The 57,671-nt window shown below is 44.6% G+C and carries 52 protein-coding genes, 1 other RNA gene and 3 pseudogenes (2 of these 56 running past the window's edge); 45 read left to right on the top strand and 11 right to left on the bottom strand.

Annotated elements, in window-relative coordinates; all coding sequences use genetic code 11:
* From DWX62_RS02995 to DWX62_RS02960, 8 genes are all read left to right on the top strand, one after another.
* On the top strand, positions 1–24 hold the final stretch of the coding sequence (locus tag DWX62_RS02995; RefSeq protein WP_008665256.1) for a DUF4837 family protein. Its footprint begins 1,032 nt before the window's first position; the window shows 24 of its 1,056 coding nt (coding positions 1,033–1,056); the start codon falls outside the window, past its left edge; it ends in the stop codon at positions 22–24.
* 5 nt (positions 25–29) lie between these two features.
* The gene (pdxA, locus tag DWX62_RS02990; RefSeq protein ID WP_005831943.1) at positions 30–1,127 is read left to right on the top strand and encodes a 4-hydroxythreonine-4-phosphate dehydrogenase PdxA; all 1,098 of its coding nucleotides are present in this window, start codon (positions 30–32) and stop codon (positions 1,125–1,127) included.
* 1 nt (position 1,128) lies between these two features.
* Positions 1,129–2,379, top strand: coding sequence for a sigma-54 dependent transcriptional regulator (locus DWX62_RS02985; RefSeq protein WP_005831941.1), 1,251 nt, complete (start codon positions 1,129–1,131; stop codon positions 2,377–2,379).
* Positions 2,366–2,890 (top strand): LptE family protein, encoded by a 525-nt coding sequence (locus DWX62_RS02980; RefSeq protein ID WP_005831940.1) that lies wholly within the window; start codon positions 2,366–2,368, stop codon positions 2,888–2,890. Before DWX62_RS02985 ends, DWX62_RS02980 begins: the two co-directional genes overlap by 14 nt.
* Positions 2,891–2,894: 4 nt before the next feature.
* A complete protein-coding gene (locus DWX62_RS02975; RefSeq protein WP_005831938.1) occupies positions 2,895–3,668 on the top strand; it encodes a hypothetical protein in 774 nt (257 codons plus the stop codon).
* Positions 3,669–3,672: 4 nt separating this feature from the next.
* Entirely contained in the window at positions 3,673–4,062 is a 390-nt protein-coding gene (gene secG, locus DWX62_RS02970) for a preprotein translocase subunit SecG (protein ID WP_009038088.1), read from the top strand.
* Positions 4,063–4,215: 153 nt separating this feature from the next.
* Positions 4,216–5,607 (top strand): MFS transporter, encoded by a 1,392-nt coding sequence (locus DWX62_RS02965; RefSeq protein WP_005831932.1) that lies wholly within the window; start codon positions 4,216–4,218, stop codon positions 5,605–5,607.
* Between the two features lie 19 nt (positions 5,608–5,626).
* Positions 5,627–5,980 carry a PqqD family protein gene (locus tag DWX62_RS02960; protein ID WP_005831929.1) on the top strand — a complete coding sequence of 118 codons (354 nt, stop codon included), beginning with the start codon at positions 5,627–5,629 and terminating at the stop codon, positions 5,978–5,980.
* 7 nt (positions 5,981–5,987) lie between these two features.
* Here the strand turns inward: DWX62_RS02960 and DWX62_RS02955 are convergent, their stop codons facing one another.
* The 3 genes from DWX62_RS02955 to DWX62_RS02945 all read right to left on the bottom strand — a co-directional run bounded on the left by DWX62_RS02955 (position 5,988) and on the right by DWX62_RS02945 (position 11,165).
* Positions 5,988–7,037: a DUF4831 family protein gene (locus DWX62_RS02955; RefSeq protein WP_034529662.1), complete on the bottom strand. Its 1,050-nt coding sequence runs from the start codon at positions 7,035–7,037 to the stop codon at positions 5,988–5,990.
* Between the two features lie 70 nt (positions 7,038–7,107).
* Positions 7,108–8,235, bottom strand: coding sequence for a lactonase family protein (locus DWX62_RS02950; protein ID WP_120172574.1), 1,128 nt, complete (start codon positions 8,233–8,235; stop codon positions 7,108–7,110).
* Positions 8,236–8,336: 101 nt separating this feature from the next.
* On the bottom strand, positions 8,337–11,165 hold the full coding sequence (locus tag DWX62_RS02945) for a beta-glucosidase (RefSeq protein ID WP_120172573.1): 2,829 nt from the start codon (positions 11,163–11,165) through the stop codon (positions 8,337–8,339).
* 820 nt (positions 11,166–11,985) lie between these two features.
* Between DWX62_RS02945 and ssrA the strand changes: the two genes are divergently transcribed.
* Positions 11,986–12,384: a transfer-messenger RNA gene (ssrA, locus tag DWX62_RS02940) on the top strand.
* A gap of 205 nt (positions 12,385–12,589) precedes the next feature.
* Positions 12,590–13,075: a helix-turn-helix transcriptional regulator gene (locus tag DWX62_RS02935; protein ID WP_005831917.1), complete on the top strand. Its 486-nt coding sequence runs from the start codon at positions 12,590–12,592 to the stop codon at positions 13,073–13,075.
* A gap of 199 nt (positions 13,076–13,274) precedes the next feature.
* Here DWX62_RS02935 and DWX62_RS02930 read toward each other — a convergent pair whose 3' ends face one another.
* The 4 genes from DWX62_RS02930 to DWX62_RS02915 all read right to left on the bottom strand — a co-directional run bounded on the left by DWX62_RS02930 (position 13,275) and on the right by DWX62_RS02915 (position 18,246).
* Positions 13,275–14,072, bottom strand: a complete 798-nt coding sequence (locus DWX62_RS02930; RefSeq protein ID WP_057255848.1) for a class I SAM-dependent methyltransferase — start codon at positions 14,070–14,072, stop codon at positions 13,275–13,277.
* Positions 14,073–14,153: 81 nt separating this feature from the next.
* Positions 14,154–15,794, bottom strand: a complete 1,641-nt coding sequence (locus DWX62_RS02925; RefSeq protein ID WP_117680901.1) for a sigma-70 family RNA polymerase sigma factor — start codon at positions 15,792–15,794, stop codon at positions 14,154–14,156.
* A gap of 71 nt (positions 15,795–15,865) precedes the next feature.
* Entirely contained in the window at positions 15,866–16,300 is a 435-nt protein-coding gene (locus DWX62_RS02920) for a transcriptional repressor (RefSeq protein WP_005831909.1), read from the bottom strand.
* A 5-nt stretch (positions 16,301–16,305) separates the two neighbouring features.
* Positions 16,306–18,246, bottom strand: a complete 1,941-nt coding sequence (locus DWX62_RS02915) for a heavy metal translocating P-type ATPase (RefSeq protein WP_120172572.1) — start codon at positions 18,244–18,246, stop codon at positions 16,306–16,308.
* 87 nt (positions 18,247–18,333) lie between these two features.
* Between DWX62_RS02915 and DWX62_RS02910 the strand changes: the two are divergent.
* The 9 genes and pseudogenes from DWX62_RS02910 to DWX62_RS02870 all read left to right on the top strand — a co-directional run.
* Positions 18,334–18,408: pseudogene (locus DWX62_RS02910) on the top strand (2-aminoethylphosphonate:pyruvate aminotransferase); the annotation flags it as partial.
* Between the two features lie 95 nt (positions 18,409–18,503).
* Positions 18,504–18,791: pseudogene (locus DWX62_RS02905) on the top strand (2-aminoethylphosphonate--pyruvate aminotransferase); the annotation flags it as partial.
* Positions 18,792–18,822: 31 nt separating this feature from the next.
* On the top strand, positions 18,823–19,929 hold the full coding sequence (gene dinB, locus DWX62_RS02900) for a DNA polymerase IV (protein ID WP_009038099.1): 1,107 nt from the start codon (positions 18,823–18,825) through the stop codon (positions 19,927–19,929).
* Positions 19,930–19,966: 37 nt separating this feature from the next.
* Positions 19,967–20,341: a YccF domain-containing protein gene (locus DWX62_RS02895; RefSeq protein WP_005832831.1), complete on the top strand. Its 375-nt coding sequence runs from the start codon at positions 19,967–19,969 to the stop codon at positions 20,339–20,341.
* A gap of 240 nt (positions 20,342–20,581) precedes the next feature.
* Complete coding sequence (locus DWX62_RS02890) at positions 20,582–21,265, top strand: hypothetical protein (RefSeq protein WP_005832827.1); 684 nt, start codon at positions 20,582–20,584, stop codon at positions 21,263–21,265.
* Between the two features lies 1 nt (position 21,266).
* Positions 21,267–24,005 carry a TonB-dependent receptor gene (locus DWX62_RS02885; protein WP_120172571.1) on the top strand — a complete coding sequence of 913 codons (2,739 nt, stop codon included), beginning with the start codon at positions 21,267–21,269 and terminating at the stop codon, positions 24,003–24,005.
* A gap of 6 nt (positions 24,006–24,011) precedes the next feature.
* Positions 24,012–25,175: a DUF4249 domain-containing protein gene (locus DWX62_RS02880; protein WP_120172570.1), complete on the top strand. Its 1,164-nt coding sequence runs from the start codon at positions 24,012–24,014 to the stop codon at positions 25,173–25,175.
* A 12-nt stretch (positions 25,176–25,187) separates the two neighbouring features.
* Positions 25,188–26,321 (top strand): DUF4249 domain-containing protein, encoded by a 1,134-nt coding sequence (locus tag DWX62_RS02875; protein ID WP_009038101.1) that lies wholly within the window; start codon positions 25,188–25,190, stop codon positions 26,319–26,321.
* 84 nt (positions 26,322–26,405) lie between these two features.
* Entirely contained in the window at positions 26,406–27,971 is a 1,566-nt protein-coding gene (locus DWX62_RS02870) for a hypothetical protein (protein WP_243636242.1), read from the top strand.
* 79 nt (positions 27,972–28,050) lie between these two features.
* Here the strand turns inward: DWX62_RS02870 and DWX62_RS21835 are convergent, their stop codons facing one another.
* Complete coding sequence (locus tag DWX62_RS21835) at positions 28,051–28,191, bottom strand: hypothetical protein (protein WP_005832819.1); 141 nt, start codon at positions 28,189–28,191, stop codon at positions 28,051–28,053.
* A 245-nt stretch (positions 28,192–28,436) separates the two neighbouring features.
* On the opposite strand from DWX62_RS21835, the gene DWX62_RS02865 reads away from it, so the two are divergent.
* The 8 genes from DWX62_RS02865 to DWX62_RS02830 all read left to right on the top strand — a co-directional run bounded on the left by DWX62_RS02865 (position 28,437) and on the right by DWX62_RS02830 (position 37,839).
* Complete coding sequence (locus DWX62_RS02865) at positions 28,437–29,012, top strand: Crp/Fnr family transcriptional regulator (RefSeq protein ID WP_005832816.1); 576 nt, start codon at positions 28,437–28,439, stop codon at positions 29,010–29,012.
* A 55-nt stretch (positions 29,013–29,067) separates the two neighbouring features.
* On the top strand, positions 29,068–29,670 hold the full coding sequence (locus DWX62_RS02860; RefSeq protein WP_005832814.1) for a sugar O-acetyltransferase: 603 nt from the start codon (positions 29,068–29,070) through the stop codon (positions 29,668–29,670).
* Positions 29,671–29,736: 66 nt separating this feature from the next.
* Entirely contained in the window at positions 29,737–30,648 is a 912-nt protein-coding gene (locus tag DWX62_RS02855) for a LytTR family DNA-binding domain-containing protein (RefSeq protein ID WP_005831863.1), read from the top strand.
* 137 nt (positions 30,649–30,785) lie between these two features.
* On the top strand, positions 30,786–32,711 hold the full coding sequence (locus DWX62_RS02850; protein WP_120172568.1) for a TonB-dependent receptor plug domain-containing protein: 1,926 nt from the start codon (positions 30,786–30,788) through the stop codon (positions 32,709–32,711).
* Between the two features lie 27 nt (positions 32,712–32,738).
* Complete coding sequence (locus DWX62_RS02845) at positions 32,739–33,152, top strand: DUF2141 domain-containing protein (RefSeq protein WP_008665305.1); 414 nt, start codon at positions 32,739–32,741, stop codon at positions 33,150–33,152.
* A gap of 85 nt (positions 33,153–33,237) precedes the next feature.
* Entirely contained in the window at positions 33,238–35,925 is a 2,688-nt protein-coding gene (locus tag DWX62_RS02840) for a transglutaminase domain-containing protein (RefSeq protein ID WP_117680896.1), read from the top strand.
* A 51-nt stretch (positions 35,926–35,976) separates the two neighbouring features.
* Positions 35,977–36,774: an RNA methyltransferase gene (locus DWX62_RS02835; protein WP_005832804.1), complete on the top strand. Its 798-nt coding sequence runs from the start codon at positions 35,977–35,979 to the stop codon at positions 36,772–36,774.
* Between the two features lie 27 nt (positions 36,775–36,801).
* Positions 36,802–37,839, top strand: coding sequence for an alcohol dehydrogenase (locus DWX62_RS02830; protein ID WP_005832802.1), 1,038 nt, complete (start codon positions 36,802–36,804; stop codon positions 37,837–37,839).
* A gap of 59 nt (positions 37,840–37,898) precedes the next feature.
* Here DWX62_RS02830 and DWX62_RS02825 read toward each other — a convergent pair.
* Positions 37,899–38,063 (bottom strand): annotated as a pseudogene (locus DWX62_RS02825) (GGGtGRT protein); the annotation flags it as partial.
* 147 nt (positions 38,064–38,210) lie between these two features.
* Here DWX62_RS02825 and DWX62_RS02820 point away from each other — a divergent pair.
* The 10 genes from DWX62_RS02820 (at position 38,211) to DWX62_RS02785 (ending at position 48,189) form a co-directional block, all read left to right on the top strand.
* Entirely contained in the window at positions 38,211–39,425 is a 1,215-nt protein-coding gene (locus DWX62_RS02820) for a site-specific integrase (protein WP_117601706.1), read from the top strand.
* A gap of 91 nt (positions 39,426–39,516) precedes the next feature.
* Complete coding sequence (locus DWX62_RS02815; protein WP_008665359.1) at positions 39,517–40,530, top strand: hypothetical protein; 1,014 nt, start codon at positions 39,517–39,519, stop codon at positions 40,528–40,530.
* A gap of 241 nt (positions 40,531–40,771) precedes the next feature.
* Positions 40,772–41,770 (top strand): hypothetical protein, encoded by a 999-nt coding sequence (locus tag DWX62_RS02810; RefSeq protein ID WP_117703234.1) that lies wholly within the window; start codon positions 40,772–40,774, stop codon positions 41,768–41,770.
* Between the two features lie 313 nt (positions 41,771–42,083).
* Positions 42,084–43,691 carry a hypothetical protein gene (locus DWX62_RS02805; protein WP_008665363.1) on the top strand — a complete coding sequence of 536 codons (1,608 nt, stop codon included), beginning with the start codon at positions 42,084–42,086 and terminating at the stop codon, positions 43,689–43,691.
* Between the two features lie 404 nt (positions 43,692–44,095).
* Positions 44,096–44,227, top strand: coding sequence for a hypothetical protein (locus DWX62_RS22450; RefSeq protein ID WP_256373143.1), 132 nt, complete (start codon positions 44,096–44,098; stop codon positions 44,225–44,227).
* Between the two features lie 25 nt (positions 44,228–44,252).
* Positions 44,253–45,269: a DUF3871 family protein gene (locus tag DWX62_RS02800; RefSeq protein WP_117703233.1), complete on the top strand. Its 1,017-nt coding sequence runs from the start codon at positions 44,253–44,255 to the stop codon at positions 45,267–45,269.
* A gap of 48 nt (positions 45,270–45,317) precedes the next feature.
* Entirely contained in the window at positions 45,318–45,440 is a 123-nt protein-coding gene (locus DWX62_RS22445; RefSeq protein ID WP_255342452.1) for a hypothetical protein, read from the top strand.
* Positions 45,441–45,609: 169 nt separating this feature from the next.
* Positions 45,610–46,197 (top strand): tyrosine-type recombinase/integrase, encoded by a 588-nt coding sequence (locus DWX62_RS02795; protein ID WP_117703250.1) that lies wholly within the window; start codon positions 45,610–45,612, stop codon positions 46,195–46,197.
* A gap of 686 nt (positions 46,198–46,883) precedes the next feature.
* Entirely contained in the window at positions 46,884–47,696 is an 813-nt protein-coding gene (locus tag DWX62_RS02790; RefSeq protein ID WP_008665367.1) for a glycosyltransferase family 2 protein, read from the top strand.
* 31 nt (positions 47,697–47,727) lie between these two features.
* The gene (locus DWX62_RS02785) at positions 47,728–48,189 is read left to right on the top strand and encodes a lipocalin family protein (RefSeq protein ID WP_009037600.1); all 462 of its coding nucleotides are present in this window, start codon (positions 47,728–47,730) and stop codon (positions 48,187–48,189) included.
* Between the two features lie 700 nt (positions 48,190–48,889).
* Here DWX62_RS02785 and DWX62_RS02775 read toward each other — a convergent pair.
* Positions 48,890–49,900 carry a GGGtGRT protein gene (locus DWX62_RS02775; protein ID WP_025833460.1) on the bottom strand — a complete coding sequence of 337 codons (1,011 nt, stop codon included), beginning with the start codon at positions 49,898–49,900 and terminating at the stop codon, positions 48,890–48,892.
* 18 nt (positions 49,901–49,918) lie between these two features.
* On the bottom strand, positions 49,919–50,620 hold the full coding sequence (locus tag DWX62_RS02770) for a nitrogen-fixing protein NifU (RefSeq protein WP_005832778.1): 702 nt from the start codon (positions 50,618–50,620) through the stop codon (positions 49,919–49,921).
* A gap of 444 nt (positions 50,621–51,064) precedes the next feature.
* On the opposite strand from DWX62_RS02770, the gene DWX62_RS02765 reads away from it, so the two are divergent.
* From DWX62_RS02765 to metH, 8 genes are all read left to right on the top strand, one after another.
* On the top strand, positions 51,065–51,562 hold the full coding sequence (locus DWX62_RS02765; protein WP_120172567.1) for a DMP19 family protein: 498 nt from the start codon (positions 51,065–51,067) through the stop codon (positions 51,560–51,562).
* A 94-nt stretch (positions 51,563–51,656) separates the two neighbouring features.
* Complete coding sequence (locus DWX62_RS02760; protein ID WP_243636241.1) at positions 51,657–53,342, top strand: tetratricopeptide repeat protein; 1,686 nt, start codon at positions 51,657–51,659, stop codon at positions 53,340–53,342.
* A gap of 142 nt (positions 53,343–53,484) precedes the next feature.
* Complete coding sequence (locus DWX62_RS02755; RefSeq protein ID WP_117991206.1) at positions 53,485–53,907, top strand: DUF3244 domain-containing protein; 423 nt, start codon at positions 53,485–53,487, stop codon at positions 53,905–53,907.
* Between the two features lie 29 nt (positions 53,908–53,936).
* Positions 53,937–55,106 carry a hypothetical protein gene (locus DWX62_RS02750; RefSeq protein WP_229120118.1) on the top strand — a complete coding sequence of 390 codons (1,170 nt, stop codon included), beginning with the start codon at positions 53,937–53,939 and terminating at the stop codon, positions 55,104–55,106.
* Between the two features lie 92 nt (positions 55,107–55,198).
* Positions 55,199–56,071 (top strand): hypothetical protein, encoded by an 873-nt coding sequence (locus DWX62_RS02745; RefSeq protein ID WP_022401972.1) that lies wholly within the window; start codon positions 55,199–55,201, stop codon positions 56,069–56,071.
* A gap of 7 nt (positions 56,072–56,078) precedes the next feature.
* Positions 56,079–56,651: a Yip1 family protein gene (locus DWX62_RS02740; protein ID WP_008665379.1), complete on the top strand. Its 573-nt coding sequence runs from the start codon at positions 56,079–56,081 to the stop codon at positions 56,649–56,651.
* 8 nt (positions 56,652–56,659) lie between these two features.
* Positions 56,660–57,112, top strand: coding sequence for an SsrA-binding protein (smpB, locus tag DWX62_RS02735; RefSeq protein ID WP_005831836.1), 453 nt, complete (start codon positions 56,660–56,662; stop codon positions 57,110–57,112).
* Between the two features lies 1 nt (position 57,113).
* On the top strand, positions 57,114–57,671 hold the beginning of the coding sequence (metH, locus tag DWX62_RS02730; RefSeq protein ID WP_120172565.1) for a methionine synthase. It continues 2,208 nt past the right edge of the window; the window shows 558 of its 2,766 coding nt (coding positions 1–558); the start codon lies at positions 57,114–57,116; its stop codon lies off the right edge, out of view.

Genomic DNA, 57,671 nt, shown 5'->3' with positions numbered 1-57,671 from the left:
AAAGATACTACTAATAATAAGTAATAAAAATGGAAGACAACAAAATAAGAGTCGGCATTACACAAGGCGACATTAATGGTGTAGGGTATGAAGTGATTTTAAAGACGTTTGCAGACCCGGTGATGCTGGAATTGTGCACGCCGATTATCTACGGTTCGCCTAAAGTGGCAGCTTATCATCGTAAATCATTGGACTTGCCTACCAACTTCAGTATCGTCAACTCCGCCTCCGAAGCGGTTCCCAATCGCTTGAGTGTAGTGAACTGTACGGATGATGAAGTAAAGGTTGAGTTCTCTAAACCTGACGTTGAAGCTGGTAAAGCTGCACTTGGTGCACTGGAAAAAGCCATTGAGGAATATAAGGAGGGAATGATAGACGTGATTGTCACAGCTCCCATCAACAAGCATACCATCCAGTCGGAGGAGTTTGCCTTCCCCGGACATACGGAGTATATAGAGCAAAAATTGGGAGATGGCGAGAAGGCCCTTATGATTCTGATGAAAGATGACTTCCGGGTAGCATTGGTGACCGGACATATTCCCGTTAAAGAGATAGCCGGAAGCATCACCAAAGAACTGATACAAGAAAAACTGAAGATATTCAACCGCTCCTTGAAGCAGGATTTTGCTATCAGCGCACCGCGTATTGCAGTGCTTTCGCTGAATCCGCATGCAGGAGACGGCGGATTGCTGGGAACTGAAGAGCAGGAGATTATCATTCCGGCCATCAACGAAATGGCTGCTAAGGGTATGCTTTGCTATGGTCCTTATCCGGCAGACGGGTTTATGGGCTCAGATAACTTTACCCATTTTGATGGTATCCTGGCCATGTATCACGACCAGGGGCTGGCACCGTTCAAGGCATTGGCTATGGACGAGGGCGTGAACTATACTGCCGGTTTGCCGGTGATACGCACTTCGCCTGCTCATGGCACGGCCTACGATATTGCCGGGAAAGGAATCGCCTCTGAAGATTCATTCCGGCAGGCTATCTATGTGGCAATAGATGTGTTCCGTAACCGCCAGCGTGAGAAAGAGGCACATGCAAATCCGCTGCGCAAGCAATATTACGAGAAACGTGACGATAGCGACAAACTGAAACTCGATAGTGTAGAAGAAGATTTGTAGAATGACAAAAGCGGAAATACAACAAGTAAAATTACGTTTCGGCATTATCGGCAACAATGAAGCGCTGATGCGTGCCATTGATATCGCTATCCAGGTAGCGCCCACCGACTTGTCTGTACTGATTACCGGAGAGAGTGGTGTGGGAAAGGAGAGCTTTCCGCAGATAATACACCAGTACAGTCGGCGCAAGCATGGACAGTACATTGCCGTGAACTGTGGAGCCATTCCCGAAGGGACGATTGACTCGGAACTGTTCGGTCATGAGAAGGGCGCATTTACCGGGGCTATCGGCGAACGGAAGGGGTATTTCGGTGAGGCCAACGGCGGAACAATCTTCCTTGATGAAGTCGGCGAATTGCCTTTGCCTACCCAGGCACGCTTGTTGCGTGTGCTCGAGAGCGGTGAATTCATCAAAGTAGGCTCTTCTAAGGTGGAAAAGACCGATGTGCGTATTGTTGCCGCTACCAATGTAAACTTGACACAAGCCATTGCTGACGGACGTTTTCGTGAAGACTTGTATTACCGTTTGAACACAGTTCCTATTCAGGTCCCTCCATTGCGCGAACGCGGTGAAGACGTGGTGCTGCTGTTCCGAAAGTTTGCTTCGGACTTTGCAGAAAAGTACCGTATGCCTGCCATTCAGCTGACGGAAGACGGCAAGCAAGTGTTGCTGGGCTACTCATGGCCGGGTAATGTGCGCCAGTTGAAGAATATCACCGAGCAGATATCCATCATTGAGACCAATCGTGAAATCAATGCATCCATACTGAAGGGCTATCTGCCTGAGCAGAACAATATGCAGCGCCTGCCTGCCTTGTTTGGAGTGAAGGAGGACAAGAGCTTCGGGAGTGAACGGGAAATTCTCTACCAGGTTCTGTTTGATATGCGCCAGGATGTAACGGACTTGAAAAAGCTGGTGCATGAGATTATGGCTGAAAGGGGAACGGTAGCCAATCCGGCGGTTGCCACATCGGCCTACTATACGCCGGCTACTCCGGCGGTGGTACCTCCGGTAACATCCAGTGTCCCCACCATTATACATCCTTCGGTAAAGCCGGTTACTCCGGTGGACGATGATTTCCAGGATACGGAAGAATATGTGGAGGAGTCACTCTCCCTGGATGAAGTGGAGAAAGAAATGATACGTAAGGCGCTTGAAAAACATCACGGCAAGCGTAAGAGTGCGGCTCAGGATTTGAATATCTCTGAGCGTACGTTATACAGAAAGATAAAAGAATATGGATTGGATTAAAAAAGCGGCATTTGCTTCCTTGTTGGTAAGCTTGTTATTTCTGGTGAATTCATGTAGTATGAAGTTGGGACTTGCTCCGATAAGCTCTATCGACTATACAAAGGTAAAAACGATTTCCATTGCCGATTTCCAGAACCGGGCAGAGTATGTATATGCACCGCTGGCAACAGAATTTAACCAGAAAATGAAGGATATGTTCATTCAGCAGACTCGCCTGCAACTGGTGAATTCCGGAGGAGACCTGGAAATAGACGGAGAAATAACCGGCTACAATCAATATAATGAATCGGTGGATGCCAGCGGCTACTCTTCGAAGGTGAAGGTGACGCTGACTGTCAACGTGCGCTACACCAATAACACGAACCATGAGGAGGACTTTGAACAGCAGTTCTCGGCTTTCCAGACCTATGATTCCTCAAAATTGCTGACCGAAGTGCAGGACCAGCTGATAACCTTGATGGTGAAAGACATTGCCGAACAGATTTTCAATGCAACTGTAGCTAACTGGTAAACTCATGACGCCTACCCATTTGCAACAATGGATTCAGCATCCCGAGACGCTGAATAGGGATACTTTGTACGAGCTTCGCACATTGGTGGCACGCTATCCTTATTTCCAGTCGCTCCGTTTGCTCTATCTGAAAAACCTCTATCTGCTGCACGACATCAACTTTGGCGCGGAGTTGCGCAAGGCTGTGTTGTATGTGGCAGACCGTCGTGTGCTGTTTTACTTTATAGAGGGTGACCGCTATACTTTGAAATCCCGGAAGGTCTCGTCGCTGTTTTCCGGCGATTTGGAGAAAGAGCCGAGTGTGGACCGTACCCTTTCCTTGATTGACGCATTTCTGGCTACTGTTCCCGAAGAGCATTCACAGCATACGGAGCTGGATTATGCGGTGGATTATACGGCCTATTTAATGCAGGAAGAACCCGGTGTGGATGCAGAAGATGAGTCGGAAGTGCCTAAACTGCGCGGGCATGAATTGATAGATGACTTTATCCAAAAGAGTGAGTCTTCGGATGCCTCGGATACGAGAAGGGAGTTTCTTGTAGAGAAGGAGGAAGAGACTGAAGAAGAGGAAGAACCCTCAGTATCGCCGGTAACGGAAGAGTTGGACGATAGCTGTTTTACGGAAACTTTAGCCAAAATCTATATAAAACAGCACCGATATGACAAGGCGCTTGAAATTATTAAAAAATTAAGTTTGAATTATCCAAAAAAAAATGCTTACTTTGCAGACCAAATCAGATTTTTGGAGAAATTGATTATTAACGCTAAATCAAAATAACAAAATGTATTTATTATTAGTTATCTTAATGCTGATTGCATCTGTGCTGATGTGCTTCATTGTATTGATTCAAAATTCTAAAGGAGGTGGTCTGGCATCAGGCTTTTCATCATCCAACCAAATTATGGGTGTGCGCAAGACTACGGACTTTTTGGAAAAAGCAACCTGGACTCTGGCAGCTGTCATGGTAGTCTTCAGTATTGTTTCTGCTTACACTATTCCTTCTTCCACAGGCAAGGGCGGTGATGTGATTCTGGAACAGGCGCAACAAGAAGAAAAAACTAATCCTTATAACATGCCCGTAGGTACAGAAGCTCCGCAATCGGAGGCCCCTGCAGCTACAACTCCGGCTGAAGCTCCTGCTCCTGCAGCAGAAGCCCCTGCAGCAGAATAAGATAAGGATATTGCGGATGACTCCCGCTTGGAAAAATAAGAGAAAGGTTGATACTGAAAAGGTGTCAGCCTTTTTTCGTTTTGATGAAGTATTTATTTACCTTTGTCAGCAATTTATGCAATCTGATTAATAAATTGAAATCCAAATAGTACAATGACAGAACAACTCAAACTTAAATTGAATGATTCCAAGGCTACCCGTTGGGGGGCATTGGTGATTGTTGCCTTCACGATGATGGCAGCTTATTATGTAAACGACGTGGTAGCACCGTTGAAGACAATGTTGGAAACGGACTTGGCTTGGTCGAGTACCGATTTCGGATTCTTTACCGGTGGTTATAGTTTTCTGAATGTTTTTTTCCTGATGTTGATTTGGGGAGGATTAATCCTCGACCGCTTTGGTATCCGTTTCACCGGAAAGTTGGCAACTATCCTGATGGTAGGTGGTACAGCACTTGAATACTATGCAATGACGGGACTTGCCGGTGCCGACGCGACTTTATTCGGAATCAATGAAATATTTGGCTATAAAACGGGTGTGTTTGTTGCTTTTGCCGGTTATTCCATTTTTGGAGTAGGAGCGGAGGTCGCCGGTATTACAGTTTCCAAAATCATAGCCAAGTGGTTTAAGGGGAAAGAGCTTGCCACGGCTATGGGGGTACAAGTCGCTTTAGCACGTATCGGTTCGCAAGCCGGTTATGCCGTAGCCATTCCTTTGGCCCGCGCTTTCGGTATTTCCACACCGGTGTTGTTGGGTTTGGTTCTGTTGTTGGGCGGTATGATTGCTTTCTTCGTCTTTGCAGTGATGGACAAGAAGCTGGACAAACAGATGGAAGCTGCTGCCATTGCTGCCGGTACGGAAGATGAGGAAGAGAAGTTCTCTTTTAAGGATGTGAAGAATATTCTGGTCAATCCCGGTTTCTGGCTGATAGCATTGCTGTGTGTATTGTTCTACTCTTGTGTATTCCCATTCCAGAAGTTTGCTTCCGAGTTGATGATTATCAAATACGGTATCAATGAGAATGTGGCCGGTACATTTGCTGGACTTCCGGCATTGGGAGCGCTGATTCTGACTCCGGTCTTTGGTGGTTTCATTGACAAGCGGGGCAAGTCCGCATCTATCATGCTGCTGGGCTCGGCCATGCTGATATGTGTGCATTTCATTTATGCTATTCCCGATATAAACTATTGGCTGGTAGCTATTGTGCTGATGATAATTTTGGGTATCGCTTTCTCGCTGGTACCTTCTGCCATGTGGCCGGCTGTGGCCAAGATATTCCCGGTAAGCCAGTTGGGTACGGCATACGCATTGATTTTCTTTATCCAGAATATCGGTCTTTGGGGTATTCCTACATTGATAGGGTGGGTGCTTGATGCCTATTGTATATCCGGCAAGAAACCAGATGGAACGAATATGTATGACTATACGGTGCCTATGTGCATTTTTACCGGTATTGCCTGCTTGTCCCTTATAGTGGCTCTACTGCTGAAGAAGGCAGACAAGAAGTATGGTTATAAGCTGGAAGAGCCTAATATTCAGAAATAATAGGAAAAGCGGATACCGTATGATGGAAATACCCGAAGGAAAAGTAAGTCTGTTGGACGCTGTTCCGGTCCGCTGTGGACATATAACAACCGAATGGGAAGGTGAGTGCGCCGTACTCGCCTACCCACGGTTTAAATACGAATGGATGCGTCGTTTTTTATTGCCGAAGGGGATGTCTCCTGACATCCATGTGAGGCTGGAAGAACACGGTACAGCTGTCTGGAATCTGATAGATGGACATCGTACCGTGCGCGAAATCATCTCTCTACTTGCCAGGCACTTTGGGGAGGAAGAGAATTATATTCCCCGGGTCACCGCCTACGTAATGCAGTTGCGTAAGGATGGATTTATCCAGTTGACAATCCGGAATTAGAATTCCTTTATTCCCTATCCACTTTTATCAATCCTCCCGTTGCCGTATCAAACAGCACTTTGATGGTAGAATTCTTGTTGAACAGTACCGGTGCGAGGTATTCTACGGTGCCGAATTGGGTAATGGGAAGTTGGTCGTCAAACAATTTCTTATTGTTATACATCAATGTCACTTGTGCCTTGCCCGGAAGGTTATAGGCTACACCGTCCACTTTCTTTTTGCCTTCCTCGGTGGCAGATACATCGGGACTTTTGAGGTCGGTGACGCTGATATAATACGGTTCACCGGCAAGGTCATTATTGGCCACCACTCCCAGCTTTCGGGAAAAACGGAAAGCCACCTCATCTTTCATCTCTTTAGGCGTCAGCCGGATGGTGAATGTCTTGGGTTCTTTCTTTATTTTGCCCGAGAACATTTCCGTCATAGCCGTTTCCTGCTGGTTCAGATTGTCAAGCATCAGCTTGAGTTGGGCGCCGTCCTTGGGCATATTGTCTGCTTCGCCGCGCAGGAGGGCATTCTTGCTTTCGCGGATGCTGTATATTTCCTTGGCCACCAGCTCGGCCATCTTGGCACTGGAGTTGGACATCAGTATTTCTTCCGTCAGAAAACTGCGTGGGTCAATGCTGCTTTCGGTGGCTTTGGCTTCGGGCGTCTTGGCAGCAGGCTTACCGCTGAACGGAATGTTGATGGAGCGGACAATTCCGTCTTCGGTAAGCTCCATAAGGGGTGCTACGGTCTTGTCTTTCATCTTCACGAAATAGACGTTGTCCTTATCCGGTACACCGGCTATGCGGGTTTCTATCTTATCCAGTGTCCAGAACTCCTCGGGTTCGGCAGACACGTTGTTGAGACGCAGATAGCGGTCGGCATATCTGCAAAATTCTCCGGGAGTGTAGGTATGCTTGGTGGCTTGCAATACGATTTCTATTTCTGTTTTGGGTAACATATAGGTCACTCCGTAGTCTTTGCCACGCATCACACCGGTAGTTACGTCTGTTTGCGCCAGGGCAGTGGTAGACAAGAACAGAGCTGAGAGCATCAATATATTCTTCTTCATAATGTACATTCGTTTAGACTGATTTAGCTAAGGGACAAAGTTAATGAAGTTATCTTTGCTAAATATTGCTTTATAAATTATTAACAGAGCTGACGAACTGTACGCAAACCGGCATGTCGACTACAATGTCCTGATGAGTGTCTTCCAAAAGTCCGGTAGCTTCGTTTCGTTTGTATACCTGAATGACATTGCTGTCGCGGCAGGCGGCAAGCAAGTATTTGCCGTTGGGCGTGATGTTGAAGTTGCGGGGATGGATGCCGGTGGGCTGATAACCTACCTTTGCCAAGGTTCCATTTTCGGGATTCACGGCAAAGATGGCGATGCCGTCTTCTTTCAGACGGTTACTGGCGTAGAGGTATTTCCCATCCGGACTGAGGTGGATGTCTGCACTTCCACGGGCGGCTACGGTGTCGGCTGTGATAGTCTGTATCTGTTCCAGGCAGCCGTCGTCGTAACTGAAGGCAATGACCTTACCGGACAGTTCGGTGATGAGATAGGCAAACTTCCCGTTAGGGCTGAATGTCAGATGGCGCGGGCCGGAATCCGCTTCAATGTCAACGGCTTCCAGAGAAGCATGAGGAATAGGGTCGTCGGGGTGCATCACAAAGCGCAGGATGCGGTCGGCACTGAAGTCGGTGGCGAAGATATACTTTCCGTCCGGTGAAAAGACTGTGCAATGGATGTGGGGAGTGGCTTGCCGTATGGCGTCGGGACCGGTGGCAGAGCCTTGAAAGAGCGTGTCTGCAGGAGCCAAAGTGCCGTCTTTCTGTAAAGGAAAGACGGACATGGTTCCACCGCTGTAGTTGGCAGTCAACACTTCCCGGCCATTGGTGGCCACGTAGCAGGGGTCGGCGCCGAAGGTGGGAACGGTGTTCAGCAGGCGCAGTTCTCCCGTTTCCCGGTCGAAGGCAAGGGAGCTGAGGGCTGCTGTGCTGTCGTTCATTTCACTGACGGCATAGACAAATTCGCCATCTTCCGAGGGGACGAGGTAGGAGGGATTGGGCAATGCCGCTGAACTGAGCGGAACGGCTGTTCCCGTCTCCTGATTAAAGCGGAAGGTATAGATACCCTTGCTTGAGCCATTCGTGTAAGTACCTATTAGCATGGCGAGTTCGTCCTGGTCACCGTTAGTGCCCTTTGGAGAAGAGCCACATGCTGTCAAACCTAATCCGAGCATACAGAAAAGAAGTGTTTTCATTAATTTAATGTGTTAATGTGCCAATATGCTAATGTGCTAATTGGCTGCGCTGTATATGCTGCATGGTCATTGGTACATTAGCATATTGGCACATTAGCACATTAAAATTTAACTTCGGCAATACTGACGCGGTCATCGTTCAGCACGATGCGGAGGTCGCTGGCGGTAGTGCCTTTGAACGGATAGGAAATCAGTTTGCCGTATTCGCTGACGGTGCCCGAATATACGGTGAGGAACTGTCCGCCACCGCCCGAGAGCTGGATTTCGAAGGTTGCCGGCAGGTTGTTGTCACGTGTAAAGGCAATGGCAACTTTATCTACCTTGGCTCCGTTCTTCAAGGCAAAGGTAATATAATCTCCCTTATTTCCTTGCCATGCGGTATTGATTTTTTCGTCGAGCACGTTTTCGGCATCCTCTGGGTTGGTGCTGGCACTCACACGCTTTGCTGGTTTTTGGGCTTCAATGGCTTTGGCACGGGTCTGGTAGTCTTCTACGGTCAGCGTTCCGTTCAGGCGGATGTCTTCGGAAGAGGCGCCGGCCATGAGCACGAAGTCGCCGGGTTCCACCACCCATTTCATGTCGGCGTCCAGAAGCTCCAGGTGCTTGCGGTCGATGGTGAAGGACAGCTCCTGGGCTTCGCCCGGTTCGAGGTGGATGCGCTGGAAGCCTGCAAGATTCTTTTCGTAGGTGGTGATGCTGCTCAGTACGTCGCGGATATAGAGCTGCACTACTTCATCTCCGGCACGTTTGCCGGTGTTGGTCACCTTCAGGCGGACGGTGGCAGACTCGTTCGGGGTGATGACTCGGGGGGTGATGTCGAGGTCGGAGTACTCGAAGGTGGTGTAGCTCAAGCCGTAACCGAAGGGGTAGAGTGCTCCGTTGATGCGTGACATGTTGCCCGTAGGTCCCGGATTCTTACCGCCGTCTATCTGTGAAGAAGGTTTGCAGGGGAAGTTGAAGGGGATTTGCCCTACGGTCTTGGGGAAGGTCACCGTCAGCTTTCCACCGGGGTTGTAGTCGCCGAAGAGGATGTCGGCCAGGGCTGTTCCGCCTTTGGAGCCGGGATACCAGGCTTCGAGGATAGCGGGGACGAACTTGTCTGCCCAGTTGATGGAGAGCGGGCGTCCGTTGATGAGTATCAGTACGACGGGCTTGCCCGTGGCTTGTATGGCTTGAAGCAGTTGCAACTGCCGGCCGGGCAGGTCGAGGCTGGTGCGCGATTTGTTTTCGCCGCAGGTGCGTTGTCCGCCGCCCAATACTACGACGGCAACATCAGCTTGGCGGGCATTTTCTACGGCTTTGTCTATCTCGGCTTGCTCGTCGTCGGTCAGAGGATAGTCTATGATTTCACTTTCGGGCCAGTGGGCATCCACTAGGTCGCAGCCTTTGGTGTAGAGCACCTCTGCCTTGCCTTTTGTCTTTTCTTGAATGCCTTCCAGCACAGTGGTCACTTCTACGGCAAGTGGGCCGTAATGGGTCAGCGCGTAGCCTTCTTCATTGGCATTGGGACCACAGACGGCAATCTTCTTGGTGGAGTTGATGTCTAAGGGCAACAGCTCATCGGCATTCTTCAGCAGAACGACGGACTCGTGGGATGCCTGCAAGGCGATGGCTTCGTTCTCTTCTTTTTCCACTTCACGGTCGGCACCGGCAAGGTCTGTCTGGTAGGGGGCATCGAACAGACCGATGAGGAACTTTACCCGGAGGATGTCGCGCACACGGTCGTTAATGACTTCTTCGCTCAGTCCGCCTTCCTTCACTAGTTCGCGGAGGGGAAGGACGAAGGAGTCGGGCGAGCGGAAGGTACAGCGTACGTTCAGCCCGGCTTCCACGCTTTGGCGGACGGCTTCTTTCATGTCTTTGGCGGTGCCGTGCTTGGTGTAGAGGTATTCTACGGCGTCACTGTCGGATACGACGTAGCCACGGAATCCCATTTCGCCACGCAGGCGGGTGGTGAGCCAGTAGTAGCTGCCCTGCACGGGGATGCCGTCGTAATCGTTGTACGAACTCATTACGCCCAGCATGCCAGCTTCCCGGATGACGCGTTTGAAGGGGTAGATGTGTATGTTCTCCACTTCGCGCGGCGACATTTGCGGGTCCACGCGTGCCATGCCTTCGCGGGCGCCTTTGTTGTTACTGTAAGCGGCAAAGTGCTTGCCGGTGGCGGCCACTTGGTGGTTGTGCTGCAAGCCGCGCACCATTTCGATGCCCAGTTCGGCTACGAGGTAGGGAGATTCGCCGTAAACTTCTTCGTAGCGTCCCCAGCGCTGGTCGCGTCCTACGTCGAGGATGGGGGCGTAGACGTTGGTGTAGCCCAGCATGCGGGCTTCGCGTCCGGTGATGAGTCCTACTTGGCGAATCAGTTCACGGTTCCAGGTATGTCCCAGTCCCAGTTGGGTGGGGAAGTTGGTGGCGCGGTAGCTTTCCACGCCGCGTATGCCTTCGTTGGTAAAGTCTACGGGGATGCCGAGACGGGTATCTTCCACAAAGAACCGTTGCACCTCGTTCAGTGCCCAGGCGTGGCGCGAGGCGGGCCAGACGTAGGCATTGTCCGAGGGAGGCAGCCCCCATTGCTGGAAGCCGTTCAGGTGTTCGTCGATGGCGCCGATACCGTCTTTCCAGAGCAGCTCTTTCCATTCGGGGGTGGGGAGGTCGTCTTTCAGTACGCGTTTGTAGCCGTAGAGGGTGACCATTTGGCAGGTCTTTTCGTCCAGCGTCATCTGTTGCAGCAGGTTTTCGATGCGTGCTTCGAGCGGGGCGGAGGGGTCTTCGTACACGTCTTTCACTCCGTTTTTGTTGAAGTCTATCCAACCTTTGCGGTACATTTCACTTTTCACCGGCTTGTAGGTTGCCGGTGTTTTGGCAGGCTTTTGTGCGCAGAGCAGTGTGCTTCCTCCAAGCAGCAGGGTTAGGGCAATAAGGTTCTTCATGATATGTTCTAAAAATCTCTTGGTTATTATTGTTTCTTTTGTTGACAAAAATACGGCTAATGTGTGAAATAAAGGGATAAAATAGTCCGAAGTATCGGCTTTTATTGTCCGAAGGGTCTTCCTCTTACTAAAAATATCCTCCAAGACGCTACCGGGGAATTCAAATCATTATTAGACGAAACATATCATTCACTTTTAAAAAGAAAGAGAGAACACTATAATAACCTGAAAAGTAGATGCAATCGCGGTGTATACAAGTATTACGGCTACATCTGTTAAACGAGGGTGTATTTATATAATAGGAATCTGTTGGCGGAATTGTTGCTTGTACGGAAGAACTTTCTTTTCAACCTTGGGATGTCTAAACCCAACCTTGGTTTAGACATCCCAAGGTTGGGTATGGAAAAACCAAAGTTTGGGATAGATTGCTTCCTTAATTCTTTCCGGTTTTTCAGTTAACTTCAGAGACTTTTTCCGTTAACTTCCCATCTCTTTTGTGCAAATATCCATTACAGAAGATAGATATTCCCTCTTGCAGGGGGTAATTCCGTCAACGGATACTGGCTTTGGTAGCTGTTTGAACATTGATGACAATGGGGTGCACATATTCTATGTATGGAAGATTATTGTTTTTATCACGAAAAGTCAGTATTAGCTAATATTTGTAAATATATGGTGATTGCTAATAAAAGAATATGTATCTTTGGGCCAAAGAAAGCGGTAGAGGATGAAAAATAAAGTAGCATTTATCCCTTTTTCACCCTCCCTACTTAGCAATGAGTTACGCAATCTTTTAAATTTCAGACCGTTACAAAGTCATGGGGTTGACTGGATTTGACAGCGGGCAGAAATGGTAAGTAAGCATGCAGTGCGTCGTTGATTTGCACTTTAATCTCAGTCCTCAAAATTTTATCTGGCGAAACTCGTTACGCTCTCGCTGCTTAATCGAAGTATAGTAGATTGAAGCTTAATCCCGGCACCAGGTGCTGGGACGTGACATCACTCGGAAGCTGTTGCTCCGAAGCATTCCGATAAAGTGGTGCAGTCAAATCGGGGATAGTTCGTGTCAGCCTCGTGGCGCGGGTGAAAATTTAGAGGATAAGGCAACGGTTGATGGCTTTGGTTCTGCCGCTGCACGAAAATTTAGGCAAAGATAAGCATGTAGAAAGCTTATGATTTCCTCGTTTGGACGAGGGTTCGATTCCCTCCAGCTCCACGGAAATAGTAAAAAGAAGTTTGTAAGTCCTTGAATTCCAGTAATTCAGGGGCTTTTTCTTTTCTTCTACTCCCCCTACCTTTTATATTCATTTAGAAAACAGTTGTAGTAAATGTGCTACAATTCAAAATTAATATCTACTTTTGTCTGTTCAAAAACCAATAACTATTAGAAGTGGGGGCAACACTTTAAATTCTGCAACAGATTTATGAAAATTCACGAAGGAAAATGTACAGAGAAGATTTTGAAAGAACGTGAACGGATTGGTAACCGGTTAGCCATTCTTCGCAAGAAGAGAAATATGACCCAAGAGGAATTGGCTAATCTTTGTGGCGTTAATCGTGTTAATATAGCCAAGATAGAGAAAGGGGCTTATAATGTGAGCATTGATATACTATCTAAGGTAACATCCGCTCTTGGTTTTGTGATAGATATAAAAGTGGATAGCTCTGTTTGTCCGACTCATTTCTCTCAACGTAAACCTGTAAAGCTGGTAATAGGGGAAGATTATTATGTCAGTTTTGGCAATAACGAAGCCCATAGATGTAAGCTGGTGGATATTCCGGAGATGTACCAAGGTCAAAGAATTAAAATCGAAACTCCGACCCCGAGAGGGTCTATCACCCACATATTATTTGCCGATGAAATAGGAACGACACCTGACGAGGCTGTAATGAACCAAGTAACGATGTAAAAACATTAAAAGGGAGGAAGTGCAAGTTCCCCTTTTATTGAAATCACCTTCGCTACAACCATCTGCAGCGAGGGTGATTTTTTAGTTTATGAGGGTTTCTACACACCCTCTTTCATCAGGGCTATTCAGAAATTTAATGGTTTCTTCTGAATATATAATCTTAAATTGATGGTTCGGAATCAATTCTAAAGCTGGGAAATCAGTAGTGATTAACAGTTTTAGTCCCTTTCTTTAATATGTAAAAGCAACTTGTACAAAAGAAGTTTCTTATGTACGGGATAGCAGCAATAACTCCGTTGAGCCTTCGTGGGGACAAGCCGAATTTGATTTTATAATGTGGGTTTATAAGGTACAGTCTCCGGTCAATGATTTGATAGTTGGCTTGCCGGGCGATACGATTGAACAGTTCTATGGTGCATCCGGTGCTCTTTATATCCAGTAGCTCCGTAATTGCGTGTTCCTGCTCGCCGCATAGTCTTAATATCCATTTGTATAAAGTGCGGGGAAGGAGGTGGAGAAAAGGGAAGTGTGAAACAATGCGGCTGTGTGCTATCTGCTGGTGGCCTCCGAATGGCATTTGCCAGGCGGGAAACCCTACAAATATAGCTCCATCGGCAGACAAATGTTTTTGTAGGCCGGAGAGGAACCGTTCTTTGTCTCTGATATGCTCTATCACATCGTGTAGAAGAATTAGGGGAAAATTCGTAGCCTTGTCCTTAAGCTGGAAAATGTCGGTGGCAATGAACTGTCCCTGCTGATGCCTTTGGGCGAAGAAGGTTCTGGCTTGTTCTATTCGCGTGGCATCAATGTCTACGCCCATCACCCGGCAACCGGCTTCGGCAAAGGGGAGCAGATTGCCTCCCTCTCCACAGCCCACTTCCAGCACTTTATCGGGGATGTGTCCGATGACTTCCTTTATGTAGGGGATATAATAGTTCTTGCTGGTCTGTGACTGTTCACCAAAGTAGCTTTCCCGGTCGGTATGTCGTTTCTGCATGTTCTTTGTTCCTTCTTGAGTTTGATTATCCATATAAATAGATAATCAGTCGGGTAAAAGACTGCGTGGCACATCGTTTTTTTACCAGGAAATGCGGAGGCCTACCGGGAGGGTGAATGTGAACGGATGTTCCTTTCGGATGGTGCGCAGTTGGCTGCCGTCGGGGATGTAATAGTTTACAGTCGGCTCCAGATAGATGCCTGCCTGGGGTGTGAGGTGATATTGTATGCCTATACTTGTGTTGACCGACCACTGCCAGGGAGCACTTACCGGATGACTGCCGAGCTTGTGTGGAATACTGTCTGTGACGTGGAAGCTTTGGAGTGTCCCTTTTATGGGGATATCCACCTGCATGCCTGCCGTGGCATAACCGGAGAAACGTTTGTAATGCCAGAAACGGTAGGAAAGCCGGAGAGGGATGCCGATATAATGTAGCTTCTGGTTGTCTTGAATGCGGAATGCTTCGCCGGTAGTGAACTCCGACCTGAGAAGCGTATATTGCAATCCGGTTTCCAGACTCCAACGCTCATTCAATTTCTTGCTGAGAGAGAGTCCCACGACGATGGGGGCATGATGTTGCTGGTTCTCAACAATCCTGCCGCTGTTATTCTGGGCAATCTGCATGAGTCCGATGGAATCTTTTCCCAGAGTACCCTGCTGATAGCGGGTGTGCAGATAAGAATAATACTCTTCCCACGTGCTGACTTGTTGAGGGAAGTCACTTGAAATGCCGTCGGTATGTGGAGTGGCAATCAGCTTATATAAGTTCTGTGCCAGTTGCGGTCCGAGTGAACCTGCCAGCATCAACTTCCATTTTCCGGATTTCTTCTTGCGGGTTGGCGGCATCAGGGAAGGGGAGAAGACGAAAGCCATCTGTCGGTTGGTGATGGTCTGTCCGGTGAATGGAGAAGGTATGGGATATTTGTGGATACTATCTTTCATTGTGGGTATGGCAAGGGGCCATTCTGTGGAAACTGGAACGGGAGGGATGATTCGTTCCCTTTTGTTCAGATTTTCTTTGGTATAGCATTGTTCGTCGGTTCGGGGAGTATCGGTTTTCTTTGTTTGTTGCGTACTCCCGGCTTGCCTGGAAGAAACTTTGGACAAACGGTTTTCCCTGATACTCTTTTTCTCTCTGTACAGATAGTCATACAGCGTTGGAAAGAGAAGCAATACTGTCAAAACAATGAATACACGGTATCCTGCCAGCATCTTTTTAAGTAAAATTTTCGCCCGGAACAATTGGGAGGAAGAGGAGTGTGGCGCTATACCCAGTAAATCTCCGATTTCTTTGTGGGACAATCCTTCCAGTACTGCCAGTTTAAATACCTTGCAGTAGCCTTCCGGAAGGCTCTCCACTATATCCAGCATCTTATCGTACGAAATGAAATCCGGACAAAAAGGATTTTCAGCAGGCTCTTCCTCTTCCGGAATATCTGTCAATGGGATGGTGGGGTTGGCATTGGCATGGTTGAGGTATTGCAGTGCCAGGTTTCTCATAATCTTTTTCATCCAGTATTCCAGTTTCTCCGGGTTGCGCAGCGAATGAATGGAAGTGAATATGATGACAAAACCGTCGTGAAGAAGATCTTGGGCTATCGTTGGGTCGGGAATATAGCGTAGGCATACTTTCAGCATTTTCTCTGAATAGTTTTCGTAGAGCAGGCTCAAGGCCTGCCCGTTTCCCTTCTGGCATAAAGTGACAAGAGCTTTTGTATCCATGTGTTTGTCTCAATGTTATTTCTTAAGGATAGAGAAGAACATGAATGACTGCATGGATTTTTATTTTTTAACTAAGCCTCCCGGTTGACTTCTGCTGCACAGTCCGGACAAATGCCTTTCAGTACATAGTTGATGCTGTTCAGTGTAAATCCTTGAGGCAGCTTCACCACCGGAGTGGGAATGTTGGTGAAGCAGAAGGTTTTGTTGCATTTCTCGCAATGGAAATGGGTGTGCAGGTCGCTTACGTCGCAAGAGCAACTGTCGCTGCACACGGCATACTTGAAGGAACCCGTCCCGTCATCTATACTGTGTATCAGATGATGGGAGAGGAATAGGGTAAGGGTACGGAAGATGGTGGATTTGTCCACCGTATCCAGCATGGTTTCAAGGTCGAGCAATGAGACGGAACGGCCTGCCTGCATCATGGTGCGCAATACCAGGATGCGGATGGCAGTGGGCTGTATGTCCCTTTTGGCCAATAGGTCCAAATATTTCTTTTCTTCCATTTTTTCTATTTAATAAGTTTCTGTATGCGTATGGCGTTCACTATCGCAATGAGGGCGACGCCTACGTCGGCAAAGACAGCTTCCCAAAGTGTGGCGATTCCACCGGCACCGAGGATGAGGACAAGCAGCTTCACTCCGAAAGCCAGCGAGATGTTCTGCCAGACAATCCGGCGGGTTTGCCTGCCCGCATGAATGGCGGTGGCCACTCTCGAAGGCTGGTCTGTCTGTATCACTACATCGGCGGTTTCGATGGCGGCATCGCTGCCAAGTCCGCCCATGGCGATGCCCACATGGCTAAGGGCAAGAACCGGGGCATCATTGATGCCGTCGCCCACAAAGGCTATTCGGTTGGCAGGGTTGCTGCGGAGTGCCTCGATGTGCTTCACCTTTCCGTCCGGCAGCAGGTTTCCGTATGCCTGGGTGATGCCTAGCTTTTCTGCAAAGTTAGTAACAATGGCTTGTTTGTCTCCCGATAATATCTGAATATTATTGATATTTAAAGCTTTTAATTCTTTGACGGCGTTGACGGCATCTTCCTTTAATGTGTCTGATAGCAACAGATAACCGGCATATTTTGTTCCGATGGCGCAGGCCACAATCGTATCGACAATTGATGACAATTCATCGGGATATTCTATCCCGAACTTAGTCAGCAGGCGGGTGTTCCCCACCAGGACACGCGTTCCATCCATAGTGGCTTGCAGTCCGTGGCCGGCAATCTCCGTAACGTCCGTTGTGGCAATCAGCTCTATATCTCTTTGTTTGGCATAGCTTATGATGGCTTTGGCTATGGGGTGCGTACTGTTTCGCTCTGCCGAGGCGGCAAGCTGTATCAACTTCTCTTCCGTAACTCCCGGTTGTGCCTGGCAGGATTGTACATCGAAGGTGCCTTTGGTCAGCGTACCCGTCTTGTCGAATACCACCGTGTTGACTTGGGTGATGGCATCGAGGTAGTTGCCACCTTTGAAGAGGACACCCAGGCGGGAGGCGGCGCCGATTCCTCCGAAGTAGCCTAACGGAATGCTTACGACGAGGGCGCACGGGCAGGAGATAACCAGAAAGACCAATGCCCTGTATAGCCAGTCATTGAAGATGAACGAGAATTGTGCATCTGCCAGCGAATAGAGGAAGGGGAGCAGTACAATCAATGCCGCCAGTCCGGTGACGGCGGGCGTATAGATACGGGCAAACTTACGGATGAAAAGTTCTGCCGGCGCTTTGCGCTCGGAGGCATTCTGCACCAGTTCCAATATACGGGAAAGAGCACTTTTCTCGAAGGGTTTGGTGACTTGGATGCGTACGACTTTGTCGGTCGCAATCATTCCGGCAAGCACTTCCCCGCCCTGGCGGATGTTGCGGGGAACACTTTCTCCCGTCAGTGCAGAGGTGTTGAAGGCGGCAACTTCGTCCAGCATCGTTCCGTCCAGGGGGACGCGCTCTCCGGCTTTTACTTCGATGGTTTCGCCTACCTGCACACGTTGGGGAGCTTCGACAAGCGTACTGCCGTTTCTGATGACCGTTGCCGTTTCGGGACGTACGTCGAGCAGGGCGCTGATGTTACGCTTGGCTTTGTCTACGGCTTTGTCCTGAAAGAGCTCTCCCAAGGAGTAGAAGAGCATGACGGCAACGCCTTCGGGATATTCGCCTATATAGAAGGCGCCGAGGGTGGCGATGGACATAAGGGTGAATTCGCTGAACACGTTCTTTTGCAGGATGCTTTCCCAGGCTTCCCTCATCACCGGGAGGCCTACGGGGAGATAGGCAAGCAAGTACCATATAAAAGGTACATACTCTCCCTTGAAGAAGGTGGCGTCAGTAGCATTCAGGATGAGACTTCCGAAAAGTAATAGGGTGGAGAGGATGATTCTCCAATAATCTTTCAGCAGACTGTTTCTTTTTTCTTGTATCGCTGTATGTCCGTGTGTGCAGCAGCATTTGCAACTCATATTGTTTCCTCTTATTTTCTATTTTCTGCAGCAAAGGTAGCGGAAAGGAGATGCAACTTGGTTGCAAAGTGAAAATTTCCGGAATGTCCGGGAAAGATTTCGCAAGCCGACACTTTCCGTATCGGCAATATCGGAGATGTTCATCCCGAAGATTTCCGGTAGCTGATAGAGGTAATTCGCGAGTTAAACGCTATCTTTCCCTATTTTTACACCCAATTTCGGAGGTATTAGATTTATGGCAACATCCAGAGAAATGGAAGAATACGGAGTTGTTCCTATACATTTCCGTTTCTTTTTTCCCGGTTTGGAGACTGCTCTGCATCCTGCGATACACTATCCAGGGGGTGGGATATACCAATCTTGCCATGCTTTCCGGTGTCTTGGAGATGATTGCCCGGATACTGGTCAGCCTACTGGCTGTTCCAGCCTTCGGTTGTCTGGCTGTTTGTTTTGGTGACCCTACTGCATGGATTTTTGCAGATGCCTTTTTAATACCAGCCTTCATTTATGTCTATCGGCGGATACTTCGGATGAAGAAAAATTAGTGTATCTTTGTATCGGGGAGTTGAAAGAAGAATGACTGGACGAAAAATTATACACATCGATATGGACGCATTCTACGCCTCCGTAGAACAGCGTGATAATCCTGCATTGCGGGGCAAGCCCATTGCCGTGGGCCATGCGGAGGAACGGGGAGTGGTGGCGGCAGCCAGTTACGAGGCACGGCGTTTCGGGGTGCGTTCTGCCATGTCGTCACTGAAGGCAAAGCAGCTGTGCCCCCAACTTATCTTTATCCCGGGACGGATGGAAGTCTACAAATCCGTTTCCCGCCAGATACACGAAATCTTTCATGAATATACGGATGTCATCGAGCCCATTTCGCTGGACGAGGCTTTTTTGGATGTGACGGAGAATAAACCGGGCATTCCATTGGCTGTAGACATCGCGAAGGAGATAAAGCGGAAGGTGCGGGAGAGGTTGAATCTGGTGGCTTCCGCCGGCATATCCTATAATAAGTTTCTTGCCAAGATAGCCTCGGACTACCGCAAGCCGGATGGGCTTTGCACCATACATCCTGCCCAGGCACTGGACTTTGTTGCCCGGCTGCCCATTGAAAGTTTCTGGGGAGTGGGACCGGTAACGGCGAAGAAGATGCACACCTTGGGGATTCACAACGGGGAACAGCTGCGCATGCAGTCTTTGGAGATGCTGACCCGCGAATTTGGCAAAGTGGGGACAGTCTATTATGATTTTGCCCGTGGCATCGATACCCGTCCGGTAGAGGCTGTCCGCATCCGCAAGTCTGTGGGTTGCGAACATACGTTGGAGAAGGACATCAGCAAGCGTTCATCCGTCATTATAGAGCTGTACCATGCGGCAGTGGAGCTGGTGGGGCGACTGGAGCACGCCAATTTCCGCGGGAATACGCTGACGCTGAAAATCAAGTTTCATGATTTTAGCCAGATTACCCGCAGTATGACCCAAACAAAGGAGCTGGTTGCCCTTGACGTGATTCTGCCTTTGGCAAAGCAATTGCTGCAGGAAGTGGATTATGAACATCATCCTATCCGTTTGATTGGGCTTTCCGTTTCCAACCCCCGTGAAGAGGGGGAGGAGAAAGGAGTCTGGGAACAGCTGAGTTTTGAATTTAGTGACTGGGAGACGGAACATTCAAATAAATAATGCTATATTTGTGTTCAGTATTAAAAAAAGGAAAGCTATGGGCTGTTTTATGAATATTTTGTGGTTGATGTTTGGAGGTATCATCACTGCTGTGGAGTATCTTATTGCAAGTTTATTGATGATGTTCACCATTATTGGCATCCCTTTTGGCATGCAGACCTTGAAAATGGCAAGCCTTGCCTTGTGGCCTTTCGGCAAAGAGGTTCGTAGCGGGGAACGTTCCAACGGTTGCCTCTATGTGCTGATGAATATTCTTTGGATATTCTTGGGCGGCATTTGGATTTGCCTTTCGCACTTGGGATTCGGGTTATTGCTGTGCATCACCATTATAGGCATTCCTTTCGGTATCCAACACTTTAAGCTGGCAGGGCTGGCATTGACTCCTTTCGGGAAGGATATTGTTGCGGCTTGAGCGATTGTGCTGTATCGTTTTTTATAAATATATGTAAGTATAATTGATGGTAGAGGATGAATGGCGCTTTAATCTTATTGTAATGTGCTTCTGCTTGCATGCTAAATGTTTAGCTTTGTGTTTAGCATCCGATTATGGTTCTATTTTTTGTTTTTATTTGAATTATATATAATAATAATTTTATTTTTAAAAGTGAAATGTTATATTTGTGATTATCCTCACCTATAACACTTCACATATATGCGAAAAACACACCTTTACACGCTACTATGCGTCCTATGTTTTCCATCTTTGGTTTGTGCACAACAAGCCGTTTTTGATGAATTCAGAAAAGCGGCAGGAGATTATGCTGCTCTTTACTCCGGTAAGGCAGAGGAAAATTATAACCAGCAGAAGTATCTTAACCATCCCTATTGGAATACGGATGAATTTCGCGAGGGGGCTGTCTGTTATGGCAGATGGCTTTACTCGGATTTGCAGCTCCGTTATGATACCTATAAAAAGAGTCTGATTGTGGTTACTCCGGAGAAACGGATAACCTTGCAGGTAGATATGCGGAAAGTGGATTATTTTGTCATAGAAGGACAGAAGTTTGTACCGCAGGGTGACTGTTTCGCTGCGTTGCTATATGATAGTCCGCAAATGTGCCTGACACAGTATATCGTATCCACAATGGAGTCTCAGGTGAAGAAAAACGATCTTTATTACAGCCGGTTCAAGAAAAAGAGCTATTTCAGTCTTCGCAGTGGCGGAACCGATTATGTGATAACTTCCCGTTCGGGTTTCTTGAAACTTTTTCCTACATACAAGAAGCAGTTGAAGGCTTATTGCCGGAAAGAGCGGCTGGACTTCAAGGAAGATGGCGGTGTCCGGGCAATGACCCGGTTAACGGAATATATTGATTCCTTAATTCATGGAAAATAATATGAAAGCACATAATCTTAAATATACAGTAGCCTTTTTCCTCCTATTGTCGCCTTTCGGCATGTTTGCACAGCAACAGATGGCTATGGACAGCATTTCCATATTCGAATTGATGGATGCAGTAGAAAAGGGCACGTCTTGCCGTATTTATACAACGATAACGGTTCCTTTTAAAGTGAAGCGGGCAGAGGTGAAGAACCCCACTGCCGAGTACTTGAGAGAGGCTTTGGCAGCTACTATCTATAAGGTGACGGTTTATGGTGACAGAATATTTGTCTTGCCGGAGGTTTTTCTGACCACCTCGCTGCCACCGGTATTGATGGGGGAAAAGTTGGAGACGGATGAGGAACTATTGCCTTCATACATTCCTATTGTGAAGTCTTCTTCAGAAAACAAGGTCTATGAGATAGGAAACAAGTACAAGCCTGCCCCCGGAGATATGATAACTTTGACCGGAAGAGTTTCTGACTTTAAGACCGGCCAGAATCTGGATGGTATCAACATCATTCATCGAGAGCCGTGGGTAGCTACGACGACCAACCGTCAGGGGGAATTTACCATTGACCTGCCTGCAGGCTATAATATTCTTGAAATCAGTGGGATGAATATCAAAGTGACCCATCGGCAATTTATGCTTTATGGTGAAGGCATTGTCCATATCGAGTTGGAAGAGGAAGACCATATGTTGGATGAGGTGCTTATTGTTTCGGGGCGTATACAGAACGTGAAAAGTGTGCAGTTGGGAATGGAGAAGCTGCAGCCTGCCCTGCTGAAAAACATTCCTACGGCTATGGGTGAGGTGGATGTGCTGAAGATGATACAGACACTTCCCGGCATCAAGACAGTGGGGGAGGCATCAAGCGGTTACAATGTGCGTGGGAGTGCCGCTGACCAGAACCTGCTTCTTTTCAATAACGGAACGATTTATAACCCCAATCATCTTTTCGGTTTTTTCACGGCTTTTAATTCGGACATGATAAAGGATGCGGAACTTTATAAGAGCAGTATCCCCAGCCAGTATGGCGGGCGTATCGCTTCCGTACTGAACATCACCAGCAAGGAGGCGAACAAGGAAAAGTTTACTGGTTCTGCAGGTATCGGGCTTGTGACCAGTAAGTTGAATCTCGAGATTCCCATCATTAAGGAAAAGACTTCCCTTCTGCTGAGTGGACGTACGACCTATTCGGACTGGATAATGAAGACATTGCCCAACAAAAGCGGGTATCGTGATGGGAAAGCCGGTTTCTATGATTTGGGGACTGTCTTCTCGCATACGCTGAACGAGCGCAACAAGCTGAATGTCTATGGCTATTATAGTCACGACCGTTTTGCCTTTAATGACAATGAGAAGTATGCCTACAACAATATGAATTTCTCGGCAAACTGGAGGACCGTCTTTGCAGAAAAGCTGACCGGAAACTTCTCTTTCGGTTATGACCACTACGATTACCGAAATGATGAAACGGTGGAGGAAGCGTCTGCCGCACGGCTGTCTTTTGCCATTAACCAATGGTTTGGAAAAGCGGACTTTCTTTATCAAGCCGGCAATAGCCATGCGGTGAACTTCGGTTTGATGAGCCAGCTGTATAATGTGAATTCCGGGACCTACGAGCCGGTGGGGCCTAATTCGCTGGTAAGATATGATGAACTGCAAAAGGATAAAGCACTGGAAAGTGCCGTTTATATAGGGGATGAATGGGATATAACTTCCAGGCTCTCCATCAATGCGGGTATACGCTATTCCATGCTCAATGCTTTGGGACCGCGCACTTACTATACATATCAGGAAGGTATACTGCCCTCCATGTCTTCGGTGGCGGATTCTATCACGGCGGGGAATGGAAAGGTCATCAAGACCTATCACGGACCGGAATTCAGAGTGTCGGCACGTTATGCCTTTACAGATGATTTTTCCGTAAAGGCCGGTTTCAATACGATGAGGCAGTATATCCATAAGGTATCGAATACTGCCGTTATGTCTCCTACAGATACCTGGAAGCTGAGCGACCCCAATATCAAGCCTCAACGTGGCTGGCAGGTGGCGGCAGGCGCCTACTATAATACGCCGGGGCAACTTCTGGAATTATCTGTAGAAGGATATTACAAAAAGCTGATTGATTATCTGGATTATCGCAGTTCCGCCCAAATCCTGATGAACCACCATCTGGAGACGGATGTCATCAATACGGAGGGATATGCTTACGGCGTGGAATTCCAGGTGAAAAAACCGGCTGGAAAACTGAACGGGTGGATGAGCTATACTTATTCGCGCACTTTCTTGCGTCAGAATGATCCGCGCATAGCCCGTCCCATCAATGGTGGAGAATGGTATCCGACCGAGTATGACAAGCCGCATGACTTCAAGTTTGTAGGCAATTACAAGTTTACCCGCCGTTACAGCATGTCTTTCAATATGGATTACAGTACGGGCCGTCCCACCACAATTCCTGCCGGGCAATACTACGACCAGGGTTTGAAGAAAATGCAGGTTTACTATACCGACCGTAACAGTTATCGTGTTCCCGACTATTTCCGTATGGATTTGTCGTTCAATATTGAACCCAGTCACCACCTGACATTGTTGACCCACAGTTCCCTTTCTTTCGGTATCTATAACCTGACCGGAAGGAAGAATGTGTACTCTGTCTATTTTGTGTCCGAGGAGGGTAGGATTCAAGGATACAAGATGTCCATATTCGGTGCTCCCATTCCTTTTGTTACTTATAATATTAAATTCTGAAAGGGTATGAAGAATAAAGTATATTGGGTGATATGTATATGTCCGTTATGGTTGTTCCTTAGTAATTGTGTGGATAAGTTCAATGCCCACTTGCCGGAAAGTTGTATCGGCCTTCTCATAGTTGAAGGTAGTATAATATCGGATAGTGCTGTCGTGTTTTCTTTGAGCCGTTCCTTTTCCTTGGATGTGGAAGGGGTTCCTCCTGATTTCAATAAGGTGGATGCTGAAGTTCGTGGAACCGGTGAGGATGGCTCCAGTTTTAGGGGTGTTGCGTTGGGTAATGGAAAGTACCGGGTTGCTGTCGGAACATTGCATAGGGATGTCCGCTATAGCTTGAAGATTGTCTATGAGGGAGATATCTATACTTCCGAACCTCAATATCCGATAGGAACGGAAAGCATAGACGATGTCACCTACGAACAGCAAGGGGAGTATGGTGATGTCAGTATCCGTTTCTCTATGCAAAGCAAAGATGCTGCATGTTATTCTTGGAGTTATGAAGAAGATTGGGAGGTGAGGGCCGTATACAATCCTATGTGTGCTTATGACCCCGAAACAGATAAGATCGTTGATTATGATGCTAGACCATACTCACGCGGATGGTGTCATAGTGAATCGTCCGAGATAATAATAGGTAATATGGAAATAAACAAGGATAATCGTGTAAAGGATAAGTGTCTCTATTCCATTGAAGCAGACGATATTCGTTTTTCTTGCTATTACAGTACTATAGTGAAACAACGTAAGATTTCGAAGGGTGAATATGAATATTATCAGGAGAAAATAAAGCTTAATGAGGAGATGGGCGGGTTGTTTGTTCCCCAGCCTTCGGAATTGCCGTCGAACATTAGATGTGAAAGCTCAAATAAACAGGCCATTGGATATGTTGGTGTCAGTTTGAATGTGGCGGAATATCGCATTTTCATTTCTACAGATGATATACAATATAGGCTTCCTGAGGGGTATTGTCAGGGAGCGAAAGGGCTGAAAGAAGAGTATACATTTTTAGATTTATACTTGATGGGGTATACCATTGCATATCCGGACCCGGACCCACGTACGGGATTCAAAGGTTATGCATGGGTTTCTGGAGGTTGTACAGACGTACGCTATTTAGGTGCCAGCTTGGAAAAGCCTTCCTTCTGGCCAGTTGAAATCAATCTGTTTTAATAAGAAAAAGCGATGAATAATGCAAAATATATAGTAACATGGATATGCTTGTTGTGGCTCACTATTGGCAGTTGTGTGGATAAATTCAATGCGCACTTGCCGGAGAGTAGTACGAGGGTGCTTATAGTTGAAGGTAACATCATATCAGATAGTACAGTTGTTTTTTCCTTGAGCTGTTCCTTTCCTTTGAATGTAGAAGGAATTCCTCAGGATTATAACAAGATAGATGCAGAAGTCAGTGTAGTAGGAAGTGATGGTTCTTGTTTTAATGGCACTTCTTTGGGAGATGGAAAATACCAAGTTGTAATTGGCTCTTTGAATAAAGATGCCAGCTATAGTCTGAAAATTGTGTATGAAGGGGATATTTATACTTCGGAGCCTCAATATCCATTGGAGACAGAAACAATAAATGACGTTACCTACGAGCAACCGGAAAAATACGGTGACATCTCTATCCGCTTTTCTATGCGGAGTGAAGATGGCGGATGTTATTTCTGGAGTTACGAGGAAGATTGGGAAGTGAGGGCAGTATATAATCCCAAGTTCCGTTATGACCCTACCACTGATGAGGTGGTTGATTTTGATGCTACACCATATGCACGGGGATGGTGTCATGATAAGTCGGCTAAAATCATAGTAGGTAATATAGGAACAAATAAGGATACTCAATTGAAGGATAAGTGGCTCTATTCTATAAAGGCGGATAATAACCGTGTCTTTCATCATTATAGCACTTTGGTGAAACAGCGTAAGATTTCGAGGGGCGAGTACGAATATTATCAGGAGAAAATAAAAATCAATGAAGAAATGGGTGGATTGTTTATTCCTCAGCCTTCAGAACTTCCTACGAATATTATTTGCAACAATTCAGGCAAAAATGTAGTTGGTTATGTGGGAGTTAGCATGAATGTGGCAAAATATCGTATTTTCATTTCTGCCGATGATATATATTATAGGTTTCCTGACGGTTATTGCCAAGAATTTAGAGGTTGGGCAGATTCGTACATGGATTTATATGTGATGGGATATGCTATTGCTTATCCATTGATGGTAGGTTATGCATGGGTTTCCGGAGGTTGTACAGACGTACGCTATTTAGGTGCCAGCTTGGAAAAGCCTTCCTTCTGGCCGGATGAAATGAATTAATATTGAAATGATATGAAGAGAGTGATATTTTGTATTATAGGTTGGGTTCTTGTATTGGGATTACACGCTCAAATTGTTGAGAATATGCGTATTTATACAGACAAGGACTGCTATGTGGCTGGAGAAGATTTGTGGATAAAAGTTTGTGTGACGGATTCCTTGTCTCGTGGAAGCGTATTAAGCAAAGTAGCTTATGTAGAGATAAGTGACACGAAGCTGGTATACGCACAAGGTAAAATCGACTTGCAGAACGGGAATGGATGGGGACGTATCAGACTTCCGCAAGTCATGCATACCGGAGCTTACCAACTGACGGCATATACGCGTTATATGAGGAACTATCCTATGGCTTGTTTCCCAAAGAAGTATATAGCCTTGCTTAATACTGTTCAGACAACAGAGGAGGATAATGTGGAACTTTTCACGGATTCCATTACCGTTTCACAAGCTCCCGGCAATCAGCTTTCCGGAGCGGACTTATGGACAGATAAATCGGTCTATGGGAACCGGAGTAAAGTAGCCTTGACATTACCTAATCTGCCTGCTGATGTCAAGGAGCTTACTTTGTCCGTAGTACGAAAAGACTATGTGCTAAAGGGGTTTCCAATATCAGCCGACGGGCAGAAGAACTATACAAGTGTTCCGGAACGGTCATTTGCTGCAGAGTGTGAAGGGCATATTGTAACCGGCAGGCTGATGGGAGCGCCTGCTGACAATGTAAATGCACGTCTGGCATGTGTGGGCAAGGATATTCGTGTCTTTGGCGGACAGCCTAAGGCTGACGCTATTTATGCTTTTTATACGACCGGAATAACGGATATGCAGGAGATTGTATTAACTGCATTACCGGAGGAGGAAAGTCCCTGCCGATTGGAGCTTATTTCTCCTTTTGTCGGGGTGTTGGCGGAAAAACTTCCTAAAGTCTGTGTGTCATTTCGGAAAGAAGACTTGATAGAGCGTGGTTTCAGCGCGCAATTACATTCTCTTTTGCCGGTAGATTCTTCGTATAGCAAGAGTATATTGCAACAACTTTATGATTTTGTTCCCGCTTCCACTTATAATCTGGATGAGTATGTTCGTTTCAGGACTGTGAGGGATGTTTTTGTGGAATTTGTCAAGGGAATACGTATCAGTCAGCTGGAAGGTAAAGATGTCATCCGGATACTGCAACCGGATATAAGGAGATTCAGTAATATGAAAACACTGGTGTTGTTAGACGGGATTCCGTTTGATGACCATGAAACCATTCTGAACTATGATGCCCGTTTGATACACTATATACATCGTTATACTGGCAAATATACTTTTGGCGGGGAGTTGTATGATGGAATTGTTTCGTTTATAACCCATCGGGGAACATTGCCTGATATACGTTTGGATAAGAATTCACAGATGTTTTCTTATGAGTTTCCACAAAAGAGAATCGCATTTGTTGCTCCATCATACAATTCAGAGAAACAAGCCGGTTCTCGCTTACCGGATTTTCGGCATACACTTTATTGGAATCCGGAGATAACTTCCGCTATGGGTACACTCAACTTTTATACTTCGGATATGAACGGAATATATATAATTACCCTACAAGGAATTTCGGTTGACGGTAGGGAGATAAGGATGCAAAGTGAGTTTGTTGTTGGTGCTAACCATTAGTATAGATGGATAAAAAAGAAAAAGGGCAGAGAACTGAAAAGTTCCCTGCCCTTTATTCATTGTATTTAAAGGTGTTTTTTTACATGGTTACGAGTGACTGCTTTGCAAGCAGCTTTTGTAGTTTACCGTTCAGTGTTTGACACATTGTTCCATTACCCATTGCCTGATAGCGTTTGATTTGGTACTGTAACATAAAAATTTCATTTGCATTCTTTTTCATAATTCTCATCTTTTTGTGCTCTCCGCGTTTCGGAAAGCGGGTTTTTACATCTTTTCTTTTATCTTATAACGTTGCAAAGATACGAAATGTTTGCGAGAAATGTGTTTTATAACATAAAAAATAGCCATTCATCCTTTATTTTCTTTAGAAATACTAGATTTTGCAATCTATATATGACAAATATGTTACGCAAGTTTCGCAAACTCTTCCTTGTTTTATACCTTTGTAAAAAGGGATATTTTAGTATGGAGAATATTGTCAGAACAATAAGAGTTTATTATCCGGTTTCAGATGAAGCATTGGCGACATTGGCACATGGTTTTGAAAAGCAAGTGTTTCCTGTCAAAACACTTATTATCCGTGCAGGACAATTTGATAGGCAAGTCCACTTCATAGAGAAGGGAATGACACGCTCGTACACCTTGCACGATGGAAAAGAAATAACGACATGGTTCTCTATGGAAGGTGATGTAGCTTGTGGCTCGTGGGATTTATATAGGAACAAAGCAGGCTTTGAATACGTGGAAACATTGGAAGAAACACTGGTCTATTCTATTTCCATTGAAACGCTTAATGAGTTGTATAAGTCAGATATAGATATTGCAAATTGGATGAGGGTGTTACAACAGGAAAATTTTCTTCGCTTACAAGATATTCATATATCTCGCCTCAACTTGTCTGCGTATGAGCGTTATGAAAAATTAATGAGTGAGTGTCCGGCCCTTTTTCATAGAGTGACTTTGGGACATATCGCTTCTTTCCTTGGCATTACACAACAATCATTGAGTCGTATCAGGGCAAAGGGGTATTTTTTAACATAGGATAAATTCCTATACATTAGAGTTTTGTATTTTTGTCCGCAAAAACAGGATGCGTATGAAAACAGAATATGAAAAGTGCATGGCTGGCGAACCTTTTATAGGAAGCAGGGATCCGAAAATAGTGGAGATGATTTTGCGTACAAAACGTCTCCTGGCACAATTCAATGCCACAGATTATGCCGATAGCAAGCGCAGGAGGGAGTTGTTGTGTGAGATGTTGGGACATGTAGGCAAGAATGTGCATGTGGATATTGACTTCCATTGTGAATGTGGCAAGCATATTTTTATGGGCGACAAGGTAATTGTCAACATGAATTGTACCTTTGTGGACAACAATCGTATTGACATAGGTAGCAACGTCTTAATAGCCTCTAATGTACAGATATATACGGCAACCCATTCTACCAAAGTAGATGAACGTATGGTGCAGGACTGTCCGGAAGAACAAGAAATCTGCCGTACGTATGCCTTACCTGTACGAATAGAGGATGGAGTATGGATTGGTGGAGGGGTTGTCATTTTGCCTGGTGTCACCATCGGGAGGAACAGCGTTATCGGGGCGGGGAGTGTGGTTACCCGTTCTATTCCTGCGAATTGTGTGGCAGTGGGAAATCCTTGTCGTGTGATAAAACAGATTGATAATATAGTATCTGTATGAGCATGTGTTGAGTAAATGTATTATCTTTGCATATATTACCATGTAAACAAGAGAGACTATATACTTATGGGGAAATTGGTGGAACTTTGGCGGAGTCCTTATCCTACGTTTTATCAACGCTGGAAGGCAGTAGTGATACCTTCGGCCATTATTTTTCTGATATTATATATACTTCAGCCGTTCGGTATTTCCCGGATAAAGGGAAGTGTGTTTGGGGTGGTTGCCGGTTCTGCATTGATTGCGGCAGGTGCTTCGGGAGTTTTCACCTATTTGCTTCCGGCATTATTTCCTGCTTATTACAAGGAGCAGAACTGGACATTGGGTAAGCATGTGTTGAATTTGCTGCTGATGTTGTTGCTGATAGCAGTGGGGATTTGGGCCTATCAATCATGGTTGATGGGAATGTGGTTGGACAAGCGGTTGTTCTTTCTGGCTTTGTCTTGGGTAATGGTGCTGGCACCTTTTCCTACCATATTTTTTCTGATGTGGAACCGCAATTTGCAACTGACCCGCAATCTGAAAGAAGCTATGGAGATGAACGGTCACCTTTCAAGGAGAATATCCCCGGAAGTTGGGATAGCGAGCTTGGAAGACAAGGTGTTTTCCTCGGAAGAAGCGTTGGTGTTTGCCGGTGGCACCAAAGAAATGCTGGAAGTAAAGGCCGGAGATTTCCTTTATGCAGAGGCAAAGGGGAATTACGTAAAAGTAGGTTACCGTTCAGATTCGGATAAAGAAAAGAAAATTACATGGAGATTGTTGCGTGCCACCATGAAGCAGGCAGAGGAAGCTGTCTCTGCTTGCCCTTTTATTATCCGTTGCCATAGGGCCTTTCTTGTAAACATCCGGATGGTGGTGAAAGTAGATGGAAACTCTCAGGGATATAAGCTGAATCTGGAGGGTTGCGAAGAGGAGGTTCCGGTTTCACGCGCATACGCCAAAGAGGTGAAAGCATTGATTGAAAACCGGACAAAGAGTTAGTCACTCGTCACAGAAATACGTTGTTCGTCACAAAGAGTTTGTTGGTTGTCACATATCCGGGCTGTCTGTCCCGGATATTTTTTTGTCTTATACCCTTCCTTTATGTTTGCGGCAGGAAACACAACGAATGTAAAGATATGAAACGGGAAACAGTCTTTGGGATATTGGGCGTATTACTTTATACACAGCCTTCCGTAGCGCAGAAATCAGTGACCGATACAGTACGTCTGAATTTTAATATAGACAGTGTCGCTTTGGAAGAAGTAGTGGTAAAAGGAGCCAGAACTCCTGCTGCCAACAGCCGTTGGAGCGATATGCATCCGGTGGAACTGGTCACGGTGGGCGGTGCGAACGGTGATTTATACAAGGCATTGCAGACTTTGCCCGGTACGCAAGTGCAGGGTGAAACCGGTGAATTGCTGGTACGTGGTGGAGGCAGTTACGAGACGCAGACTTTTATTGATGGAATGCATGTACTGAATCCCTATACTTCGAACGGAATAAATACCCCTGCTCGCAGCCGTTACTCTACATTTATGTTCAGTGGGGTAAACCTTGCTTCGGGAGGCGCTTCACAAGAATATGGAGAAGCGCTTTCGGCAGTCTTGCCATTGGAAACAAAAGATTACAGCAAGGTCGATAAAGTCGGAGTGAACGCTTCCGTTGTCGGTGTTGGTGGAGGGGGCACAAAGACTTTTGACAGAGGATCCTTGTCTGTTGACTTGAATTATCAGAACCTGGGTTTGTATGACAAGGTTTATTCGGGCAGGAGGGATTTCGAGGAGCCTTACCGGATGTTTTCCGGAGCTGTCCAGTTCCGTTATACTCCTGATGAAAGAGTGGTATGGAAGGTTTACGCACAATACGACCGGACGGACTTTTCCACTTACGAAGGGGATAACCGCAGATTGTTCGGGCTGGGTGAAGACAATATCTATGTAAATGCAACCTTTCGCAGGCATACTTCCGGAGAGTGGAGTTGGTTTGCAGGGGCGGCCTATTCTTACTATAACCGGAGAATCGGAGGAGCAGTTGTTTCGGGTGATAACTGGCTGGAACGTCAGCAAGAGACGCATCTGAAGGCTAAAGTTTCCAAACGGTTGTCATCGGTATTCCGCCTGGATATGGGGATAGAGAGCTATATCCGCAATTACAGGAATCATTATCTGTTGTGCGGGACGGATGACAGCAATCGCATGTCGCCTACCATTGGTGCGGGTTTCTTTTCGATGGCTTATTATCCGATGGAACAATTGAAGATGGAGTTTTCTTTTCGCACGGAATACACTTCTCCGAACCGTAAGATGAATTTCTCTCCCCGGCTGGCGGCGAACTATTATTGGGGAAACATGATGTTGTCGGGGATTGTAGGGCGATACACACAGTTGCCCGAGAACAACTGTCTGGTGCGTCGGCCGCAGTTGATGTCGGAAGTATGTATGCAGTACAATTTGGGCGTTCAGTACGACTATGAAGGGCGTTTCTGTAAAGCTGAACTTTATTATAAGGATTATGACCGTCTGGCATTGGAGGAAACGGATGCCGATACGAAAGCTGTATTCTTGACCTCCAACGGTTATGGACACAGCAAAGGCATAGACTTGTTCTTCCGTGATAGAGCGTCCTTCAAGAATCTGGAATACCAGTTATCCTATACCTATAATATAGCCAAACGTAAATATCGGGAGTATCCGGAACTGACTACTCCTCAGTATGCCACACGGCATAATGCAGCCTGGGTGGTGAAGTATTCCTTGCCTCGCCTGCGTTCCATTGTCAGCGTGACCGACCGTTTCAGTAGCGGACGTCCTTATCATAACCCCATGCTGCCGGGTCTGATGAACGATGAAGTGAAGCCTTATAACAGTCTGGATTTGGGTGTGACCTTCCTGGCAAGCAAGAAGGTAATCATCCATGCTTCCGCCAGCAATATCCTTTGCCGGAAGAATGAGTTCGGTAAGGTGGATAACAAGGCTGTCCTGGCTTCCAGCGACCATTTTTTCTATGTAGGAGTATATGTGACTTTAGGCAAGAAGGCCGCCTACGATGTATCCAATTTTTAGACAATAACCCTTTTAAAATAAACAAAGATGAAAGCAATGATTATTTTTTTAGTATTTGTAATGCAAAGTGCCGCCCAGCTGCTCTTTGCCCAGAACCTGACTATTGAAGTGTGTGACATTGAAAAGGTGGAGGGGCATCTCTATGTCGCCATCTACAATTCGGAAGAAACATTCATGAAGAAACCCTTGACCGCCTTCCGGATAGATGTGAAAGATACGTCGCTCTCCATTCCTTGCCAGGGGTTACCTACGGGTACGTATGCCATTTCGTTGTTTCAAGACGAGAACGGAAACGGGAAACTGGATACTGCCGTTTTCGGCATTCCTACAGAGAAGTACGGGTTCAGCAATGATGCTCAAGGCGTTATGGGTCTGCCGTCTTATGACAAATGCAGCTTCACTTTTTCCGGAGACACGACTTTGGTGATACATCTGAAGTAGAGTGATTATGTAAGTAAAACGGGAATTAATTTTCTTTTGCGGACGATTTACACTATTTTTGTGGCTCAACCTTAATAATTGCGTTATGAAACGAGTTGCACGACTTCTGGGATTTCTCGGACTGGTATGTTTGCTTGCCTCTTGCGGCAAACGTTCTTTCATTACAGACACTTCTTACCGCCAACGTGTGGAGCAAGACTTCAATCAAAAAAAAGAAAGGTTGCCGCAGGGCGATTTGTTTGCCATATTCGATACGGACTTGACGTCGTACGAACGCGAAGCTTTGGAGTTCCTTTATGCCTATATGCCTTTGGCAGACATTGCCGATTATTCCGGAGAATTTCATCTGATGAATGTGCGAGCCTCCCAAAAGGCTGCCGATGAGATGCCTTGGGGAAAAGTTATTCCTGAGGATTTGTTTCGTCATTTTGTACTTCCGGTGCGGGTCAACAATGAGCATCTGGACAGTGCACGGGTAGTGTTTTACGAAGAACTGAAGAATCGTGTCAAGTCTCTGTCCCTCTATGATGCCATTCTGGAGGTGAACCACTGGTGCCACGAGAAGGCTATCTATACTCCCTCCGATGCCCGTACCAGTTCGCCTTTGGCAACGGTACGCACGGCATACGGGCGTTGTGGCGAGGAATCTACCTTGCTGGTTGCCGCCTTGCGTTCGGTGGGTATCCCTGCTCGTCAGGTCTACACACCCCGGTGGGCGCATACCGACGACAATCATGCATGGGTAGAAGCATGGGCGGACGGGAAATGGTATTTTCTTGGAGCCTGCGAACCCGAACCGGTACTCAACCTTGGTTGGTTCAATGCTCCGGCCAGTCGCGGTATGCTGATGCATACCAAGGTCTTCGGACGTTATGAAGGAGCGGAGGAAGTGATGTCTGTCACTCCTACTTATACGGAAATCAATGTAATCGGTAACTATGCACCGACGGCTAAGGCCACAGTTACGGTCATGGACGGACATGGAAATCCGGTGTCTGATGCTTGTGTGGAGTTCAAGCTCTATAATTATGCGGAGTTCTATACCGTAGCCCGGAAGCAGACCGATGCAGAGGGAAAGGCTTTTTTGACGGCCGGTAAGGGTGACATGCTGGTATGGGCTTCCAAAGACGGAAAATTCGGCTATGCCAAACTGTCTTTCGGTAAGGACCATGAACTGGTTGTGAAGATGGATAAGACTGCCGGCGGCGGCCATGCGGTAGATTTTGAACTTGTGCCGCCCCCCGAAAATGCGGAGTTGCCGGCGGTTACGCCCGAACAGCGTGCGGCGAATGACCGCCGCATGGTCCATGAAGATTCCATCCGCAACGCTTATGTGTCTATGTTCATGACGGATGAGACGGCGCGTTATTTTGCCCGGCGGTACAAGCTCGACGAAGATGCCGTTTCACGGATACTGGTCGCTTCCAGAGGAAACCATCGGGTCATTGTCGACTTCATGGCACGGTTGCGCTCTGAAAAGTCCAAAAGAGGAGGTCTGGACCTGCTCCAACGGATTTCGGCAAAAGACCTCCGCGACGTTACACTGGAAGTTCTGATGGACCACATGCAATCCCGTATGTGCAAGAATGCCGACCATTTCCGCAGATATGTGCGCAATCCACGCGTAAGCAACGAGATACTGACCCCCTATAAAGGATTTTTCAAGAAAGCCGTCTCAAAGGAAGATGCTGAGGCATACAAGGCAGAGCCGATGAAACTGGTGGCATGGGTGGCCCAAAATATCCGGGTAGACAATGACTGTAATTTGGGAGGGGCTCCCATTTCTCCGGAAGGGGTCTGGAAGGCCCGTGTGGCTGATGCCCATAGTCGTGACATTTTCTTCGTCTCCATGGCACGCAGCATGGCAATCCCTGCCCGTATCAACGGAGTGACCGGCAAAGTACAGTTGATAGGGGATGATGGTGCGATGGATGTGGACTTGAACCATCATCCGGAAGAGCCGGTCTTTATGGCAGAAGGAATTGCTTCGAAGGGAAAGTTGGTGGCTTCCTATAAGCCTATCCGTTCGTTGGATAACCCGAAATACTATTCTCATTTCACTCTTTCCAAACAGACCCCGCAGGGCAGTTTGCAATTGCTTTCCTATGACGAAGGCGATGCAGATATGGGCGGCGGTACTACATGGAGCAATCTTCTGAAGGAAGGAACAGCTCTGGAGGCCGGAGATTATGTTTTGGTGACCGGTACACGCCTTGCCAGCGGTGCGGTACTTTCTAAAACCACCTTTTTCAATATTCTGCCGGAGAAGACAACGGAAATTGAATTGGTGATGCGCGAGAGCGAGGATGAGGTGCAGGTTATCGGGAACTTTAATTCGGAGTCTCTCTTCACTCCGCTGCCGGACGCCGGCTCCGCAGCCCGGCAGAGTCTGCTGCAGGCTTGTGGGCGCGGTTACTTTGTCGTAGGCATTCTGGGTGTCAATCAAGAGCCAACCAATCATGCGTTGCGCGACATCGCTTCATTCAAGGCTGATTTGGAGAAGTGGGGGCGTAAGATGGTGTTGCTGTTCCCTAATGAGGCCAAAGCCGGCAAGTTCGCCCGCGAGTCATTCCCCGATTTGCCCTCTACCATTATTTATGGTATAGATACGGACGGTATCGCTGCGCAGATTGCAGAAAGCATGAAGTTGAAGCATAAAGAGAGCCTGCCGATATTCATCATAGCCGATACTTTCAATCGGGTGGTCTTTGTATCGCAAGGATACACCATCGGACTGGGAGAACAACTGATGAAGACAATAAAGGGGTTATAGGGCTTTCTGCCATGAATTGTAAATAGTAATCGTCAAATAGTAAATCATCCGATGCCTGTTATCGAAATATCATCTTTGACCCATCCCGGTGTGGAGATATTCAGTACCCTTACCGAAGCCCAGTTGCGCAACCGCTTTGAGCCGGACAAAGGGCTGTTTATAGCTGAGAGTCCTAAGGTTATCAAGGTGGCTCTGGATGTCGGCTACGAGCCTTTGGCCCTTTTGTGTGAGCACAAGCACATTTATGGGGATGCTGCTGAAATCATTGAGCGTTGTGGCGATATACCCGTCTACACAAGCGGTAGGGAATTGCTTGCCGAGCTGACTGGCTACGTTTTGACACGTGGTGTTCTTTGTGCCATGCGCCGTCCGGTTCCGAAGAGTATGGAGGACGTCTGCCGGGGAGCCCGGCGTATTGTGGTTATCGACGGGGTGGTGGATACCACCAATATTGGGGCCATCTTCCGTTCGGCGGCAGCTCTTGGCATGGATGCTGTGCTGTTGACGCGTAATTCCTGCGATCCTCTGAACCGTCGTGCGGTCCGGGTTTCAATGGGAACGGTTTTTCTTGTGCCGTGGACGTGGATGGACGGTCCTCTGGATACGCTCGGTGAGTTGGGTTTCCGCACGGCGGCCATGGCGCTTACGGACAATTCCATTTCCATAGACAATCCCGTTTTGAAGACCGAGCCCCGGTTGGCTATTGTGATGGGTACTGAGGGAGATGGTCTTTCGCACGAAGCGATTGCGGGAGCCGACTATGTGGTTCGTATCCCCATGGCGCACGGTGTAGATTCGCTGAACGTGGCGGCCGCAGCGGCTGTTGCTTTCTGGCAACTTCGCGTTTAGAAGTGATAACTCAAAAAAGCATATATTATGTTGGCATATACTTATATTGAACACGGAAAGTTCGGATTGCTTGAGAAACCGATACCGGTATTGGAAGATGCACGTGATGCTATTGTGCGGGTGACACTGGGTAGCATATGCACCAGTGACTTGCATATAAAGCATGGAAGTGTACCGCGCGCCGTACCCGGAATTACGGTAGGACACGAAATGGTGGGCATCGTAGAGCAGGTGGGTGCCGAAGTTGAGTCGGTAAAGCCCGGCGACCGTGTGACTGTGAATGTGGAGACTTTTTGTGGTAAATGTTTCTTTTGTCGTCACGGATATGTGAACAACTGTACCGACACTAATGGCGGTTGGGCTTTGGGGTGCCGTATCGATGGCGGCCAGGCGGAATATGTACGTGTGCCTTATGCCGACCAGGGACTGAACCGTATTCCCGATACGGTAAGCGACGAGCAGGCGCTCTTGGTAGGCGATGTGTTGGCCACCGGCTTCTGGGCTGCCCGTATCTCCGAAATAACCGAGGAAGACACTGTACTCATCATCGGTGCCGGGCCGACGGGTATTTGTACCCTGCTTTGTTCCATGCTGAAGAAGCCCCGTCGCATTATTGTCTGCGAGCAGTCGGCCGAAAGAATCCGTTTTGTCCGCGAGCATTATCCGGAGGTGCTGGTCATTGGGCCGGAAAACTGCAAAGACTTTGTGAGGAAGCATAGCGACCATGGTGGGGCAGATGTCGTACTTGAAGTTGCCGGCACGGAAGATACTTTCCGCTTGGCATGGGAGTGTGCCCGTCCCAATGCCATTGTCACCATTGTGGCGCTTTATGACCAGCCTCAGTTATTGCCCTTGCCGGAGATGTATGGCAAGAATCTTGTCTTCAAGACCGGTGGTGTGGATGGGTGCGATTGTGCCGAGATACTGCGCCTGATAGCGGCGGGACAGATAGATACCACACCGCTTATCACACATCGTTTCTCGTTGGAGGAAATTGACGAAGCCTACCGTATTTTTGAGAATAGGCTGGAGGGGGTGATAAAGGTGGCGATTGTGGGTAGATAGAAAAAGAGGATAGCCAATGAAGGCTATCCTCTTTTTCTATGTAATTATTTACTTGCTACTTACTTGCTCAAAGCTTGAGCCACGTCAACCGCACAAGCCACTGTACATCCTACCATCGGGTTGTTACCGATACCCAGGAATCCCATCATTTCCACGTGAGCAGGAACTGAAGATGAACCGGCGAACTGAGCGTCTGAGTGCATACGTCCCATAGTATCGGTCATACGTAAACTTGTGACGGTTTAGAAATGTATATGTTGTTGTAATATATTGTAATATAGTGTATTATACTCTATTTGATATTGAATTAAATAGATGTCTGTGACGGTAATTTATGTATTCCGTCACTGTGACGTCACAAATTATGGAATATGATAAATAAGAGTAACTATACATTATCATTTACTGTTAGGGCAAGTAAAATGAATAAGGCAGGTAAAGCGCCAATTGAGGTATTAATAGCTGTGGGTGATGAAAGAACTGTATTCTCAACTGGTAAGTTAGTTGCATTGGAGAATTGGAATAAAGATAAACAGTGTGTACGTGGTACGAATTCTGAGGCTGTAGTATTGAATGAATTTCTAAAGAGTTTGAGAGTACGAATTTATGAGGAAGAGATTAAGTTAGTGAAGCATGGATTTGCTATAACAGCTATGTTACTTCGTGATGCCTTATTAAATAAGGTGGAACTGATAAAGGAAGAAACTATTCTTAACGTTTATAAGAGACATAATGAAATGCAGCATAAACAGATTGGCTGTGGAATATCTAAAGGGACATACGCTAATTCAAAGCATGGCTTATCACTTCTTGAGAAATTTATTCAATCTAAATATAATCGTGATGATATGTTCTTAAGAGAATTAAATCGTGATTTCATTGAAGAATACCGTATATGGTTGCTATCAGAACATGGATTATCTCAGAATGGGGCAGTGAAGTATTTATCACTATTAAAGAAGGTGGTAAATCGTGCTGTTGCTAATAATAAGATTGCATTTAATCCATTTGCATCATATAAATTGGAGCGGCAAGAGGTATCTCCTGATTTCTTGAATGAAGATGAACTGCGCAGAATTATAAACTTTAATTCTCCTTTACCCAGACTTGAGCGGACGAGGGATATGTTCTTATTTGCGTGTTATACTGGCTTATCATACATTGATGTTAAAACATTGAAGGTTGAACATTTAGAACGTGATAATCAAGGAAGAATGTGGATTAAGAAGAAGAGGGTAAAGACTGGTGTTCTTGCTCGTATTCCATTATTACCTAATGCTAAAATGTTGATTGATAAGTATGCAGGTGGAGATACCTTAATGCCTATATATTCAGATAAGGATATAAATCTATATTTGAAGGATATAGCTATTCTATGTCACATAGATAAACGAATAACCTATCATACAGCAAGACACACATTTGCAAGTACGGTTACTTTAGCTAATAATATATCCTTAATTGTGGTGTCTAAAATGTTGGGACATTCTAATACACGAATGACTGAACATTATGCTAAATTAGTTGATAAGTGTATAGGTGAAGAAATGGATAAGTTAATGGGGACATTCTGTACTAAGGAATGATGTAATGAAGCATTTACTCTAATTTATAATGCCGCTCTGTTGCATAATGGAGTGGCATTATTTATCTTTACGGCACTAATACAGATATGACATGATAACCTACTCAATACCAATTCCAGAGTTGAGGACGTTAGAGCCTATACTGGCAGAATGCTTTGGCTACAGACGTGCCATGTTCTTAAATGAACTACAAGCAGCATACCACCTTCATTACCCTAATGGGGCAGGTGAGGAGATAGTTTCCAAGTATCGTATGCCATTCCCGTATCTGGATGAATACGCGGTGGATAACGGTGCTTTTGACTATCACCGCTATGCCCCCAGACCAGCCTCAACAAGTACACTGTTTGATGCTGCCAGTTTCATCATGGATACAGAGCACGAAGTATTCATAACCCTATCCAATGATAAGATACTGACTGAAATATTGGAACTTCTGGAGGAGTATGGCGTATCAGATGAAGATGAAGTAATAGGAATATCCCTTCTGTTTGTAGCTGCCATATATGACAAGCATGTAAAGGATGAACTTCATACGGAGATTGCCATTTCAGAGAATACACTTCCGTATCTGGAACAAGTCCGTCCAGAAATGCTGAAGCTGTTTGAGTTATTGAACACCAAGAGATACTCACCTTCCAGAAAGGAGGAGGTAAGGGCACTAAATTCCATCACCATTGATAACGGGGTAAAGAAGATTAGGCTTGACAACTCCTGCTATTGGCTGACTGACTTGCTTGACAACTACCTGCATATTTACTTGGGAGTTGACAGTCTGGAAGAGGCGCAAGCGGAATTGAAGGAGGTGTATTCAGAAAGGAAAGGCAGGAAAGCCAATAATGCAGCCTGCAACTTAATCATGTACGGTACATTCCATCTCTTGCAGAAGTGTTCAGCCTTAAAGACCAGAAGCGAGCAGATACGTATGACTTTAGGCTACATGGAGATATTATTTGAAGCGGACAGTTTCAATAATGACGAGAACTACACCAATGCCGCTATAGCCTACTTGGTGAAGCAAGGCTACAAACCGCAATGGAAGCCCAAGCGGATAGAGGACTACAATTTCTCTCCCAATAATCAATCCACAGAATACCTCTGGTAAGCAATATGCTGCCAATCCTCACAGACTACCATGTAATCACGTGGTAGTTTTTTATATCCTTATAATATCTAACTATTTGGCTATCTTATATATAAAGAATACCCTTCAAATCGCATTCTATTCTTTATAACCCACCTTCTAAGTATTTCCCAACTTTGCAACGTAATCAGAAACGATAAGGCGCCAAGTTGAAGATTGCACCAATTTATAAACTTAATTATTAATTTAAATTTAAACAATTATGAAGAAAATTTATTTACAAATTAATATTGTAGCTAATAATGAAGTAAGAAACATAGCTTTCGCTAAGGGTATTAATCGTTCCATCAACTTGGGCAATGTAGAGAAGATATTAGCCATGATGAAGGTCAAAGGCTACAGAAAGGCAGAGCAGATACAAGTCATTAAGGCGGAAGATGTAATTAAAACTGGCGATATTAGCTTGGTTGATATTAATGGGCAAGATATAAAGCCGGAAGATGCTGCCAAATATTTCCTTGTATTGGACGGTCAGCATAGGGTTATTGCCGCAGCCCTCTATAATGAATGGGCAGCGGAGAACGGAAAGGAAACGATAGATGTCCCTGCCATTGAAGTTGAATTGCAAGGGAATGAAACCATTGCCGAATATATCAACGAGATTAATATTACCAAGAAGGAATGGACTACCCCAGATTATGTACGTGGTGCAGCCAATATTAACCCAGACAGTGAATTCCTGCAACGGTATAACGAACTGATAAAGAGCGAGAAGAACCCAGACGGTTATCCAATCTCAACACTGAACCTTATCTTTTGTGGCAATAATAACGCCATATCAAAGTCTGACTTCTCTCTATTATGCTCTGGGAAGGATGAGAAAGGAAAGAAGGTGAAGAAGCCTATCATTCCAGCCTATAATATGGAGATAGGCAACAAGTTCATCCAAATCTGCAAGGATAAAGGCTTTGATGACAAGGATATTGCCAAGAGACACCTAATTCAGCAATTTAATAATATCAAAACAACTGCGGGAGACGCCAACGAAGCTATTAAGATATTCCAGACCATCACCCAGAATGACAAGGCGGCAATGTTCAATACGCATGGAAATCTGGATGAGAGTTTGGTGATGGAGCAGTTCAAGAAGATAAGAGAACGGAATGGCAATCCTATTATCATTCCAGTTGAAGGGACTGGGACAGCCTCCACTGATGCAGATGAGGACATTCCTTATCTGGAAGCGGAAGAAGTCCGCTAATAAGAACCGGAGCCAATGTGAGAGGTTGGCTCTTCTGCTCCCAATTCTTCCAGAGTGGTGAATTTCCCCCATATAATAAGGTGGTTTACCCTAATAATTGAAGTTGAGAGTAATCTGTAGTCTGATTATTGGGGTCACAGATAGCTGTTTTCCAATCACCAAGTAGAAATGATGATAGAGTTGAAATTCCCAGAAAGTGGTGAATTCCCTCTATATAAAACGGTCAGTTACCCCAGTATTCAGAGTTTAGGATTATTTAAAGTCCAATAATTAGGGTCACAGGTAACATATTTAAAATCACAAAAGATAACTTATGATAAAGTTAGATATTCAAGAACGGGACGGTTTCCTCATTATGGACGACTTCCCAAAGAATTGCATCTTCAACAAGGTAAAGACGGGATGCGGTGCTACTACAATAGCGCTTACCAATGACGAGAATTACATTATTGCCGTACCTACAACAGAGCTGGTAATCAATAAGTGCTACCCACCTAAGGATAAAGACGGCAGGGACATTGCTTGGAAGAAGTCACAAATCCAAGCAGGCGTAAGTCCTACTAATGACAGACTGTTTGGTTTATATGGCAAGTTCACTAAGATAGTACAAATCCAGTTGAACAAGTTTCTTGCTAAGGACGGAGTTAAGAAGATAATCTGTACGTATGACAAGGTGGATAAACTGATTGACCTCATTAATCCGCTTGAATTCAAGATACTTGTGGATGAGTACCACAATTTGTTAAAGCAGTATGGCTTTAGGACAAAGGTAATAAATCAGATTATAGAGAAGTTCAAATGCTTCAAGTCTCATTGCTTCTTAACTGCAACTCCTATCCCAGAGCGATTTAAGCCCAAAGTATTTGCCGAAATGAAGGAATATATTGCCAACTGGCAGATAGTGGATAAGATTACAATCTACCCCTGCCCATGTGTCAAAGCAAGCACTACAGCAGCTAATGTTATCAAGCATTATAAAGACAACGGTCACTTTGTGTTGGACGGGATTAAGAGTGAGGAGGCATATTTCTTTGTCAACAGCGTAAGGGAGATTAAGGAGATACTTGAACAAGCCAAGCTGACCAATGATGAGTGCAGGATTATATGCGCTGACGACGAGATGAACCATTACAAGCTGGAAGGCTTTGAAATCTCCAGTTCAACAGCCCCAGTTAAACGGTTTACATTCGTGACCTGCAAGGCATTTGAAGGAGTGGACTATTATTCAGAGACGGCAATATGCTTTATCGTCAGTGACGGCTACAACAAGCATACCCTAATCAGCATTGACATGGATATTCCCCAGATTGCAGGACGTATCAGAACCAAGTCCAACCCTTTCAGAAACAAGATAGTCCATATCTTCAATGCAAAGGCTGTCAACTACTACGTTCCGTTTGATGTGATGGAGGAGAGGATAGAGGACGAACTTGCTACTGCTCGCAGAAGGGTGGAGCAACTGAATAGGGAGACTGATATAAAGATATTAAAGCAGCAGGATAAGGAGTTTGAAAGACTGGGCGTCCATACATATATCATCAAGAAGGATGGCAGATACGAAGTCAATGACATGGTTGCCCAGTTAAAGCTCTACCAACACTGGACTACACATATAGTATATAGGTCGTCCGAAGCACTGCAAGAGGCTTATAAGGAATTGGGGATGACAGTAACCAAAGGGTATGAGTGGAGTATCGCAGATGACAGTGCAGTAAAGGATGCTCTCAAACCGCCACAATTCAGAGACCGCCTCAAACGCTTCTGTGACTTGAAGGAGAAGCTTTCCCTAACGGACAATGAGCAACGGGAATTAAGGGTGATAACAGATAAATATCCATTCTTGGAGCAGGGATATAAACAGCTTGGGCAGACGTTGAGAAGGTATAGAACCATAAAGGAAATTAAGGCATTGATTGAGTAGGATTGAACTCCAGACTATTAAACGGGTCTGGAGTTTCTTGTTATACCCCAACTCAAATTAGGCAGTGTCTAAATAGTACCCCCTCCCTTCCAGATACGGGAACTCTTTCCATACAGTTACCAAGACTGCATAAAGTGCAATTATCAGCCAGAAAGCAGGCATGAGGTGTATATTATGCGCTTTATTGTCATGTTACTCCTACGTCCCTCACCTCTCTTAGATGGGAAATGAACGGTTTAACGCAATCGCATTCCAGACCGCAAACGCTTTGGCTACGGTATTACTGGCTACTACAGTAATGTCTGTGTATTACAGAGCACAATTGCGGAAGTCTATGGGGCATTACGCTATAAAGCGTGCTATTCCCTTTAATTCACTTATTACTAACCAATAAATTATCGCTTATGGAAGATTTAAAGGCAATTCTGACGGTTGGTGCAATACTCGTTGTACCGTTCATTACAGCACCGCAGGCAATGTTTGCCATAGTGCTGTACATTATCGTTTATATGGCGTTCAGATGGAGAAATTTCTAATTATCAACTTAATAATTTACAGATTATGGAAGCATTACAGATTATGCCAGTCATGGCACAGAGAAGGAACAGCAATTTAGGCGAATTTGCAGAGGATGCAACGGTTGTAACGGACGATACAAAGGGGAAACGACCTCTGTTCATAGAGGCTAATACAGTTGAAGCGACTTTACAGCATTTGAGGGACGACTGCATAATTCCAGTATTCGCCAAAGACAACGAGGCTACATTGTCGCACGTCTCGTTCATTGAAACGGTGCAGGATGCCGCACATACTTTCTTTAACGGTGAACGGATAGGGCAGCCGGATATAAGGGTGTCACACGTTATCAAAGGTCGTATTCCAGAAGCAATACATAAGCCTGCCAATCAGTTATTGGAGAGTGACAAGACCATTTATTACGAGCGTTGCGCTTTCGTGATTGAAATACCTACCATCTACGAGACGGTGAACGGTAATAGGCTGACCCTTACCATAGGTGGAGTTAGGGCTTATAACCATACCAATCTGTACAGTAAAAAGGGTGCAGAGCGTTTTAAGGTGTTCATAGGCTTCATTTGTAATGTCTGCACCAATTTATGTGTATCTACGGACGGTTATCTTACTTGTTTGGAAGTAACCAATACCAACGAATTATATCGTGCCGTATTGGAAATGTTCAACAAGTACGACCCTGCCAAGCACATACATCTGATGCAGACACTTGGCAATACCAGTATGACAGAACATCAATTCTGCCAGTTACTTGGAAGAATGCGACTTTATCAGTGCTTGCCACAAGGCTATCAGAAGGCTATCCCCAGAATGCTGCTTACTGATACACAAGTAAACAGTGTGGCTAAAGCCTACATTAATGATGAGAACTTTGGCTGTCTTGGCAGTGACCTATCCATGTGGAAGTTCTACAACCTGCTTACTGGCAGCAACAAGAGCAGCTACATAGACAGCTTTCTGGATAGAGCCTACAACGCTACAGAACTGGCAACGGGCATTGCATCCGCTCTGCATGGTGATGAAAGATACAGCTGGTTTCTCTCTTAGCTGTATCTGGAATTATATCCTATTACTGGTTTCTCAAAACTGGAGATTATGCTACGGAATTTATTCTATGTGTTACTGGCTACTTTGGTATTCTTCATTGCAATGGCATTGTTTCCATTTATAGCGGTAGGATATATCCTGCTGCTGGGCTATGCCATTGTTAAAGGATAGCTTGGTATGGAGGACATCTATATAACAAGGTATAGGTGTCCTCTTACTGTTAATGGGAGAAATGTTCACTTCTATTATTAGTGAATGTTCCTTTGATTATCAATAAGTTGGATATTCCAACTTAAAAATGATATTCACTTTTATTCATTTCATTATAAGACTGAACGTTATGTCACTTAAATATTCAAGTACAACCGCAGATTATCTGCAATGGAGCGAGGCAATGAACTTGATAAGGAAGTTAGCCAAAGACGGGAATTATAAAATCTCGCTTCTTGTTGCTCTGGGCTGTTTTACTGGCTTAAGAATATCTGACATTCTGGCTTTACGCTGGAATCAGATATTAAATGCGGAGGAATTTACCGTTATCGAAATCAAGACGGGAAAGCAAAGGACTGTGAGAATTAACATGCAGCTACAGAAGCATATCTGTGACTGCTACAAGCATATCAGTCCTATAGGCATAGACGCGCCTATATTGGTTAGCCGGAAAGGTACGGTCTATTCCATACAGAGGATAAATGTAATCCTCAAGGAGGTTAAAAGGAAGTATAGGCTGCATATAGGCAACTTCTCATGCCACAGCCTTAGAAAGACTTTCGGCAGGCAGGTCTATAACATGAACAGCGAAAGTTCGGAGCTTGCACTTGTCAAACTCATGGAGCTATTCAATCATTCCAGTGTATCAATTACCAAGAGATACTTGGGATTAAGGCAGGAAGAACTACTTAATACTTATGACTGCCTTAGCTTTTGATTACTGGCGGTTGCGCTCACCAATTATTAAGAATGGAGCGGAACTGCCTTTTAAGCCTACAATTCAAGTTGGGAGTAAATTTATAAAATTCTACTTATATAGACCTTTTACAAATTTGCTCCTAACCTTGATTTATGGAGTAGGAATGCCTTTCTGCATTTAATAAACAATAAGTTCTTGCCAATCAAACGTAAATTCGTAACTTTGCAGCAATTCTAACAGCCTAATGCGTTGGGAAGTTGGAAGGACATATTAGTTAACGAAGAGCGTTTAAGATATTATCTTACTGTGAAATCTGGACAATTTCAAAAGGTGAAGATAATAGGCAAGGACGCTCACGTCAGTGTTATATATTCACCTCTGTAGGGTGAACTATATACATATCTGGCGTGGGCATTGTTTATTATTCACCTTAGGCAGTCCAGAGCCTCACAGTAGTAATATTCAATGTTCCCACGCTTCTTTATTGTATAACGGTCAGTTAGGGAACACTGGCAACGATACAGATATTCACAAAACAGACAGTTCTATTTCTAACGTGGCAATCAATCAAATTGCGTGCAGCTTTATGCTGTGTACTCTGTGCACTTATTCAAGCCATTTCATCCATATATCCATATAAAAGAAGGCAAGAGTGTATAGAGTGGTAATAATTAATCTGATTAACTTATTTAAATCTGGTAGTAATGAATAGAAAGGACTTGGGGAAGATTTCCGTAATAGTCTCTACTTACAACCGTTGCGATGCTCTGCAAGTATGTTTACTCAGCTTGTTCAAGCAGACAGTCCTGCCCGATGAGGTCATTATAGGAGACGATGGCTCTACGGAAGAGACCGCCTCGTTGATAGCAAGGCTGCAAGAGCAGGCACCGTTTCCAATCATACATGTGTGGCATGAGGATAAAGGTTTCCGATTGGCTATGATGCGCAACAAGTGTGTAGCCCGTAGTACGGGAAACTATATCATAGAGATAGACGGTGATGTGTTCCTGCATCCAAAGCTGATAGCCGACCATCTCCGTGAAGCTGGCCGTGGCATTTACGTGAAAGGTGGAAGGGTAAACTTGGGCAAAGAGCTGACAGAGGAAATATGTAAGTCCGGTATGGTACGCCCGATTCATGTCTGGACGAAAGGAATTGAAAGCAAGCCGGAGAATGCAATCCATTGTATATGGCTGGCTCGCTTCTTGGCTCCGAGATACCGTAGAAAGCGTTCGGCTGCATTGGGCTGTAACATGTCCTTCTTCCGTGAGGATTTTATCAAGGTAAACGGTTATGATGAATTCTATGAGGGTTGGGGAAGTGAGGATATTGATTTGGGCAAGCGTCTGCTGAACAGTGGTTGCCGGAAACGGTATTTGAAGTTCGCAGGTATTGTTTACCACCTTTGGCATGAGGATAAGTTCATGTACAATAAGACAAAGAACTTGCAGTACATGAGAATGCTGGATGAACGGAAGACGGTACGCTGTACAAATGGAGTGGATAAATATTTATAAACTATATTACTAACTTAATTTATTAATTAAAATGAGAACATTAAGATTTATTGGAATGGCTATCGTAGCCGTAATTATGAGTGTTAACTTCGCAGCATGTAGTGATGATGACGAAGAAGAAAGTACACCTACTACAGAGAACATTGTAGGTCAATGGGTACTAACTTACGAAGAAGGGTATGAAATAGAGCCAGAATATCCTGAAGAAAACAGAGAATGGAGTCATGCACCTAAAGATGAATGCGAATATTTTGGTAATCTTACATTCAGAGCTGACGGTACATATACTGAATATGATTTGGATAATTCGGAATTAGATGAAGGGAAATGGGCATTGAGTAATAAGCTGCTGACACTTAGACCTATTGATGCCACTTATGCTCTTGATTTGAATGTTCTTGAAATATCCAACAGCAAGTTAGTTCTTGAATATATGGAGAAAGAGGATGATGGAGGGGTAGAATATGCTAAAATGACTTATAAAAGGAAATAAGTATTGAAGTATAAAGGCAGCATGGAATTAACTCCCTTGCTGCCTTGACTGTTTCCGCTTCTTGACTAATTTAGGCTTTCGCTTACTTGCTGCATCTTTAAAGAACTGTTCCAGTCTCTCTCTGGTAATAGGCAGGTAACTGACCTCTGTAACCATAGTTTCTTTAATCTCTTGTGGTAGGTAGTAGATAGTGTAACTTTTAGGAGAGTTCTTCTTGGTAAGTCTCATAATTGTATTAATTTGATAATTGATAATTGAATTAATCTGATACGAAGTTAACCATATTACAGAGGGGAAACTAATGTAAACTAAATGTTCTTGAATTTGAAGGTAGAGGTGTAAAGCAAATAGTATAAAGTTGTATGATTGAAGTAATTTCGTCACATGCCATTAATAATATAAGATAGGAGGTGTTTAATATGATTTTGATATTAGTTGATACATAGTGACTTATGAATGTCTTGCTTTGTTGTGACGGTATAGATACCCCGTCACAAGTACGTCACAGAATTAGCAATAATGTGGCAATTTATAGAGAATTTATAGAGTATAATATAGTACACCGTCACAATTGATAAAGTGATGATATTAAAGGATGATAGGCAAAGGTGAGTAGAGCAAGGATAGCGTGGAAGTCTGTTAAAACAAGAAGAGCCTTCCCTAAGGAAAGCTCTTCACATATAATCTGTATATCAGATGATTACTTGCTCAAAGCTTGAGCCACGTCAACCGCACAAGCCACTGTACATCCTACCATCGGGTTGTTACCGATACCCAGGAATCCCATCATTTCCACGTGAGCAGGAACTGAAGATGAACCGGCGAACTGAGCGTCTGAGTGCATACGACCCATTGTGTCCGTCATACCGTAAGAAGCCGGTCCGGCAGCCATGTTGTCCGGGTGCAGAGTACGACCAGTACCACCACCGGATGCCACTGAGAAGTACGGCTTGCCAGCCAATACGCGTTCTTTCTTATAAGTACCTGCAACCGGGTGTTGAAAGCGGGTCGGATTCGTAGAGTTACCAGTGATGGATACATCCACGCCTTCTTTCCACATGATAGCCACACCTTCGCGAACATCGTCTGCACCGTAGCATTTTACTTTGGCACGGGGACCGTCGCTGTATGCGATTTCACGAACTACTTTCAGTTCACCTGTATAGTAATCGAATTGAGTCTGAACGTATGTAAAGCCGTTGATACGAGAGATAATCTGTGCAGCGTCCTTGCCGAGACCGTTCAGGATGCAACGCAGAGGTTCTTTACGTACTTTGTCTGCTTTAGCGGCAATTTTGATAGCACCTTCGGCAGCAGCGAATGACTCGTGACCTGCCAAGAAAGCGAAGCACTTAGTCTCCTCGCGCAGCAACATGGCAGCCAGGTTACCATGACCGATACCAACCTTACGGTCGTCGGCTACAGAACCCGGGATACAGAATGCCTGCAGGCCGATACCGATAGCTTCGGCAGCTTCAGCAGCGTTCTTGCAGCCCTTCTTGATAGCGATGGCACAACCTACAACGTAGGCCCACTTTGCATTTTCAAAACAGATAGGCTGAGTTTCTTCACACGTCATATAAGGATCAAGTCCATGAGCTTCGCAGATAGCGTTAGCCTCTTCGATGTCTTTGATGCCGTTTTCGTTCAGAGCAGCGATGATCTGCTTGATACGACGGTCTTGACTTTCAAATTTCACTTCTCTAATCATATTCTTTTCCTCCTTATATTATTCGTGACGTGGGTCAATGTGTTTAACTGCTCCTTGTTCTGCTGTTACGCGTCCGTAAGTACCGGTAACTTTCTTCAAAGCTTCGTTTGCGTCAGTTCCCTTCTTGATTTCATCCATGAACTTGCCCAGGTGAACAAACTCGTACCCGCAAATTTGGTCGTCCTTGTCCAGGAATACATTCTTGATGTAACCTTCGGCCATTTCCAGGTAACGGGGACCTTTAGCCAAAGTACCGTACAGTGTACCTACCTGGCTGCGCAGACCTTTACCCAAGTCTTCCAGACCGGCACCGATAATCAAGCCGCCTTCCGAGAAAGCAGACTGAGTACGACCGTAAACGATTTGCAGGAAGAGTTCGCGCATAGCTGTGTTGATAGCATCGCAAACGAGGTCAGTATTCAATGCTTCGAGGATAGTCTTTCCCGGGAGGATTTCTGATGCCATAGCAGCAGAATGAGTCATACCGGAGCAACCGATAGTCTCAACCAAAGCTTCCTGGATAACGCCTTCCTTTACATTGAGGGTTAATTTACATGCACCTTGCTGAGGAGCACACCAGCCAATACCGTGTGTCAGACCAGAGATGTCAACAATTTCTTTAGCTTTTACCCATTTACCTTCTTCGGGAATAGGAGCCGGTCCGTGATTAGGACCTTTCTTCACAACACACATGTGTTCCACTTCGTGTGAATAAGTCATAATTAGCTCTTTTTTTAAGTGATATAATTAAAAAAAACGTAGTCCACTTTTATTAGTCGGGTGCAAAGTTAGTTGTTTTCCCCGTTTCTGCCAACTGTTCAATTTGACTTTTTTTAAAAAAAGAAGTAATAAGAAGCTGAATTTCTGCGGAATGTAAAGTGGAGTTTGCAGTTGACTGTTTTTTCTCGTCTCTGATAGGATTTGTGAATCAATAGGGTATGTGCTTGTCAATCAGGAAGTAATTTTGCCAACCCCTTGCTTGCGTCTTGGCAAACTTTTGCCATGCCTATGGCAAAGTTTTGCCAACACGGTGGCAAAGTCTTGCCAATGGTAAGGCAAAATCCTGCCAACTGGTTGGCAAGGCGAAGAAAATAAAGGGGAGTCCGTGTTTGACTATGACTGCAAAGTCTTACCTTTGTGGCACAATTAAATAAAATACAAACTATGATAGAAGTTACAGATGTGGCATTGCGCCAGGCTGTCGGCGAAGGGATGGATACATTTATCGGCGTATTCACCGATGCTTATAAGAAAGAAATAGGCGGAGAAATGACTGCCGGGACGATGCCTTTGCTTACCGGTGAACAGCATTCATTGTTGGCCTATCAGATATTCCGTGATGAAGTGATGGAAGGGGGCTTCTGCCAACTGATTCAAAATGGTTATGGCGGTTATATTTTCGACAATCCGTTTGCCAAAGTGATGCGTTTGTGGGGGGTGGGCGATTTGAGTAAGTTGATTTATGCAGCCAAGAAAATATACGATAGCCATCGTGACGACTTGGAACGTGAACGCACGGACGAGGAGTTTATGGCAATGTACGAGCAATATGAGGCTTTCGATGAGTTGGAAGATGAATTTTTGGAAAAAGAGGAGGAATATACAGCTTTGGTTGCCGGCTATGTGGATGAACATTTGGAGCTGTTTGCCAAGATTGTGTGATAGAGAGTAACGAGGAAAGTCATATTAGCCTATACCCATTCTTGCCTCTCGGTATTGGAGAGATGTTCTATCTGAAAGCTAAAATATGCGAGCTATGAATGCCGGGATGAAAAATGGAATTAATTTATTGATGATTCTTGTATTGTTTATCTCATGTGTACAAGAAAAAGAGGACGATAATGTCTTAAGCCGTGTGGAAGCGTGTATGGAATTATTTCCTGATAGTGCCTTGTCGCTTCTGAGTCAAATTGATTGTCCCGAATGTTTGAGAGGACAACAGAGAGCAGATTATGCTTTGCTTTTAACGCAGGCTTTGGATAAAAACTATTTGGATAGTTTGCAGTCAGACTCATTGATAATGATAGCGGTAGAATATTATAAACAGGAAGGTGATAAATTGAAGGCAGGGAAGGCTTACTTTTATTATGGAAAAGTGATGTTGTTAAAGGAGCGCTTCTCAGATGCTATGCAGGCTTATCTGGAAGCATCGAGTCTCTTGGAAGAAACTAGGGATTATAAAGTACAAGGGATGGTCTGGGAATATATAGGGTATTTGAACTCGGTTCAAGGATTGTATGAAAATTCTATAGACAATTTTAAACATTCTATCAGGTACTATGAACTGGCGAGTGATAGACGTCGTATTTTATATGGTTATAGGAATACGGCAAGAGGCTATTTTTCGGTACATCATAATGATAGTGCAGGTTGGTATGCTGAAAAAGGGCTTGTGTTGAGTGACACTGTTAGTGGTATGAAGGCATCTTTTCTACATTTATTAGGACTTATTGCCAATAATGAAAAACGATATCCACAAGCAATAGAGTATTTTTCAAATGCAATGGAAGTTTGTGATAATTTAAATGATAAATATCGTTATAGTTTGTCTTTGGGACGTGTTTATTCTGAAGTAGGTCAAAAGAAAAAAGCTGAAGATTGTTTTGTTTCTTGTATCAATGCAACTAATATTTTTGTGTCTTCGGGTGCATATTACTATTTGGCTGATATGCATAAAAAAGATGGTAATTATTTGAAAGCGTTTTTGTATAAAGAGAAGTCTGATTCATTATTAGAGGTGACTCGTAATGCTGAACTGCAAAAGCAGTTGTTGGATTTGCAGAATAAGTATGAAAATGATAAGCTTATTTTGGAAAATAAACAGATAAGGCTGGAAAATGAGAAACAGACTTATTTTTATTTGTTTTTATTTGTATTCATATTAGGGTTGGGCATCATCGCTTTCTTTCTGGTTAGGAAAAGGTATCGAACAAAATTGTTGCGTAATGTCGAGATTATTGGAAATAATAATGCAATTATTAATAGATATGCTTGTAGAATTGCAGAATTGGAGAATGTGAGCTTACAAGAACGTCAGGCTAAAAAAGAGGAAATAGGAATCCTGAATAGAAAAATCCTTTGTTTAATAGCAGAAAATAAGCGAGTATGTGAGAATTCGAGTGTTGACGCCTTGTTTGTATTAGAGGAATTGAAGCAAGGAAATTTGATTATTAGTAATATGACTATTGCTGAACGGCAACATATATTTGACTTTCTGGATTTGGTTCATGCGAATTTTATTACTCGACTTAAACAAGAGTTTGATTTAACAAAAAATGAATTATTGTTGGCTGCGTTGCTGAAAGTGGGATTCTCTAACAAGCAATTAATGATTGTTTTTGATTGTGAAATGAAATCCATATATAAAAACAGACAAAGACTAAAAGCAGATTTAGGACTTACTAAGAATGATTCTTTAGAGCAAATGATAATGATGTATTGAGAAAAAACGTTTTTTTGTCCTATATGTTTCTTTGTAGTGTGTTGATATATAATTTATTACCTGCCCTATTTTTGTCCGCATAGTTATTGCTGAATTATTGTTGAATAGTCCCTAATTTTGTATAAATAAAAAATGAAAGACTATGAAACTGAAAATTATCTTATCTGTATTGTTGCTATTTTCTTTATTAAAGGTCGATGCTAATTCTTTGGCCAATAAAAGTATTGCTTCTGGAAGGGTGGCAGTCTTTTTGTATTCAAATGATATTCCTTTTGAAATTCTAACTACGGGAAAAGAAGATGGAAGCCGTTCCGTTGTACCATTAGTACCATTTGTTGTATTCGTTGATGACTTTAATTATTTCATAGAATTGGATTTTATGGAAGGAATCGGGGTTGTGGAAATTGTCATTTCTCAAAGTGGTTCTGTAATTTATTCTTCTTCCGAGAATATTTTATCTCCCCTTCGGAAATATTTGCAACTTCCTTTTGGAGTATCAGGGGAGTATTGTATAGAAATTAAAGGAGATAATGGGGCATATGTATATGGCTGTTTTGAATTATGATATATTGTTAACTAAAAAATGTAATGCTTATGAAAAAGATTAGTTTATTATTGGTAGGAGTGTTAGCTCTATTTTCTTGTGAGCAAGAGGAATTGGATAACTTTGTGGAAAGTAGTGGTGTGTGGCAGGTGATGACAAGGGCGATAGGTTCTAGTGCGGATTTTGATCCGATAAGTGAGCTTGCCGAAATTCCAGTGAATATTTTGAATATTGGAAACTCTAAACAAAAGTATCTTACTTGTAAAGAGAAAGGTACTGAAATTTGTTTAACAGATAAAGATGATGGATCTTTGAGGCAGAGATGGTATCTGAAGTATGGAAGAACTATTGTTGTTGCTGGGGGAAATAATAGAGTGACATCCGATACATATGGAGTTGTTACTCCTAATAACTATTTATCTTCAGAAATACCTGATAATCTTCGTTTGAGTTATTGGAATAAATCAACTTTTGATTCACCTTTGGCTGGACCTGGCTTAAGCTTTAATTGTTTGGCTGATGCTAATTGTATGATATATACGATGTATGGAAACTTTAATACTGGTTTGTCTTCTTATTATTTGCAATCAGAATCTTCAACGTCTTCCTCTGTAAAGTTTAAAACGAATAATTCCTCAAGCCTCGCTTTATGGGAAATAGTTCCTGTTGGTGAATATGAACTTGTTGGTTTAGAGTATGTACGGACTACGGTTGATAGCTTTGAACCTACAGAAGTGATTTGTGACCATGATGAATATACAAATGAACATTTAAGCGTTGATACATGGAACTATTCTTTATCTACAAGCTATACAGAAAAATCTGATTTTTCAAAAACAGAAGGAGTAAGTGTCACTATTTCAGGAGGATTGAACGTGGGTATACCTAATGTGGTAGGAGATGATTCTTCGCTTGGAGTAAATGTTTCTGTACAGCAGCAGACAAATAAATCTTGGACTTATGGTACAAGTGATAGTAAAACGGTAACAAAAACGAGAACTGGACAAATCCCGATTCAACCAGGTGAAACTGTAAAACTTGATGCGGTGTTAATCATGTACAAAGGTAGTTTGACTTACGTTGCTACATTAAGGAAAATAGGGGATACTAAAACGTTTAGAGTTAAAGGAAAATGGAGTGGAGACTGCTTTTCTTCTTTTGAAGCTAGAACATATAATCCAACAACAGGGAAATTGGTAGGAGAATATGTTTTAGAATAATGTGATTATCTAAATTATGGTTGTTTATAAATGTTAAATAGATATTGGGGCTTGCAGTATTTAGATTAATCTTTCATTTAATCTTAAAAACAATGAAAAAACGAGGAGAGTACTATATTACTCAATTCTTTTATCTAAATTTGCAAACTCTAATATTTATAGGAAAGATGAAACAATTAAAATTCTTGATGGTTGCCTTGACATTGTTGATGGGCATTTCGTTTACTTCGTGTCTGAATTCAGATGACGGAGAGTATGATGACATTTATGGCATGGTTTTAGTGAATAACTATATGGGATTACTCTCTTTTGAAGATGCTGCGGGTAACACTTATCAACCTACACCGGCTTCTGTTACTCAATTTGAGGCAAATTCAAGTTTGAAGATTTCAGATTCTCGAATGGGAATCATCTTAGGAAAGAGCATAGAACCTGAGACGAATGAAAAATCTAAAACTACCAACTTCACTTTGAAGAATTTTCAGCCTATTTCTTTTGCAAACGCTGTCGTATCAATGACAGCAGAAAGCTTGGTTGTTGATGCGCCGGAAACAGCACCGGTGATAACTTTGAAATTGGAAAATGGGTCAGTTCAGCCATTTTTGTATAACAAGGATATACTTGTAACTCCTATAGCTTGGAGACTGCAAAATGACAACGATAAGTTTAAGATGCATAAATTTGCTTTAGCTTGTGTACTGGATGAAATTGAAGCAGGGGCCACAGACCTTGTTTTCTATCTGCGTCATGATAAAGGTGCTGATGATAAGACAGATGTTTATTATTCTAATTGGTATGGGTATGATATAAAAAATGCTTTAGAAAGGTTTAAAGAAAAAGCAGGAAATCTTCCTACTAAATTAGTTATTAAGTCGCATGAAAGTGGAAATAATAGCAATACAGAAATACCGGAAAACTATACGGAATATACTGTAGAATACAAAATTGCGTCTACTAATCAATAAATTGATATTGAATTACAAAGATTTATTTCATATAGCAATACTACTGATTTCCTCTCCGGCTCGTGCCTGGGAGGAAATTAGTTTAGAGGATAGACGAAAAGTATTTACTACTTTTGTCTATCCTATGATTGGTTTATGCGGGTTGTCCGTTTTCATCGGCTCTTTGATGAAGATGGGATGGGACGGGCCGCAAAGCTTTCAATATGCCATGACACAATGCTGTGCGGTGGCTGTATCCTTGTTTGGAGGATATTTTTTGGCAGCCTATCTCATCAATGGGTTGCGTGTCCGCATGTTTATGCTGGACAGTGATATTCCTTTGGCGCAACAGTTTGCAGGTTATGCACTGGTAGTGGTGTTCATGCTGAGGATTGTTATCGGCATATTGCCTGATTTCGGCATTATGGCTCTGTTGCTCCAATTCTATATCGTGTATGTTGTGTGGGAAGGAAGCAAAAAGGTGATGCAGATAGCGGAAAAAGACCGTTTGCGTTTCACCATTCTTTCTTCTATTTTGTTAATAGCTTGTCCGGTGGCCATTGAATGGATATTCAATAAGCTGACGGTAGTGCTAAACTGATAAATGTTATGAAACAAGCTCCTGTAAATATAAAGAATAAGCGTGCTACGTTCGATTACGAACTGACGGACACCTATACGGCTGGCATTGTGCTTACGGGCACAGAAATCAAGTCCATCCGGTTGGGGAAAGCAAGCTTAGTCGATACGTTCTGTTACTTTGCCAACGGCGAATTGTGGGTGAAGAACATGCATGTGGCCGAATACTTCTATGGTTCGTACAACAATCACAATGCACGTAGGGAGCGCAAGCTTTTGTTGAATAAGAAGGAACTTGAAAAACTGATGCGCGGCACGAAAGATCCGGGTTTCACCATTGTTCCCGTGCGCTTGTTTATCAATGAAAAAGGGCTGGCCAAACTTGTGGTGGCACTTGCCAAAGGTAAGAAGCAATATGATAAGCGCGAATCACTGAAGGAAAAAGATGACAAACGCGATATGGCGCGTATGTTTAAAAGATAATATGAGTAAACTTGGTAGTTTGGTGCGTGAGCGCATCCTTATTCTGGATGGTGCAATGGGCACCATGATACAGCAATACAACTTGACAGAGGAAGATTTTCGGGATGAACGCTTCTCGCAGATTCCCGGACAGATGAAAGGTAACAATGACCTGCTTTGTCTGACACGCCCCGATGTGATACAAGACATTCACCGCAAGTATCTGGCGGCAGGTGCGGATATTATCGAAACAAATACATTCAGTTCCACCCGCGTCAGTATGGCCGATTATCATGTGCAGGACTATGTGCGTGAGATGAATCTTGCCGCAGTGCGCCTGGCACGCAAAGTGGCAGATGAGTTTACTTCTCTTACTCCCGACAAACCCCGTTTTGTGGCAGGCTCCGTAGGACCGACGAACAAGACCTGCTCCATGAGTCCCGATGTGAACAATCCGGCCTTTCGTGCCTTGAGCTACGATGAACTGGCCGATGCCTACCGTGAGCAGATGGAAGCATTGCTCGAAGGTGGTGTGGATGCTTTGCTGATAGAAACCATTTTTGATACACTGAATGCCAAG

This window comes from Bacteroides sp. AF20-13LB (assembly GCF_003603065.1).
Classification (GTDB): Bacteria; Bacteroidota; Bacteroidia; order Bacteroidales; family Bacteroidaceae; genus Bacteroides; species Bacteroides uniformis.
This window is presented reverse-complemented; position numbering and strand designations above follow the sequence as displayed.

What these genes read in the sequence shown, in the direction of transcription:
- pdxA (WP_005831943.1), top strand. Translation starts at nt 30, where the DNA reads ATGGAAGACAACAAAATAAGAGTCGGCATTACACAAGGCGACATTAAT.
- DWX62_RS02985 (WP_005831941.1), top strand. Translation starts at nt 1,129, where the DNA reads ATGACAAAAGCGGAAATACAACAAGTAAAATTACGTTTCGGCATTATC.
- DWX62_RS02980 (WP_005831940.1), top strand. Translation starts at nt 2,366, where the DNA reads ATGGATTGGATTAAAAAAGCGGCATTTGCTTCCTTGTTGGTAAGCTTG.
- DWX62_RS02975 (WP_005831938.1), top strand. Translation starts at nt 2,895, where the DNA reads ATGACGCCTACCCATTTGCAACAATGGATTCAGCATCCCGAGACGCTG.
- secG (WP_009038088.1), top strand. Translation starts at nt 3,673, where the DNA reads ATGTATTTATTATTAGTTATCTTAATGCTGATTGCATCTGTGCTGATG.
- DWX62_RS02965 (WP_005831932.1), top strand. Translation starts at nt 4,216, where the DNA reads ATGACAGAACAACTCAAACTTAAATTGAATGATTCCAAGGCTACCCGT.
- DWX62_RS02960 (WP_005831929.1), top strand. Translation starts at nt 5,627, where the DNA reads ATGATGGAAATACCCGAAGGAAAAGTAAGTCTGTTGGACGCTGTTCCG.
- DWX62_RS02955 (WP_034529662.1), bottom strand. Translation starts at nt 7,037, where the DNA reads ATGAAGAAGAATATATTGATGCTCTCAGCTCTGTTCTTGTCTACCACT.
- DWX62_RS02950 (WP_120172574.1), bottom strand. Translation starts at nt 8,235, where the DNA reads ATGAAAACACTTCTTTTCTGTATGCTCGGATTAGGTTTGACAGCATGT.
- DWX62_RS02945 (WP_120172573.1), bottom strand. Translation starts at nt 11,165, where the DNA reads ATGAAGAACCTTATTGCCCTAACCCTGCTGCTTGGAGGAAGCACACTG.
- DWX62_RS02935 (WP_005831917.1), top strand. Translation starts at nt 12,590, where the DNA reads ATGAAAATTCACGAAGGAAAATGTACAGAGAAGATTTTGAAAGAACGT.
- DWX62_RS02930 (WP_057255848.1), bottom strand. Translation starts at nt 14,072, where the DNA reads ATGCAGAAACGACATACCGACCGGGAAAGCTACTTTGGTGAACAGTCA.
- DWX62_RS02925 (WP_117680901.1), bottom strand. Translation starts at nt 15,794, where the DNA reads ATGGATACAAAAGCTCTTGTCACTTTATGCCAGAAGGGAAACGGGCAG.
- DWX62_RS02920 (WP_005831909.1), bottom strand. Translation starts at nt 16,300, where the DNA reads ATGGAAGAAAAGAAATATTTGGACCTATTGGCCAAAAGGGACATACAG.
- DWX62_RS02915 (WP_120172572.1), bottom strand. Translation starts at nt 18,246, where the DNA reads ATGAGTTGCAAATGCTGCTGCACACACGGACATACAGCGATACAAGAA.
- dinB (WP_009038099.1), top strand. Translation starts at nt 18,823, where the DNA reads ATGACTGGACGAAAAATTATACACATCGATATGGACGCATTCTACGCC.
- DWX62_RS02895 (WP_005832831.1), top strand. Translation starts at nt 19,967, where the DNA reads ATGGGCTGTTTTATGAATATTTTGTGGTTGATGTTTGGAGGTATCATC.
- DWX62_RS02890 (WP_005832827.1), top strand. Translation starts at nt 20,582, where the DNA reads ATGCGAAAAACACACCTTTACACGCTACTATGCGTCCTATGTTTTCCA.
- DWX62_RS02885 (WP_120172571.1), top strand. Translation starts at nt 21,267, where the DNA reads ATGAAAGCACATAATCTTAAATATACAGTAGCCTTTTTCCTCCTATTG.
- DWX62_RS02880 (WP_120172570.1), top strand. Translation starts at nt 24,012, where the DNA reads ATGAAGAATAAAGTATATTGGGTGATATGTATATGTCCGTTATGGTTG.
- DWX62_RS02875 (WP_009038101.1), top strand. Translation starts at nt 25,188, where the DNA reads ATGAATAATGCAAAATATATAGTAACATGGATATGCTTGTTGTGGCTC.
- DWX62_RS02870 (WP_243636242.1), top strand. Translation starts at nt 26,406, where the DNA reads ATGCGTATTTATACAGACAAGGACTGCTATGTGGCTGGAGAAGATTTG.
- DWX62_RS21835 (WP_005832819.1), bottom strand. Translation starts at nt 28,191, where the DNA reads ATGAAAAAGAATGCAAATGAAATTTTTATGTTACAGTACCAAATCAAA.
- DWX62_RS02865 (WP_005832816.1), top strand. Translation starts at nt 28,437, where the DNA reads ATGGAGAATATTGTCAGAACAATAAGAGTTTATTATCCGGTTTCAGAT.
- DWX62_RS02860 (WP_005832814.1), top strand. Translation starts at nt 29,068, where the DNA reads ATGAAAACAGAATATGAAAAGTGCATGGCTGGCGAACCTTTTATAGGA.
- DWX62_RS02855 (WP_005831863.1), top strand. Translation starts at nt 29,737, where the DNA reads ATGGGGAAATTGGTGGAACTTTGGCGGAGTCCTTATCCTACGTTTTAT.
- DWX62_RS02850 (WP_120172568.1), top strand. Translation starts at nt 30,786, where the DNA reads ATGAAACGGGAAACAGTCTTTGGGATATTGGGCGTATTACTTTATACA.
- DWX62_RS02845 (WP_008665305.1), top strand. Translation starts at nt 32,739, where the DNA reads ATGAAAGCAATGATTATTTTTTTAGTATTTGTAATGCAAAGTGCCGCC.
- DWX62_RS02840 (WP_117680896.1), top strand. Translation starts at nt 33,238, where the DNA reads ATGAAACGAGTTGCACGACTTCTGGGATTTCTCGGACTGGTATGTTTG.
- DWX62_RS02835 (WP_005832804.1), top strand. Translation starts at nt 35,977, where the DNA reads ATGCCTGTTATCGAAATATCATCTTTGACCCATCCCGGTGTGGAGATA.
- DWX62_RS02830 (WP_005832802.1), top strand. Translation starts at nt 36,802, where the DNA reads ATGTTGGCATATACTTATATTGAACACGGAAAGTTCGGATTGCTTGAG.
- DWX62_RS02820 (WP_117601706.1), top strand. Translation starts at nt 38,211, where the DNA reads ATGATAAATAAGAGTAACTATACATTATCATTTACTGTTAGGGCAAGT.
- DWX62_RS02815 (WP_008665359.1), top strand. Translation starts at nt 39,517, where the DNA reads ATGATAACCTACTCAATACCAATTCCAGAGTTGAGGACGTTAGAGCCT.
- DWX62_RS02810 (WP_117703234.1), top strand. Translation starts at nt 40,772, where the DNA reads ATGAAGAAAATTTATTTACAAATTAATATTGTAGCTAATAATGAAGTA.
- DWX62_RS02805 (WP_008665363.1), top strand. Translation starts at nt 42,084, where the DNA reads ATGATAAAGTTAGATATTCAAGAACGGGACGGTTTCCTCATTATGGAC.
- DWX62_RS22450 (WP_256373143.1), top strand. Translation starts at nt 44,096, where the DNA reads ATGGAAGATTTAAAGGCAATTCTGACGGTTGGTGCAATACTCGTTGTA.
- DWX62_RS02800 (WP_117703233.1), top strand. Translation starts at nt 44,253, where the DNA reads ATGGAAGCATTACAGATTATGCCAGTCATGGCACAGAGAAGGAACAGC.
- DWX62_RS22445 (WP_255342452.1), top strand. Translation starts at nt 45,318, where the DNA reads ATGCTACGGAATTTATTCTATGTGTTACTGGCTACTTTGGTATTCTTC.
- DWX62_RS02795 (WP_117703250.1), top strand. Translation starts at nt 45,610, where the DNA reads ATGTCACTTAAATATTCAAGTACAACCGCAGATTATCTGCAATGGAGC.
- DWX62_RS02790 (WP_008665367.1), top strand. Translation starts at nt 46,884, where the DNA reads ATGAATAGAAAGGACTTGGGGAAGATTTCCGTAATAGTCTCTACTTAC.
- DWX62_RS02785 (WP_009037600.1), top strand. Translation starts at nt 47,728, where the DNA reads ATGAGAACATTAAGATTTATTGGAATGGCTATCGTAGCCGTAATTATG.
- DWX62_RS02775 (WP_025833460.1), bottom strand. Translation starts at nt 49,900, where the DNA reads ATGATTAGAGAAGTGAAATTTGAAAGTCAAGACCGTCGTATCAAGCAG.
- DWX62_RS02770 (WP_005832778.1), bottom strand. Translation starts at nt 50,620, where the DNA reads ATGACTTATTCACACGAAGTGGAACACATGTGTGTTGTGAAGAAAGGT.
- DWX62_RS02765 (WP_120172567.1), top strand. Translation starts at nt 51,065, where the DNA reads ATGATAGAAGTTACAGATGTGGCATTGCGCCAGGCTGTCGGCGAAGGG.
- DWX62_RS02760 (WP_243636241.1), top strand. Translation starts at nt 51,657, where the DNA reads ATGAATGCCGGGATGAAAAATGGAATTAATTTATTGATGATTCTTGTA.
- DWX62_RS02755 (WP_117991206.1), top strand. Translation starts at nt 53,485, where the DNA reads ATGAAACTGAAAATTATCTTATCTGTATTGTTGCTATTTTCTTTATTA.
- DWX62_RS02750 (WP_229120118.1), top strand. Translation starts at nt 53,937, where the DNA reads ATGAAAAAGATTAGTTTATTATTGGTAGGAGTGTTAGCTCTATTTTCT.
- DWX62_RS02745 (WP_022401972.1), top strand. Translation starts at nt 55,199, where the DNA reads ATGAAAAAACGAGGAGAGTACTATATTACTCAATTCTTTTATCTAAAT.
- smpB (WP_005831836.1), top strand. Translation starts at nt 56,660, where the DNA reads ATGAAACAAGCTCCTGTAAATATAAAGAATAAGCGTGCTACGTTCGAT.